60 protein-coding genes (1 of these 60 cut by a window edge) are annotated in these 57,547 nt (G+C 38.5%); 25 read left to right on the forward strand and 35 right to left on the reverse strand.

Features of this window, described 5'->3' with window-relative positions; all coding sequences use genetic code 11:
- Positions 1-89 carry the end of a phosphocholine-specific phospholipase C gene (locus tag OQX63_RS08965; protein WP_265850542.1) on the forward strand. 2,281 nt of this gene lie to the left of the window's left edge, so 89 of the gene's 2,370 nt are visible here — the last part of the coding sequence; its start codon lies off the left edge, out of view; the stop codon is at positions 87-89.
- A gap of 211 nt (positions 90-300) precedes the next feature.
- Here the strand turns inward: OQX63_RS08965 and OQX63_RS08970 are convergent, their stop codons facing one another.
- Positions 301-870, reverse strand: a complete 570-nt coding sequence (locus tag OQX63_RS08970; RefSeq protein ID WP_265850543.1) for a DUF2911 domain-containing protein — start codon at positions 868-870, stop codon at positions 301-303.
- Between the two features lie 132 nt (positions 871-1,002).
- Complete coding sequence (locus OQX63_RS08975) at positions 1,003-1,188, reverse strand: hypothetical protein (protein WP_025141696.1); 186 nt, start codon at positions 1,186-1,188, stop codon at positions 1,003-1,005.
- A 918-nt stretch (positions 1,189-2,106) separates the two neighbouring features.
- Between OQX63_RS08975 and OQX63_RS08980 the strand changes: the two genes are divergently transcribed.
- The 5 genes from OQX63_RS08980 (at position 2,107) to OQX63_RS09000 (ending at position 9,498) form a co-directional block, all read left to right on the forward strand.
- On the forward strand, positions 2,107-2,733 hold the full coding sequence (locus OQX63_RS08980; RefSeq protein WP_265850544.1) for a TetR/AcrR family transcriptional regulator: 627 nt from the start codon (positions 2,107-2,109) through the stop codon (positions 2,731-2,733).
- A complete protein-coding gene (locus tag OQX63_RS08985) occupies positions 2,730-4,049 on the forward strand; it encodes a TolC family protein (RefSeq protein WP_265850545.1) in 1,320 nt (439 codons plus the stop codon). Before OQX63_RS08980 ends, OQX63_RS08985 begins: the two co-directional genes overlap by 4 nt.
- 8 nt (positions 4,050-4,057) lie before the next feature.
- On the forward strand, positions 4,058-5,095 hold the full coding sequence (locus OQX63_RS08990; RefSeq protein ID WP_265850546.1) for an HlyD family secretion protein: 1,038 nt from the start codon (positions 4,058-4,060) through the stop codon (positions 5,093-5,095).
- 7 nt (positions 5,096-5,102) lie between these two features.
- Positions 5,103-6,650, forward strand: a complete 1,548-nt coding sequence (locus tag OQX63_RS08995) for a DHA2 family efflux MFS transporter permease subunit (protein ID WP_265850547.1) — start codon at positions 5,103-5,105, stop codon at positions 6,648-6,650.
- A gap of 262 nt (positions 6,651-6,912) precedes the next feature.
- Positions 6,913-9,498: a phosphoenolpyruvate carboxylase gene (locus tag OQX63_RS09000; protein ID WP_265850548.1), complete on the forward strand. Its 2,586-nt coding sequence runs from the start codon at positions 6,913-6,915 to the stop codon at positions 9,496-9,498.
- A 365-nt stretch (positions 9,499-9,863) separates the two neighbouring features.
- Here the strand turns inward: OQX63_RS09000 and OQX63_RS09005 are convergent, their stop codons facing one another.
- From OQX63_RS09005 to OQX63_RS09025, 5 genes are all read right to left on the reverse strand, one after another.
- On the reverse strand, positions 9,864-10,112 hold the full coding sequence (locus OQX63_RS09005; protein WP_010599336.1) for a DUF6952 family protein: 249 nt from the start codon (positions 10,110-10,112) through the stop codon (positions 9,864-9,866).
- Positions 10,112-10,420: a thioredoxin family protein gene (locus OQX63_RS09010; RefSeq protein WP_039479645.1), complete on the reverse strand. Its 309-nt coding sequence runs from the start codon at positions 10,418-10,420 to the stop codon at positions 10,112-10,114. The genes OQX63_RS09005 and OQX63_RS09010 overlap by 1 nt, the downstream gene beginning before the upstream one ends.
- Before the next feature lie 14 nt (positions 10,421-10,434).
- Positions 10,435-11,067: a peroxiredoxin gene (locus OQX63_RS09015; RefSeq protein WP_039479644.1), complete on the reverse strand. Its 633-nt coding sequence runs from the start codon at positions 11,065-11,067 to the stop codon at positions 10,435-10,437.
- A gap of 322 nt (positions 11,068-11,389) precedes the next feature.
- Positions 11,390-13,774, reverse strand: coding sequence for a S9 family peptidase (locus OQX63_RS09020; RefSeq protein ID WP_265850549.1), 2,385 nt, complete (start codon positions 13,772-13,774; stop codon positions 11,390-11,392).
- Positions 13,775-13,925: 151 nt separating this feature from the next.
- Positions 13,926-15,110, reverse strand: a complete 1,185-nt coding sequence (locus OQX63_RS09025) for a hypothetical protein (RefSeq protein WP_265850550.1) — start codon at positions 15,108-15,110, stop codon at positions 13,926-13,928.
- 132 nt (positions 15,111-15,242) lie between these two features.
- On the opposite strand from OQX63_RS09025, the gene OQX63_RS09030 reads away from it, so the two are divergent.
- The 4 genes from OQX63_RS09030 to OQX63_RS09045 all read left to right on the forward strand — a co-directional run bounded on the left by OQX63_RS09030 (position 15,243) and on the right by OQX63_RS09045 (position 18,865).
- Positions 15,243-16,640, forward strand: a complete 1,398-nt coding sequence (locus tag OQX63_RS09030; RefSeq protein WP_265850551.1) for an aldehyde dehydrogenase family protein — start codon at positions 15,243-15,245, stop codon at positions 16,638-16,640.
- Positions 16,641-16,763: 123 nt separating this feature from the next.
- The gene (locus OQX63_RS09035) at positions 16,764-17,867 is read left to right on the forward strand and encodes a fibrobacter succinogenes major paralogous domain-containing protein (protein ID WP_265850552.1); all 1,104 of its coding nucleotides are present in this window, start codon (positions 16,764-16,766) and stop codon (positions 17,865-17,867) included.
- 3 nt (positions 17,868-17,870) lie between these two features.
- Positions 17,871-18,395: a YfiT family bacillithiol transferase gene (locus OQX63_RS09040; protein WP_265850553.1), complete on the forward strand. Its 525-nt coding sequence runs from the start codon at positions 17,871-17,873 to the stop codon at positions 18,393-18,395.
- Complete coding sequence (locus tag OQX63_RS09045) at positions 18,392-18,865, forward strand: DUF6265 family protein (protein ID WP_265850554.1); 474 nt, start codon at positions 18,392-18,394, stop codon at positions 18,863-18,865. Before OQX63_RS09040 ends, OQX63_RS09045 begins: the two co-directional genes overlap by 4 nt.
- A 103-nt stretch (positions 18,866-18,968) precedes the next feature.
- Here the strand turns inward: OQX63_RS09045 and OQX63_RS09050 are convergent, their stop codons facing one another.
- The 8 genes from OQX63_RS09050 to OQX63_RS09085 all read right to left on the reverse strand — a co-directional run bounded on the left by OQX63_RS09050 (position 18,969) and on the right by OQX63_RS09085 (position 24,648).
- Entirely contained in the window at positions 18,969-19,688 is a 720-nt protein-coding gene (locus OQX63_RS09050; protein ID WP_265850555.1) for a heavy-metal-associated domain-containing protein, read from the reverse strand.
- A 173-nt stretch (positions 19,689-19,861) separates the two neighbouring features.
- The gene (gene ygiD / locus OQX63_RS09055) at positions 19,862-20,686 is read right to left on the reverse strand and encodes a 4,5-DOPA dioxygenase extradiol (protein ID WP_265850556.1); all 825 of its coding nucleotides are present in this window, start codon (positions 20,684-20,686) and stop codon (positions 19,862-19,864) included.
- A gap of 123 nt (positions 20,687-20,809) precedes the next feature.
- A complete protein-coding gene (locus OQX63_RS09060; RefSeq protein WP_025141714.1) occupies positions 20,810-21,382 on the reverse strand; it encodes a YceI family protein in 573 nt (190 codons plus the stop codon).
- 252 nt (positions 21,383-21,634) lie between these two features.
- Entirely contained in the window at positions 21,635-22,195 is a 561-nt protein-coding gene (locus OQX63_RS09065) for a helix-turn-helix domain-containing protein (protein WP_265850557.1), read from the reverse strand.
- Complete coding sequence (locus OQX63_RS09070) at positions 22,195-22,698, reverse strand: DUF3347 domain-containing protein (protein WP_265850558.1); 504 nt, start codon at positions 22,696-22,698, stop codon at positions 22,195-22,197. The genes OQX63_RS09065 and OQX63_RS09070 overlap by 1 nt, the downstream gene beginning before the upstream one ends.
- A gap of 85 nt (positions 22,699-22,783) precedes the next feature.
- Complete coding sequence (locus OQX63_RS09075) at positions 22,784-23,596, reverse strand: hypothetical protein (RefSeq protein WP_265850559.1); 813 nt, start codon at positions 23,594-23,596, stop codon at positions 22,784-22,786.
- Position 23,597: 1 nt separating this feature from the next.
- Positions 23,598-24,134: a heavy-metal-associated domain-containing protein gene (locus OQX63_RS09080; RefSeq protein ID WP_265850560.1), complete on the reverse strand. Its 537-nt coding sequence runs from the start codon at positions 24,132-24,134 to the stop codon at positions 23,598-23,600.
- Positions 24,135-24,246: 112 nt separating this feature from the next.
- Positions 24,247-24,648: an HYC_CC_PP family protein gene (locus OQX63_RS09085; RefSeq protein WP_265850561.1), complete on the reverse strand. Its 402-nt coding sequence runs from the start codon at positions 24,646-24,648 to the stop codon at positions 24,247-24,249.
- Between the two features lie 94 nt (positions 24,649-24,742).
- Between OQX63_RS09085 and OQX63_RS09090 the strand changes: the two genes are divergently transcribed.
- The 4 genes from OQX63_RS09090 (at position 24,743) to OQX63_RS09105 (ending at position 28,708) form a co-directional block, all read left to right on the forward strand.
- A complete protein-coding gene (locus OQX63_RS09090; protein ID WP_265850562.1) occupies positions 24,743-25,441 on the forward strand; it encodes a peptidylprolyl isomerase in 699 nt (232 codons plus the stop codon).
- A 211-nt stretch (positions 25,442-25,652) separates the two neighbouring features.
- The gene (locus OQX63_RS09095; RefSeq protein WP_265850563.1) at positions 25,653-26,420 is read left to right on the forward strand and encodes an exodeoxyribonuclease III; all 768 of its coding nucleotides are present in this window, start codon (positions 25,653-25,655) and stop codon (positions 26,418-26,420) included.
- A gap of 94 nt (positions 26,421-26,514) precedes the next feature.
- The gene (gene hutI / locus OQX63_RS09100; RefSeq protein ID WP_265850564.1) at positions 26,515-27,756 is read left to right on the forward strand and encodes an imidazolonepropionase; all 1,242 of its coding nucleotides are present in this window, start codon (positions 26,515-26,517) and stop codon (positions 27,754-27,756) included.
- The gene (locus OQX63_RS09105; RefSeq protein WP_265850565.1) at positions 27,749-28,708 is read left to right on the forward strand and encodes a formimidoylglutamase; all 960 of its coding nucleotides are present in this window, start codon (positions 27,749-27,751) and stop codon (positions 28,706-28,708) included. Before hutI ends, OQX63_RS09105 begins: the two co-directional genes overlap by 8 nt.
- Before the next feature lie 138 nt (positions 28,709-28,846).
- Here the strand turns inward: OQX63_RS09105 and OQX63_RS09110 are convergent, their stop codons facing one another.
- From OQX63_RS09110 to OQX63_RS09155, 10 genes are all read right to left on the reverse strand, one after another.
- Positions 28,847-29,005 carry a hypothetical protein gene (locus OQX63_RS09110; protein WP_265850566.1) on the reverse strand — a complete coding sequence of 53 codons (159 nt, stop codon included), beginning with the start codon at positions 29,003-29,005 and terminating at the stop codon, positions 28,847-28,849.
- Positions 29,006-29,015: 10 nt separating this feature from the next.
- On the reverse strand, positions 29,016-29,576 hold the full coding sequence (locus OQX63_RS09115) for a 5-formyltetrahydrofolate cyclo-ligase (protein WP_265850567.1): 561 nt from the start codon (positions 29,574-29,576) through the stop codon (positions 29,016-29,018).
- A 247-nt stretch (positions 29,577-29,823) separates the two neighbouring features.
- Positions 29,824-30,384, reverse strand: a complete 561-nt coding sequence (gene efp, locus OQX63_RS09120) for an elongation factor P (RefSeq protein ID WP_265850568.1) — start codon at positions 30,382-30,384, stop codon at positions 29,824-29,826.
- A 131-nt stretch (positions 30,385-30,515) separates the two neighbouring features.
- Positions 30,516-31,076: an elongation factor P gene (gene efp, locus OQX63_RS09125; protein ID WP_265850569.1), complete on the reverse strand. Its 561-nt coding sequence runs from the start codon at positions 31,074-31,076 to the stop codon at positions 30,516-30,518.
- A gap of 498 nt (positions 31,077-31,574) precedes the next feature.
- Positions 31,575-32,189 (reverse strand): ABC transporter ATP-binding protein, encoded by a 615-nt coding sequence (locus OQX63_RS09130; protein WP_265850570.1) that lies wholly within the window; start codon positions 32,187-32,189, stop codon positions 31,575-31,577.
- Between the two features lie 13 nt (positions 32,190-32,202).
- Positions 32,203-32,670: a GNAT family N-acetyltransferase gene (locus tag OQX63_RS09135; protein WP_265850571.1), complete on the reverse strand. Its 468-nt coding sequence runs from the start codon at positions 32,668-32,670 to the stop codon at positions 32,203-32,205.
- Between the two features lie 71 nt (positions 32,671-32,741).
- The gene (gene lpxA / locus OQX63_RS09140; protein ID WP_025141731.1) at positions 32,742-33,527 is read right to left on the reverse strand and encodes an acyl-ACP--UDP-N-acetylglucosamine O-acyltransferase; all 786 of its coding nucleotides are present in this window, start codon (positions 33,525-33,527) and stop codon (positions 32,742-32,744) included.
- Positions 33,527-34,939: a bifunctional UDP-3-O-[3-hydroxymyristoyl] N-acetylglucosamine deacetylase/3-hydroxyacyl-ACP dehydratase gene (locus OQX63_RS09145; RefSeq protein ID WP_025141732.1), complete on the reverse strand. Its 1,413-nt coding sequence runs from the start codon at positions 34,937-34,939 to the stop codon at positions 33,527-33,529. The genes lpxA and OQX63_RS09145 overlap by 1 nt, the downstream gene beginning before the upstream one ends.
- Positions 34,929-36,005: a UDP-3-O-(3-hydroxymyristoyl)glucosamine N-acyltransferase gene (gene lpxD / locus OQX63_RS09150; RefSeq protein ID WP_265850572.1), complete on the reverse strand. Its 1,077-nt coding sequence runs from the start codon at positions 36,003-36,005 to the stop codon at positions 34,929-34,931. Before lpxD ends, OQX63_RS09145 begins: the two co-directional genes overlap by 11 nt.
- Before the next feature lie 122 nt (positions 36,006-36,127).
- Positions 36,128-37,351, reverse strand: coding sequence for an HD domain-containing protein (locus tag OQX63_RS09155; RefSeq protein WP_265850573.1), 1,224 nt, complete (start codon positions 37,349-37,351; stop codon positions 36,128-36,130).
- 111 nt (positions 37,352-37,462) lie between these two features.
- On the opposite strand from OQX63_RS09155, the gene OQX63_RS09160 reads away from it, so the two are divergent.
- From OQX63_RS09160 to OQX63_RS09175, 4 genes are all read left to right on the forward strand, one after another.
- Positions 37,463-39,016 carry a PglZ domain-containing protein gene (locus OQX63_RS09160; protein ID WP_265850574.1) on the forward strand — a complete coding sequence of 518 codons (1,554 nt, stop codon included), beginning with the start codon at positions 37,463-37,465 and terminating at the stop codon, positions 39,014-39,016.
- A 184-nt stretch (positions 39,017-39,200) separates the two neighbouring features.
- Complete coding sequence (gene tsaE, locus OQX63_RS09165) at positions 39,201-39,617, forward strand: tRNA (adenosine(37)-N6)-threonylcarbamoyltransferase complex ATPase subunit type 1 TsaE (protein ID WP_265850575.1); 417 nt, start codon at positions 39,201-39,203, stop codon at positions 39,615-39,617.
- Between the two features lie 73 nt (positions 39,618-39,690).
- Entirely contained in the window at positions 39,691-40,917 is a 1,227-nt protein-coding gene (locus OQX63_RS09170) for an alanine dehydrogenase (protein ID WP_090501449.1), read from the forward strand.
- Positions 40,918-40,991: 74 nt separating this feature from the next.
- On the forward strand, positions 40,992-41,678 hold the full coding sequence (locus OQX63_RS09175; protein ID WP_265850576.1) for a M15 family metallopeptidase: 687 nt from the start codon (positions 40,992-40,994) through the stop codon (positions 41,676-41,678).
- Positions 41,679-41,888: 210 nt separating this feature from the next.
- On the opposite strand, the gene OQX63_RS09180 is transcribed toward OQX63_RS09175, so the two are convergent.
- Genes OQX63_RS09180 through OQX63_RS09190 form a run of 3 tightly spaced genes read right to left on the reverse strand, consistent with a single transcriptional unit; the run spans position 41,889 to position 44,673 of the window.
- Positions 41,889-42,389 (reverse strand): phosphoglycerate mutase family protein, encoded by a 501-nt coding sequence (locus tag OQX63_RS09180; RefSeq protein WP_265850577.1) that lies wholly within the window; start codon positions 42,387-42,389, stop codon positions 41,889-41,891.
- Between the two features lie 38 nt (positions 42,390-42,427).
- On the reverse strand, positions 42,428-43,471 hold the full coding sequence (locus OQX63_RS09185) for an aminotransferase class I/II-fold pyridoxal phosphate-dependent enzyme (RefSeq protein ID WP_265850578.1): 1,044 nt from the start codon (positions 43,469-43,471) through the stop codon (positions 42,428-42,430).
- The gene (locus tag OQX63_RS09190; RefSeq protein WP_265850579.1) at positions 43,471-44,673 is read right to left on the reverse strand and encodes a D-alanyl-D-alanine carboxypeptidase; all 1,203 of its coding nucleotides are present in this window, start codon (positions 44,671-44,673) and stop codon (positions 43,471-43,473) included. Before OQX63_RS09190 ends, OQX63_RS09185 begins: the two co-directional genes overlap by 1 nt.
- Positions 44,674-44,850: 177 nt before the next feature.
- On the opposite strand from OQX63_RS09190, the gene OQX63_RS09195 reads away from it, so the two are divergent.
- The 5 genes from OQX63_RS09195 (at position 44,851) to OQX63_RS09215 (ending at position 50,774) form a co-directional block, all read left to right on the forward strand.
- The gene (locus tag OQX63_RS09195; RefSeq protein WP_265850580.1) at positions 44,851-46,098 is read left to right on the forward strand and encodes an aspartyl protease family protein; all 1,248 of its coding nucleotides are present in this window, start codon (positions 44,851-44,853) and stop codon (positions 46,096-46,098) included.
- Between the two features lie 89 nt (positions 46,099-46,187).
- A complete protein-coding gene (locus OQX63_RS09200) occupies positions 46,188-48,704 on the forward strand; it encodes a zinc-dependent metalloprotease (protein WP_265850581.1) in 2,517 nt (838 codons plus the stop codon).
- A 232-nt stretch (positions 48,705-48,936) separates the two neighbouring features.
- A complete protein-coding gene (locus OQX63_RS09205; protein ID WP_265850582.1) occupies positions 48,937-49,863 on the forward strand; it encodes a hypothetical protein in 927 nt (308 codons plus the stop codon).
- 104 nt (positions 49,864-49,967) lie between these two features.
- Positions 49,968-50,159, forward strand: coding sequence for a cold-shock protein (locus OQX63_RS09210; protein ID WP_025141747.1), 192 nt, complete (start codon positions 49,968-49,970; stop codon positions 50,157-50,159).
- Between the two features lie 87 nt (positions 50,160-50,246).
- Complete coding sequence (locus OQX63_RS09215; RefSeq protein WP_265850583.1) at positions 50,247-50,774, forward strand: RBBP9/YdeN family alpha/beta hydrolase; 528 nt, start codon at positions 50,247-50,249, stop codon at positions 50,772-50,774.
- A gap of 120 nt (positions 50,775-50,894) precedes the next feature.
- Here the strand turns inward: OQX63_RS09215 and OQX63_RS09220 are convergent, their stop codons facing one another.
- From OQX63_RS09220 to OQX63_RS09235, 4 genes are all read right to left on the reverse strand, one after another.
- Positions 50,895-51,377, reverse strand: a complete 483-nt coding sequence (locus tag OQX63_RS09220; RefSeq protein WP_265850584.1) for an anti-sigma factor family protein — start codon at positions 51,375-51,377, stop codon at positions 50,895-50,897.
- Positions 51,374-51,955: an RNA polymerase sigma factor gene (locus OQX63_RS09225; RefSeq protein ID WP_265850585.1), complete on the reverse strand. Its 582-nt coding sequence runs from the start codon at positions 51,953-51,955 to the stop codon at positions 51,374-51,376. Before OQX63_RS09225 ends, OQX63_RS09220 begins: the two co-directional genes overlap by 4 nt.
- 713 nt (positions 51,956-52,668) lie before the next feature.
- Entirely contained in the window at positions 52,669-52,989 is a 321-nt protein-coding gene (locus tag OQX63_RS09230) for a DMT family transporter (protein WP_265850586.1), read from the reverse strand.
- Positions 52,990-53,058: 69 nt separating this feature from the next.
- A complete protein-coding gene (locus OQX63_RS09235) occupies positions 53,059-53,625 on the reverse strand; it encodes a Crp/Fnr family transcriptional regulator (RefSeq protein WP_265850587.1) in 567 nt (188 codons plus the stop codon).
- Between the two features lie 232 nt (positions 53,626-53,857).
- On the opposite strand from OQX63_RS09235, the gene OQX63_RS09240 reads away from it, so the two are divergent.
- Together OQX63_RS09240 and OQX63_RS09245 are read left to right on the forward strand one after the other, a co-directional pair.
- Entirely contained in the window at positions 53,858-54,220 is a 363-nt protein-coding gene (locus OQX63_RS09240; RefSeq protein WP_265850588.1) for a DUF6249 domain-containing protein, read from the forward strand.
- A 135-nt stretch (positions 54,221-54,355) separates the two neighbouring features.
- Entirely contained in the window at positions 54,356-55,339 is a 984-nt protein-coding gene (locus OQX63_RS09245; RefSeq protein WP_265850589.1) for a serine hydrolase domain-containing protein, read from the forward strand.
- A 44-nt stretch (positions 55,340-55,383) separates the two neighbouring features.
- Here OQX63_RS09245 and OQX63_RS09250 read toward each other — a convergent pair whose 3' ends face one another.
- Genes OQX63_RS09250 through OQX63_RS09260 form a run of 3 tightly spaced genes read right to left on the reverse strand, consistent with a single transcriptional unit; the run spans position 55,384 to position 57,494 of the window.
- Positions 55,384-55,806 carry a hotdog fold thioesterase gene (locus OQX63_RS09250; RefSeq protein WP_265850590.1) on the reverse strand — a complete coding sequence of 141 codons (423 nt, stop codon included), beginning with the start codon at positions 55,804-55,806 and terminating at the stop codon, positions 55,384-55,386.
- Positions 55,796-56,305 carry a DinB family protein gene (locus OQX63_RS09255; protein ID WP_265850591.1) on the reverse strand — a complete coding sequence of 170 codons (510 nt, stop codon included), beginning with the start codon at positions 56,303-56,305 and terminating at the stop codon, positions 55,796-55,798. The genes OQX63_RS09250 and OQX63_RS09255 overlap by 11 nt, the downstream gene beginning before the upstream one ends.
- Positions 56,286-57,494, reverse strand: coding sequence for a sensor histidine kinase (locus OQX63_RS09260; RefSeq protein ID WP_265850592.1), 1,209 nt, complete (start codon positions 57,492-57,494; stop codon positions 56,286-56,288). The genes OQX63_RS09255 and OQX63_RS09260 overlap by 20 nt, the downstream gene beginning before the upstream one ends.
- Positions 57,495-57,547: the final 53 nt, after the last annotated feature.

Here is a 57,547-nt window from a genome sequence, read left to right on the forward strand (position 1 = left end):
CTGGTAATACCACATTTAAACACCGCTATGCAGGTAAAATAGAAACAGGAGAAATTACCCAAAGCGATCCATATATGGGTAATGTGTAATAAATGCCGTTCAAAAAGAGGGGAGCTTTTAAAAGAAATTAGGTTTATTTGGTATTACACATTCCGTAAATTCTCGATATATCCGAAGCTGTAACTTTACTCATTATTCCCTTAAATGAGAAATAATATTTTTGAGTGTGGGGGAGGTAAAAAACGATTTAAACAAAAAGTCCCGACAATAGCCGGGACTTGTATTTTTATTAATTTTGACTTAAAAAGTAATTGGTAATTCCACCTGAGTTCTGTCCCAGCCGATAACCAGATTAGCTCCACTATTAATTTCTGTAAAGGTTAAAGAGAAATATTCGATCGGTTTAGATAAGGTTTTTACCGGAACATTTACACGAACCACATCTTTAGCCTGATTGTAGGTAAAAGCGCCCCATTTATCTGTTTCGCTATTTACAATAATTGTCCAGGTATCTTTATCAGGAATGGCAAACAGGCTATAGGTACCTGCTTTAATTTTCTTGCCACCAATGTTTACTTTTTTGAAGAAACGAACTTCTGTACTTTCGTTGGCTCCAAAACGCCAAACCTTGCCATATTGCTCTAAAACACCAAAAATATCGCGACCTTTTTTCTGTGGACGCGAGTAAACAATTTTTATAACCGGTCTTGTTGGGTCTCCGGCCTTTGCCTTTGGCGCATTAAGCGGAAAATAAACAATATCTGCAGGACTTGGATCTGCAGCAGGAAATTTTGCTTCAGTAGTAGCACCTTGTTGTGCCTTGGCACTAAAGCAAAAAAGAGCGAAAACAACAATGAAGATATTTTTCATTTGTAGGTTTTTGTTTTCAGTTGCGGTGAGCGATCACGATTTTAATTTGTTCTTAAAAATCATCATAATCTCATTCGCTGCGAATTATTGGAAATCCTAAAAAAGGATAGGGTTGAATAAAAGGCTAAAGAACTAGTACTTTCTTCCTTTTACGATAGCGTTTAAAAATAAGCCTGCTGTTAACAAACCTAAAACACCACCTAATAAGGCAAAAATATAGTTTTGTGTAATAATTGCTCCGGTTAGCACTCCGAAGAATAAACCTAACGCATAATATAACCAGTTGAAATTATTGCTGCTGTTCTCTTGTACACTCATGTTTTCTGTTATTTGGAGGCAAAGTTAATATTTATTTTAAATTTTAATTTGTCAATATGTCCAAATTTTAATTAATTATCAATTCCAGCACATCTGTGGTAAATAGCGATCCTGTAAGTGGTCATCACCCTGATCTGATGGCTATCGGGTTTATGACAGAATCCATTAACACGGCCGTCATTCCCGCGCAGGCCTATCGTGTGGACACATTTTTTTTAAGAATGTTTTGGGCAGCATGCTAGCTGACCTTAATAAACCACAGTCTTTACCGAAGGACGCCGTCAATCCCAAGTGGCGGGAGAATCAAAAAAACAGGTGCACAATGGCCCAAATAGCATTGCCAAACCTGAAACGCAGTGGTTTTGTGTTCATTAGCGTTGAATTCAAAATTTAATATAAATTGAACACAAAACGAAGTGCCACTGTTTTTTTGATGAGCGTGGGCGGTGAGAAGCCACATTGCTGGATTGACAAAGCGCTTGGGGTACTTTTGCGCTCCAAAGTACCATGCCCCGCGGCAAAGAGCGGAAAAAATTAACATTTGTCCCCAAAACTATGCTTCTTAAGGAATGAGGACCAGTTAATGGCGGGAAAGATGCTGAAATAAATTCAGCATGACGATCGCCTTAGGAATATGTGCTATAAAAAACAAATGCAGCTAATAGAAATGTGTCCAAACGATAGGCGCAGGCGGGAATCTTAAAGCACTTGCATTACGATTCCCAATCGAGTTGGGAATGACGATCTCGTGCAGCCTGCCAGAATTACGAAGATCATATCTAGTAAAAGAGCTTATTTCGTTCCCTAGGGCGGTTATTTTATTTAAAAATTAAAGTTTTATCAAGAGAATGTAAAATAAGTAGGTAGGCATTTGGAAGTTAATCAATCGTTTGATTAATTTTGTGTCGTTAAAAAGAAATGAAAACAGAAAAAGTAGATAAAAGACAGGCCATACTCGATGCCGCTGAAAAGCTGTTTTGCGAGACGGGGTACGAAGGTACTTCCACCCGCCAGATTGCTAAGGAATCTGGAGCGAACATGGCGATGATAAATTATTATTTCGGTTCTAAAGAAGGGGTTTTTGTGGAGATTATGAACGAGCGTATTGCTGGTTTTACTTCTCAGTTAAAAATCATCAATGAAGATAAGATTTCGGCATTAGAAAAATTGCACAGGGTTATAGAGGGCTATGTAAATAGGATATTGGATAACACCGCATTTCATAAAATGATGCACAGAGAATTGTCTTTAACCCAAAGGCCAGAAATGTACGACAAGATTAAAGATGCCATGAGCCACAACATGCAGATTATCGATCGGATTATCACAGATGGGATTGAAGATGGCAGCTTTAACAAGGTAGATGTACGGATGGTAATCGGTACCATTATGGGCACTATAACCAATATTGTTATTTCCCCCCATAAGGTAATGTCATGTTCAAACTTCGACCTGAACAACCCGAAAGACAAAAAAATTATTAAAGACAGGGCGGTTGCCCACTTACAAGATCTAACAAAAGTTTATTTAACAACAAAAAGATGATACCCAAATCGATTAGATTAATGCTTCTGGCATCATTAATTCCGGCAGCTTTATTTGCACAGAGCTCGAAAGAATTAAATATCAACCAGGCAATAGAACTTGGCATAGCCAACAGTAAAAACTTAAAACTTTCTCAGAACAAAATTGATCAGGCTGTTGCAAAGCTGGAGGTAGTTAAAGACAATGCTTTACCAACCGGAAATGCAAGTTTTATATACAACCACGCTGAAATCCCTACCACTACTTTTACTTTACCAGGTAGCGAATCTTCTCTTCGCCTGCCTAAAAGAGCCGATGCTTTTGTCGGAACTGCTGCAGTACAGGAACTTGTTTACGGTGGTGGTAAATTGAAATATGCAAAAGAATCGACCAAATTATTGGCAGAGGTTGCACGTTTGGATGCCGATAAGAGTAAGGAAGAGATCACCTACGCAGTTATCAATACCTACTATTCTTTATATAAGGTTTTACAGAGTAGAAAAGTGGTTGATCAGAATTTAGAATCGATCGCTGCTCAGATTAAACAGGCACAACGTTTCTTCGAACAGGGCATTGTAACCAAAAACGATGTACTGCGTTTCCAATTGCAACAGGCAAACGTGACGTTAACCCAAATGGACATCGAGAGCAACCGCAAAGTAATCAACTATAATTTAGATATTCTTTTAGGTTTACCAGAAGATACCGAAGTTAAAATTGTTGACCCAACCTTAGGCTTAAAAACACCGGGTTCGTTAAATGAATACATTGGTCAGGCTTTCGCTAACCGCCAGGAATTGAAACAACTTGATATTCAGAACAAAGTGGCCGATTTTAACATCAAAACCATTAAGGCAAATACTTTACCTACCGTTGGAGTTGGCGCAAACCTCTATTACATTAATCCAAGCGGCAAATTTATTCCACCAACAAACCAATATTTAATGCCGGTTACATTAGGTGCTACAGTTTCATGGAATTTCGGAAACCTTTGGACTAATAAAAACAAAGTAAGCCAGGCAAAAATTGAACAGAGCGAAATTACCCTTCAGAAAGATATTTTATCTGATCAGGTAAAAACCGACATCAATAAAAACTTTCAAAATTACCAGGTAGCGATGAACAAAATCCAGGTTTTGGAAACTTCAATTGCACAGGCTACTGAGAACGATAAGTTATTGGCATCGAAATATAAAAACAATGTGGCTTCGGTTACCGACCGCATCGATGCAGAAACTTTATTATACCAGGCAAAAATAAACTTAGAGATAGCGAAGGCAGATGCAGGTTTAGCTTACTATACACTATTAAAATCAACAGGAAAAATAACGCAATAAATACAGAAATGACAACTGAAAAGAAAAAAAAGAACATAGTAGTACCCATCATTTTAGGTGTTTTACTAGTAATAGGAGTAATCTTCGGGATTATCGAATGGAATTATTATAGCAAACACGTAGATACGGATGATGCGCAGATTGATGGCGATATCAGTCCTGTTGTTGCCCGAGTTGGCGGTTATGTTAAGGATATTAATTTTGAAGAAAATACACATGTAACCGAAGGACAGGTTTTGGTTAAACTTGATGACAACGATTACAAAGTGAAATTAGAGCAAGCACAATCTGGCCAAAAAGGGGCGAGTGCAGGTGTAGGAGTGGCGCAATCGCAAATTATCGCAACTCAGGCAAATACCAGTACTGCAAAAGCGAACGTAGCTGCGGCAAGGGTTAAATTAAACCTGGCCAATAAGGATTACGAACGTTATGCAAACCTTGTAAAAGACGGATCGATTACCCAACAAGCTTTCGATCAGGCTAAAGCCACAAAAGAATCTGCGCAGGCAGCTTACCAGGCAGCAGTGGATCAATACAATGCTGCGGTTAAACAAGTGGGGACCACACAATCGCAATTGGCAGTAAGCAGCAACGTAATCAGCCAACGTCAGAGTGATATCGATTTTGCAAAACTTCAGTTATCCTATACTGATATCAAAGCACCGGCTACAGGTATTGTTTCTAAAAAGAATGTTCAAAAAGGACAATTGGTTCAGGCAGGTCAATCTTTATTCTCTGTAGTGAACGACGGAAGTATTTATGTAACCGCAAACTTTAAAGAAACCCAATTAGAAAAAATTAAAGAGGGTTCTAAAGTAGAGATTGAAGTAGATGCTTATCCTGATCAAAAAATTGAGGGCGAAGTATATAACTTTTCACCGATTACAGGTGCAAAAGGATCTTTATTGCCTCCAGATAACGCTACCGGTAACTTCGTCAAAGTTGTGCAACGTGTTCCGGTAAAAATCAAAATCCATCCATCAAAAGAACTGTTGGCTAAATTACGTCCAGGAATGAGCGTTAAAGCTTCAGTTTCTACTAAATAATATTAAAATGGCCGAAGTAGGTTTAAAAAAGTGGATTATTACATTTACAGTAATCACAGCTTCTTTGTTGGAGCTGATTGATACAACGATCGTAAATGTGGCAATTCCACAGATACAGGGAAACCTGGGCGCTACCCTTGAAGATATCGCCTGGTTATCTACTGGTTACGCCGTTGCGAACGTAATCGTCCTGCCAATGTCAGGATGGTTAGGAAGTCGTTTCGGGCGTAAAAATTATTTCTTAACCTCCATTATTGTTTTTACACTTGTTTCCTTTTTGTGCGGTAACGCAACATCACTAAACGAACTGATTCTATTCAGGATATTACAAGGTGTAGCTGGCGGGGGATTAATTTCTACCGCACAGGCAATCTTAATTGAAACCTGGCCGCGTGAAGATGTGGGTATTGCAACAGCTCTGTTTGGTTTAGGTGCCATTGTCGGGCCAACCGTTGGACCAACCATTGGTGGTTATATTTTAGAAGTAGCCGATTGGCCATGGATTTTCTATGTAAATATTCCCGTCGGGATACTCGCCGCCTACTGTACCTATACCTTTATTCGAGAGACGCCGAAAGATGGAAAAGGGAAGCCCGTGGATTGGTGGGGAATTGCTTTATTGGCAATAGCTGTGGGTAGTTTACAAACTTTATTAGAAAAAGGCGAAAGCGAAGACTGGTTTTCAACGCCGTATATTACTGCATTAGCTGTTATATCTGTTTTTGGCTTGCTACTTTTCATCTGGAGGGAAACCGCTACAGAGTTCCCTATTGTAAACCTCCGGATTATGAAAAAAAGAAGCTTCTCTATTGGGATGTTTACTTCTTTTATTCTTGGATTCGGACTTTATGGTTCAGTATTCGTTTTTCCGGTATTTGCACAGAATTTGTTAGGATTTACGCCATTACAAACTGGTAAGCTATTTATTGCCGGAGGTATTTGTACCATTGCCATGATGCCATTTATTGGTATTATGCTTAAAAAGGGAGTTCCTGCACAGTTTATGGCAACAGGAGGAATGTTTCTATTCTTTATTTTCTGTTGGATGTTGAGTAATTCGACATTGGCCTCCGGAACGGGTGATTTCTTTTGGCCGCTAGTAATTAGGGGATTTGGTATGGCTTTATTATTCGTGCCTTTAACCACGCTAGCGATGCAAGATTTATCCGGTGCAGAGATTGGTCAGGGTTCAGGTTTAAATAACATGAGTAGGCAGTTAGGAGGGTCATTTGGAATTGCAGCATTAACGACATTAATCCACATCCGTTCAGGTTTCCATAGGAGTAGTTTACTTGCCAACGTTAATGATTATAACCCCGCGTTTATCCAGAAGTTAAATGCATTAACAAGCGGTTTTATGGCCAAAGGATCATCACTTATTGATGCGAAATTGATGGCAATGAAAGCAATTGAAGGTTCTGTGATTAAGCAAACAATGTTGCTTACTTATAACGATGCTTATTGGGTTGCCGGATTGATTATGTTGTTTTCAATCCCGCTTCTTTATTTGCAGAAATTTAAGAAAAATGCAAACATTGTTACCGATGCACACTAAAATTGGCAACAAATTGGCTTAAATAATGCCAGAAAACAAAAACAGCCGGTGTATTTTATTACATCGGCTGTTTTAACCCAAAAAATTAACAATCAATGCAATGCCCTTAAACATTGCAAATGTTCTTACTTAACCACATGGTGGCCAAATAAGATTTTAAAATTAAAATTTATTCTACAATTTTCCAAATTGTAAGCCTTAGAATTTTAATACCTTATGCATTTTTTGTAGTATTACGGTATACAAAACTATTGCCTAAGCTATGCCCAAACTTCGTTTAACAACGCAACGTGAATCAATTTTTAATAATGAGGTCATCTCAAAATTCGAACTGTTTAACAGTTTATTTCTCACCTTGCCTTTTTACAAAATTAAGGATACCGGAACACTGCTTCCCCTGTTCTTTAAAAGCTGTGAAGAAGGTATTGCGAACGGAGAAAAACCTGCACAGATTATAGAAGAATTTTTCGCTAAGTATACCAGTTACACAGAGCGCAAAGATATTATTGACCTGCTTTTTCGTTTCATTCAGTATATCGAACGTCAGGTGGTGCTTTTTGATGCTGTAGAAGACGCCTCTTTTACCAAGTTAAATACTACCGACGAGCAGAGTACTTTGGCCTTTATTTTAAAGAAGAATGCCGATAACAAACCGATGTTATCAAAAATTGAGAAACTGATCGATGAACTTTCGCTTCGTCTGGTTTTAACTGCACACCCTACCCAGTTTTATCCTGGCAGTGTTTTGGCCATTATTACCGATTTAACCAAAGCTATTCGGGATAATGATCTCACCTCGATGAACTCACTGTTACAGCAATTGGGTAAAACGCCGTTTTTCAACAAAAAATCGCCAACGCCGGTTGATGAGGCCTTAAACCTGGCCTGGTTCTTAGAAAATACTTTTTATTTTGCTGCGGCAAACATTCAGGAAGAAATAGACCAGAACCTGGATGAATATAACCTGGAAACCAAGAAAATTTTAGAACTGGGCTTCTGGCCAGGGGGAGATCGGGATGGAAATCCAAATATTCATGCCGATACGACCCTAGAAGTTTCTAAAATGCTGCGACAAATCCTGTTTCGCTGCTATTACCGCGATTTCAGAGTGATTAAACGCCGCATCACTTTTAGAGGCGTTGAAGAAAACATTGCCAAATTGCATGATGTACTTTATCAGAATGCTTTTGATCAGACCTGTGAGCTGCACGATATTTCTGATGAATTAAGAGACAACCTGAATAAAATTAAAGAAACCTTATTGGCGGAACATGGAGGTCTGTTTGTTGATCTGGTTAATAATCTGATCCGCAAAATAGATTTATACGGCAATTACTTTGCCTCACTAGATATCCGTCAGGATAGCAGGGTGCTGAGAAACGTACATGCTTACTGCCGGGCCAATAAGCCGATTTCTTCGCTATATCCTGCTGATTATGATAAATTATCAGAAGCTGAAAAACTAAGCCTGATTTCTTTTAAAGAAGCCACTATTGTTTATGCAAGTGAACCTGATGCCTTGATTGAGGATACCATTCAGGTAATCAAAGAAATTAAGGGGATCCAAAAACGCAATGGCGAAAAAGCTTGTCACCGTTTTATTATCAGCAATTGCCAGCAGGCGAGTGATATCCTTCAGTTGATTGAACTTTTCCTTTGGAACGGTTGGAGCAAAGATTCGTTAACCATTGATTTTGTACCCCTTTTTGAAACGGTAAATGATTTAAAAGGTGCTGCGGCCATTATGGAAACCCTGTATAGCAATCCTTTCTACAAGGCGCATTTGGCTAAACGTGGCAATAAACAGCACATCATGTTGGGGTATTCCGATAGTACCAAAGATGGTGGTTACTTAATGGCAAACTGGTCTATTTTTAATGGCAAAACATCCTTATCGGCTGTTGCGGGAAACCATAATATTCAGTTGTCCTTTTTTGATGGCCGTGGTGGGCCGCCTGCACGTGGTGGAGGTAAAACGCATCGTTTTTATGCTTCAATGGGTAAGGAAATTGCGAACAAGAATATGCAATTGACCGTTCAGGGGCAAACCATCAGTTCTCAATATGGCTCTATAGAAAGTGCTGAATTTAATATTGAGCAATTAATCAATGCCGGATTGAGTTCGGGATTGAAGGAGAAACACAATATTCTTATAGACCCTGAAAATAAAGCCCTGCTTGATGAAATGGCCGAGGATAGTTACAAAGCTTTTGTGGATCTGCGTGAGCATCCACTATTTGTAAGTTATTTGGAGAAATTATCTCCTTTAAAACTGTTGTCTCAGGCTAATATCAGTAGCAGACCAGTAAAAAGAAACGGTGGCGGCGAAATGAAACTCGAAGATTTAAGGGCCATTAGTTTTGTTACTGCCTGGAGTATGCTAAAACAGAACGTACCTGGTTTCTACGGGATGGGAACAGCTTTGAAAAACCAGGAAAAGGCCGGGAACTGGGATAAAGTAGTTAAAGTTTACGAAGATTCTGATTACCTGAAAACCATAGTGGATAACTGCATGATGAGCATGAGTAAATCAGACTTCGTAATTACGGCTCATTTAGCCAACGATAAAGAGTTTGGCGCCTTTTGGACTCAACTACATGAAGAGTTCAAATTAACCAAAGAGATGCTCTTAAAACTCTCAGGGCAACCAACGTTGATGGCCAATTATCCTGTAGATAAAAAATCAATCGCTACACGTGAGAAAATCATTTTGCCATTGGTATTGATCCAGCATTTTGCTTTAGAAAAACTGCAGCACGATCAGAATGAAAAAGACCAGCATGCTTTAGAAAAACTTGCGGTAAGAACGGTTTTTGGTATTGTAAATGCTGGTAGGAATTTGGCCTAATACTTTTTGCCGAACCTCGCAGGTCTCAAAATATAACGTCCAAGGTCTGTGTCCTCACAGACCTTGGACGTTATTGTGCTGTCATTCTGAGCATAGCGAAGAATCTTTTTAATAGTAGCAGATACTGAAATTGACTGGTTATCGTCAACCATGTAATTCATAGGCAGCAGATTATTCATATTGTGTTTGAGGTTTTAACGGCATTCATGCTTGCTTCGCAGGTCTTCAATACGTTCAGAATGACAAAACTATAAAGATTGCTTCGTCGTTCCTCCTCGCAATGACGAAATAAACAAAAATCCCTCGCTGATTTTCATCAACGAGGGATTTCATATTTTAAAAAGCCAGATTAAGCTTTAAGACGATTATCGATCAATCGAACCCATCACTTTTTGGCCGAAAGCATTTAATGCATCTTTTTCGGCAGCACCTTCACTTACCATCTGGTGTACCTCTAGTGCACCGCAGATATTGGTAATCATTTCACCTGCCACATCAACTTCATGCTCGCTAACGCCTCTAAATTCGCAGAAAGCCTCTAAAACCTCTAAAGTAGTTTCCAGTTGTGCCGGAGTGGTGTTTTGAAATAATTGTCTTATAACTGGAATCTTCATTACTTTATCTTATTAAATAATTCAATCAATCCTTCTGCTTTGTTGGTTTGTACCTGATCTACCAAAGCACCGCCTTCAAAAGCTGCAAAGGTTGGTAAATTATCAACGTTTGCAAATTTGCGTGAGTTTGGAAGTTTTTCGGCATCAACAATCAGGAAAGCTACATCTTCATTCTCCGAAGCCAGCTTTTTAAACTTAGGTTTCATGATTCTGCAGTTACCACACCAGGATGCAGCGTACTGAACCATTACCTTTGAGTTATCGGCAAGGTACTGTTGAAGATTATCTTCTGTTAATTCTAAAAACATAACGTTTTGTTTAATTAGTTAGCGGCTAAATATTCAGCTACGCCAGTTCTGTTTGCGTTCATTGCTTCTTTTCCTTCTTCCCAGTTTGCAGGACAAACTTCGCCATGTTTCTGAACGTGAGCATAAGCATCAATTAAACGTAAATATTCTTTAACGTTTCTACCTAGTGGCATATCGTTAACACTTTCGTGGAAAACTTTACCAGTTTCGTCGATTAAGTAAGTAGCTCTGAAAGTTACGTTAGAACCTGAGAAAGATTCGTTTCCTTCTTCGTCGTAGTTTACTTCCTGGTCTAAAATATCTAAGATGCCAGATAATTGTCTATGAGTATCAGCTAAGATTGGATAAGTAACACCTTCAATACCACCGTTATCTTTTGGCGTATTTAACCAGGCGAAGTGAACTTCGTTTGTATCGCAAGATGCACCGATTACAATCGTATTTCTTTTTTCAAATTCAGGTAAAGCAGCTTGGAAAGCGTGTAATTCTGTAGGACAAACAAAAGTAAAATCTTTTGGATACCAGAATAATAACACTTTGCTATTTTTGTTTACAGCTTCTTCAAATACGTTGATTTTCAAGTCATCACCCATGTCTGACATTGCATCAATACTAACACTTGGGAATTTTTTACCTACTATTGCCATAATTTTTTGTCTTTAATTTTGTTGGCACAAAGGTAAGGCTAAAACAGTTGTTTATCAACATCGTTTCATTAATAGTTAATTGTATTTATTGATAACGATATAGATGAAAGCTATAATGTTGTTGTGAAGTATAGTGGGGTTCTATTTTTTCTCTTTCTGTCATACTGAGGTACGAAGCATCTGCGGAATTTATAATAAATGGCCGTCATCTCGACTGAAACGCAGTGGAACGGAGAGATCTATAGAGATAGATTTAGCTTCGCTGAGCCTTCGGGTTCTCGGCTGCGCTCCTCTTCGCTCGAAATGACGACCAGAGTGGAAACTATTTCTTCAAGGTATTCTCATACAATTTAAATATCCTTTTATATTCATCTGTCCAGCTGCTTGGTTCGATAAAACCATGGTCTTCTACCGGGTAAACCGCAAGTTCCCAGTTGTTTTTGCCTAATTCGATAAAACGTTGCGTTAGGCGCACAATATCCTGAAAATGCACATTTACATCCACCATTCCATGGGCCATTAATAAATTACCTTTTAATTTATCGGCGAAGTAAATCGGAGAGCTTCTTTTATAGGCAATTGGATCGTTGAAAGGTTCGTTTAAAATATTCGAAGTATAACCATGGTTATAATGTGCCCAATCGGTAACTGAACGTAGAGCAGCGCCACTGGCAAAAACATCTGGTTCATTAAACATGGCCATCAAGGTGATAAAACCACCATAAGATCCGCCGTATAGACCCACATGCTTCGGATTAACACCGTATTTCTCTACCAAAAATTTTACCCCATCTGCCTGATCGGTCAAATCTTTTCCACCCATGTGACGGTAAATCCCCGTACGGTGATCGCGCCCATAGCCCGAACTCCCGGTATAATCTATATCGATTACGGTGTAACCATTATCGGCCAGTAAATTATTAAACATAAACTCACGGAAATAGGTACTCCAGCCAAAGTGGACGTTTTGAAGATAACCAGCACCGTGAACAAAAACCACAGCAGGGTGGTTAGGGTGTGGATTTTCTGATTTATAAACCCTCGCATATACATCGGCACCATAACGGTTTTTAAAACTTACCAGATCCGGTTGACGCCACTTGTAAGCATTAAATTCAGCTGATGTAGATTGGGTGATTTTTACCGCTTTAGCTCCGGCTTTATTTGGCTGGAGGAATAATTCTCCTGGTTTATCCATAAAAGAATAATTGATGGCCAGGTATTTTTCATCAGGGGAAAGCGTAATGTCGTTTAAACCCTTCATGGTGGTAATCTGTACGAGTTCGCCGCCGTTTACGCCGATTTTAAAAAAATTGGTAACACCAGGGTGCTCTTTATTCGCTTTGATATAAAACGTATTTCTATCTTTTGATAACTGCACCGATTGTACTTCCCACTTGCCAGATGTAAGCTGTTTTTTATTTCCGGTATTTACATTGGCTACATATAGGTGTGAATACCCTGTTGCTTCGCTTTGATAATAAAAACGGTTGTTGTCTATCCATCCCGTATTACCCTGGTAAAAACCACTAATGCCTGGGCCACCAATCCAGGCTTCGTCACGTTGACGGTCTATTAAAGAAAATTTGCCGGTTAGGGCGTCCAATTTTAAAACCCAGCGGTCTTTATTGTCGGTAGAGGTTGCCACAACAATTGCCGTACTTCCACTATCATTCCAAAACGGGCCAAAGAAGTTTACAGGACGATCAGCATTTTTCTTTTTTAAGGTGTCCAATTCTTTTGGATAATCTTTCAGGTAATCAGGCAAGTCTTTTATGCCTGTAATGGTCGATGTTTGGATGGCATAAACCGTATCACGCTGCGTATCATATATAAAACCCTGCGAGCTATTTTCATTTTCACCAACTTTTGTTCTACCTGGAATATCTTCAGTATAACCAGAGGAAGTAACATAATTGGGAACAATGGTACTATGGTTGTTCTGTGCAGGTGTGGTTAATTTATAAGTGATAAAATGTGCATCCGGGCTAATGATTACGCCGTTTAAAAACTTATCTTCAGTATAAAGTTCTTTTAAAGGTTTTGTATCTGCAGCGTTATTCCCAAAGCGGCCTCTTACGCCACGTGAACCATTTTTGGCTTCGGCATTTCGCTTTTTAATAATCTCAAAGAGTTCGGTCTGTTGTGCTTTTAGCCATTTATCCTGTTCGGTAGCCGGTTTGCTTTCTGCTCTTCCGGTTTTTTTACCTTTAACAAAATTGGTAAGCTGTCTGGTTTCTGCTGATTTTAAATCAACTACGAAAAGATTATCGCCTAGTTGGTAAACAACATTTCCATTGGTTAAAAAAACCGGACTGCTTTCCCTTTCCTGTGTGCTGGTTAAAAGCGTTTCCTTATTCGTTTTGAAGTTTTGTAAATAGATATCACCACTTTTTTCTACTAAACCCAGGGAACGATCGGCGTTGTAGGTGTAATTTAAACTCAATAATTTTTCATCTTCCTTTTCCGCTGCCTTAATGGGTTTAGCAGAAGCTGCCGAAACTTTGAATAATTCTTCCTTGATTTTATTTTCAGGGTTCCAGTTAAAATATAGGGTTTTGCTGTCTGCTGTCCAGCGAAAATTAGTTGGTGAAACACCCATCCATTTTGGGTCACGCATAATTTTTTCGACTGTTAAGGGCGCCAGTTGTTGCGCAAAAGTATATTTGCCCGTGCAAAGCAAAAGGAAGAGTAAATATTTCTTCATGAATTTAGGTTTGGATGCAATTTAAGGAATGAGCATGCAAGTTTTAGAAGGAAATGGAAATGTTACATCTCCTCAGCTGTATAAATTAACCACTGATAAATAGGATGAACACAGATGAAATTTGAAATTATAAACCAAACCTATCGTTAATCTAACGGATTACTCTTCCGGTTTTATCTACGTTCACTCTATCAAAAGGTTCCAGGTATTCGTTAATGATGGTAGCAAATTCGCGTCTGGTTAGCACTTTTTTCAGCTCGTATTTGGAGCTGAACCTGTAATTTTTATTCCAGTTTTTTTGCAGTGCATTTTTTGTGGCATCAACTGATTTATTGCCGACATAACATACCATAGAAATGGTGTTTTCTAAATTAATAGGGATATGCTGATGATCATCGAACCAGATTTGGGCTTTGTAATAGTAATCTTTGATTGGTTGCTTGATCTCATCATAAGTCACCTCTTTTTCAGGATTAAAATAGGCTTTGTTTTGCTTTATTTCAGCTTTAATGATGCCGGTTACACCAACCTTTTGGATGGCTAGCCAGTTAGAATCTGTCGTTTTTACATCTTCAAAAGGCATTAATGCATGTTTGTAGGCCAATAATTCACCCTGAATACTTTTTAAGTTTGAAAGGCTGGTTTTAGTGTCAAAAAATGCGGCATAAGCTGCGGTTGCTCCCGCTGCCTGTCCAATTTCAAATTGATCATTAGCAATATAAAGCAAGTTTTCCTGATCTGGAATCAATAAGCTGTTTAGGGATAAAAAGCTGGCTCCTGAAGACACTTTAGATACAGTTGTTCGGTAAGTATTTTCATTATAATTTAATGGACTTGAAGATGCTGGGATTAAGGTGGAGATTTTTAATACAGCAAGCAATTTATCAGGGTTGTCGGCCACCACAAGCACTTTTGCTTTAATGCTTTTATCTTGCGTCAATTTAGCTTCCCAACCACTGCCAGAACGTTTAATTTCTGTATAAGCAGTGTTCTTGATGACGTTTAAAAGTAAGGTGCTATCTACAACATTTACTTTCGTCCTGTTTTTTTTATCCGGTTTAGGTTTTGGCGTTTCCAGGCTTTTTGCATTTTCCGTTTCGCGCTTTAAAAAACTTTGGTAAAAAGGGAGTAGAGCCCTTTTGTTTTCCGGTATTTTATTTAAATCCATCTGTTCTTTTTGGGTAAGCAGGATGGTTTTTACGCCGGATTTAAAAGCCTGAAAAGACGCGGCATAAGCAGCATCGCCGTTACCGATAACCAGTACATCTGTTTTTATGGTTTGGGCATGGATAACCAAAGGAATTATGAATGCGAAAACAAAAAACAGTCTTTTCATCTTTATTATTAAAATTTACTGCAATATGCTTTAAATGAATGAATTTTTAATGAAAAGGCTGCATTTTAACTAAATTTAACGCGTATTCTGAAGAAAACCAATAAGTGTGAAAGAAAGTAATATCAGGTGATTATGGAACAACAGATAAAGACGGTTTTCGATTTACAGCAAAGACATAAATTCGATTTACGCAAAACAGATTTTAAAACCCGTATCGGGAAACTAAAATTACTTAAGCACGCTTTGGAAAAAGCCGAAGAGGAAATATTTGCCGCTTTGGAAAAGGATCTGCGTAAAAACCGTTTCGAAAGCGCAGTAACTGAATTATATTTTACCTATGCTGAAATTGATTTTGCCGTCAAAAAACTGAAAGGGTGGATGAGACCCAAATCGGCAGGCAGAACCATGAGCAACTTTTTTGCAAGTAATAAAATTTATTGTGAACCCAAAGGCGTATGCCTGATTATTGCCCCATGGAATTACCCATTACAATTGATGATGAGTCCTTTGGTTTCGGCAATAGCAGCAGGAAATTGTGTGATCCTTAAACCTTCCGAATTAAGCGAAGCAACTGCTTGCGTGATCAGTAAGTTGATCGCAGAAACTTTTGATCCGAAAGAAATTGCCTGTTTTGAAGGAGATGCTAATGTTTCTACAGAATTATTGAAACTTCCTTTTGATCATATCTTTTTCACGGGAAGCACCACAATTGGTAAAGTGGTAATGGAAGCGGCAGCGAAAAACCTGACCTCGGTTACTTTGGAGCTTGGCGGAAAATCGCCGGCTATTGTAGATGGAACCTGTGATATTAAAAAAGCTGCTGAAAAAATCGCCTGGGGTAAACTGGTTAATGCAGGGCAAACCTGTATTGCACCGGACTATGTCATAATCCAAGAAAATAAACAAAATGATTTTATCGAACATTACAAAACTGCAGTTGGCAAAATGTTTGGTGAAGGCGGTGGAATTAATAAAAACGATTATGCCAGAATCATTAACGATAAACAGTTTAAGCGTTTAAATAAATTAACAGAAGATGCGATTGCCGATGGAGCAGTATTGACTTTTGATGGTGAAACAGATGAGAAAAGTTTAACCCTAATGCCCGCAATTTTAACTTCGGTAAACGAAAAAAGCGCCATCATGCAAGAGGAAATATTTGGTCCCATTTTGCCTGTAATTACTTTTAAAAATTTACAGGAAGCCATTGAGGTAGTCAATAGCAAAAATAAGCCTTTGGCACTTTACATCTTTTCAGATAACAAACAGCATCAGCATAAAATTATTAACGAAACCAGTGCTGGCGGAACTTGTATAAACGATGTGCTGGTTCATATCAGCAATCCCAATCTACCTTTTGGTGGTGTTAACAGTAGCGGGATAGGAAGCTGTCATGGTATTTTTGGCTTTAAAACCTTTTCGCACGAAAGGGCTGTGGTTTTTCAATCAAAATTGGGTTTAACCAAAATGATTTATCCTCCTTACGCACCAAAAATGGGTTTGTTGAAATGGTTGAAGAAATTGATGTAATATTTATTATGTTCCTTAAGTTGAGGTAATTATATTTGCAATAAAAAGATGAAAAGACGCTCATACCTCTTAGTATTTTTTCTTTTGATAATTTTTACAGGATGTCAGAAGGAAAATAATCCAATGCAATCACCTGAACTCTCTGATTTTAGCCTAAATATAGTTAGAGTGGGAGAGCCTTCCTTTACACTTACCAATCCGAAAAGTAAAAGCACTGGAGCTTTTTCTTTTAAAACAAGTGATACTTCATTGATTACGATTCAGGCCAATCTTGTTACCATAAAGAAAAGTGGAACTTGTATTATAACGGCAATACAGCAAGCAGCGGAAAGTTTCAGGAAAGATTCTATCACAGCAACCTTAGTAATTGCACCACGTTTAGTTCCATTGCTTACAGATTTTGTAGTGCCTGAAAAAAAATTAAATGATCCTCCGTTTATTTTAACGCCACCCAAAAGTAACAGTAATGGAGAAATCATTTTTAAGAGTGATAATGCAGCTGTTGCAACTATTATAGGGAACTTGGTAACCATTAAAGGTTCTGGGAAAGCGATTATCACAGCATATCAGGCTCAATCGGGAATTTATGGTGCGCATAGTATATCGGCAAACCTTGTTGTTACCGAGGCTGTAGTGGCTGAAACATTGGCAGATGTGGATGGAAATATTTATAAAACAGTAAAAATAGGGAGCCAGACATGGATGATGGAAAATTTACGGACAACGCATTACAGAGATGGAACGATAATACAAAATGTGACAGGCAGTTCTAATTGGGGCACACAAACAATTGGGGCTTATTGTAACTATAATAATAGTCTAGAACTAGGCAAAACATATGGTTTTTTATATAATTGGTATGCTATAAATAGTGATCGTAAGCTTGCGCCACAAGGTTGGCATATCCCAACCAGTGCTGAATGGACTATTTTGTATAATTATATTGGGGGAGACCGCTATAGCGGTGGTAAAATTCAGGAAAGTGGTACCCGTCACTGGGTAAGTGACACAGGTGCTTCAAATATTACAAAGTTTACTGGTTTGCCTGGAGGAAAAAGAAATGGTGATGGGACATACGATAGTATTTTTTACGATGCAAATTGGTGGACTGCAACTGCTAATTCTACCGGAACTGCCTGGAATTATAATTTATACGTTAAAGGTTACCTCGAAATAGCCGAAAGCCCTAAAAACTTGGGATATTCGGTAAGATGTATTAAAGATTAATTAATGGATTTAGAACAGCTTAAATACCCTATCGGTCAATTTGCTATGCCTGATGTTTTCGATCAAAAACAGATTGATAGCTGGATTTCTGATATAGCGGCTTTACCTGGGCAAATTAAAAAGGCTACAGAAAATTTAACAGACGAAGAACTAAACCAAAATTATCGGCCCGGAGGCTGGACATTGAGGCAGGTTGTTCACCACCTTCCGGATAGTCATATCAATGCTTATATTCGTTTTAAGCAGGCCATTACTGAGGACATTCCGGTAATCAGGCCATATTATGAAGAACGCTGGGCAGAAACTGAAGAAGCCAAAAATGGTGATGTCAAATTGTCGATTGACCTGTTAACAGGATTACATCAGCGTTGGGTTGCTTTTTTAAAAACATTAAAAATTGAAGATTACCAACGGAGATACATTCATCCGGCCCACAATAAAGAACTCACTTTGGCCAATATGCTGGGCATGTATGCCTGGCACGGAAAACATCACTTGGCACACCTTACCAATACGATAACAAAATGAAAAGAATCTATTTATACGCCTTGATTTTATTTTTTGTTGGTTTTTACAGCAATGTTAAAGCGCAAAAAGATCCCTCAAAAACTTTTTCTTTTGTGTTAGGCTCATGGGAAATGCAAACGCCCAAAGGTAAAATTGTAGAACAATGGATCCAGGGTGCTAATAAAATAATGAAAGGGAAAAGTTCTCGCGTCATTGGAAAAGGAGATAGCGTACTTACTGAAACATTGCAGATCAGAAAAATAGGAAAAGATGTTTTCTATTGTTCAACTGTTGCTGATCAGAATGATGGTAAAGAAGTATGTTTTAAACTTATTTCCACAAAGGGTCAGATCTATATTTTCGAAAATGTGGCACACGATTTTCCCCAAAGAATAGTTTACCAAAATTTGGGTAAAAACGAAATGCTCGCCTGGATTGAAGGCGAGCTTAATGGGAAAAGCCGAAAATCGGAATTTAGGTATAAGCGGTAATAGACGATTCGTCATGCTGAATTTATTTCAGCATCTTTTTAGCATGAAAGACCTTGAAATAAATTCAGGGTGACGATCGCGTTAAAAAGAGAATAATATCTAACTACATTAAAACCAACATGGCTGCGCTCATGACAATCATAATTGCATCTTCCACAATGGTTACGGTACTCATGGGTAGGTTGAAAACTGCCCCCAAGCAAGCACATTGAATTTTCTTTTTGTTTAAAACACTTTCTAAAACCCCAAGGATGCTGATAGTCATTACGATGAGGGTGACCCAATTCACAATCACTGGCGATAGGTTTAGTGCAAAGGATGAGCCTAAACCCAATTCGATAAAAGCGTAGATATAACCCCACCCACTAAATTTTTTAGCCACGATATCGTACATGGCATAACTTTCGGCAAAGGCTTTCAAGTTGAGCATTTTAAAGAAAGAAAATGTCAGGAAGAAACCTGCCATAAAAATGCGCATAAATACCAAAAAATTGATCGTATTGTCCTGCCAGGAAACCACTAACGATATGGCAGTTACATATCCAAAAATCAATAATATGGGTTTATAGGTTTCGGCCCACGATTTTGCTTCTTCAAGCGTTTCGTTGTGATGCGCAGCAGAAATTTGATATTTGCTGTCGGCACCGCCCAAAGCTTGTTGCAAGGTATCAAGGCCAATATGTTTACCCATACTAATCGTAGCCGAATTGGTGTCTTTAGAAACCTCAACAGAGGTTACATCTGGTAAAACAAGAAGGTTACTTTTTACTTTATTTTCGCAACCGCCGCAAGTCATGCCTGTGAGTTGATAGGTATGTGTCATGATTAAAATCTTTATGCAAATTTACCGCTTCGGGAGACCAAAAGCGTTACAGAATAATCATAAAGTTTTATAGAATTTAGGTAGTTGTCATTCTGAACGCAGTGAAGAATCTTTTACCGTAGAGAGGAAGTTTTCATCGTTTAAAGATGCTTTGTGCCTCAGCATGACAGTTATTACCCTACCAAAACCGAAGTCATGGTTAATGAACCACCAACGGCTTTATCATTAAAAAACGAAACCTCTTCCTTATCATTTTTCATTCCAAGGGTGTAAATAAGGGGCAAATAATGTTCTGGAGTAGGAATGGCTAGCATGGCATCGCTGCCGAGGTTACGGTAGTTGATTAAAGGTTGAAAATCGCCGTTTGCAATTAAATTTTTGAATTTATCATTCATTTCAATGGCCCAATCGTAACCGCCTCCGTTAATCATTTCCCAGCTTAACATTCTCAGGTTGTGCACCATATTGCCACTGCCGATAACCAGCACGCCTTTTTTGCGGAGTGCATAAATTTCTTTGGCAATTTCATAATGTTGCGCTGGCGATTTGGTATAATCAATACTTAATTGCAAAACGGGAATATCGGCATTTGGATACATATGCCTAACTACTGTCCAGGTGCCATGATCTAAGCCCCAATCGTGGTCTAAGCCAACAGGAGTTGAGTGTATCAGACCAGGGATTTCAGTGGCCAATTTTGGGTCGCCCGGGGCAGGATATTGAACATCGAAAAGTGCCTGCGGGAAACCACCAAAATCATGAATAGTACTTGGGAAATCCATTGCAGTTACAAAAGTACCGTGGGTGTACCAATGTGCCGATACTACCAAAACTGCTTTTGGAACAGGGATGTGTTTGGCCAAATCTATCCAACTCTCACTAAACTCATTATTTTCGATGCCGTTCATTGGTGAACCATGGCCAATAAAAAGCGTTGGCATTAAATCTGTTTGAGGCAAGCGTTGAGTGAAGTTTCTGAATTGGGATAATGCAGACATGGGTATTCTATTTAAGTAATCGTCATTTCGACCGAAGTGGAGAAATCCTTGAAGTTTGTAACTATTACGGGTTAAAAGATCTCTCCATTTCGCTGCGCTCCAGTCGAGATGACGATTTATGAATTATTTTCCCTGAACAAACTCCAGGTTTAATTTGATCGCAACATCTTTTGCAACACCTGCACCAGTTGGATCATATTTGATATTATAATCTAAACGGTTAATGGTTGTAGTCGCGCCGAAACCTGCTTTAGTATTACCTTGTTGATCTTTAGCTGTACCACCATAAACCACAGCAAATTTTACATCTTTGGTTACATCACGGATGGTTAATTTACCGCTTAACTCATAATTGTTACCGCTTAATTTTTTGAAAGAAGTGCTTTCGAATTTCATCGTTGGAAATTTCTCAGCGTTAAAGAAATCATCTGTTTTTAAGTGGCCGTCTCTCATATCAACACCTGTTGTAATGCTGTTTACATCAACGGTAAAGGCAATTTTAGCGTCGGTTAGATCTGGTTTAGACGCGGTAACGGTTCCATCGAATTTTTTGAATGAACCATCTACAAAAGAAATGCCCATGTGTTTAACCGAAAAGTTTACAAACGAGTGCATTGGATCTATCTTCCAGCTGGTTTGCGCAAATGATGCCACACTGATTGAGGTAGCGATCAGAAATAAGAATAATTTTTTCATATTTAGTGATTTTATTTAATTGCAAAAATAGCTGATTATCAGTCGATCAGTCTTGACGTATGATAAGAAATTGTTTAGAGAGGTTAATTGGTTAATGGTTTTTTTAGTTCATAGTCCATAGACGATTGGCCATCAACCATGATCCATCTAACCATTAGTCAAAAAAAATCTTTGTATTATCGCTTATGGATAGTTGCCTGTAGCCCATCAACTTTAAGTCCATCCTCCATCTCACCTCTCCATTTTACATTCTCACACCTCATCCAGCGTTTTCCTGCTATCTGTTGATGCTGCTTTGTAAACCGAAGGCGTAATCCCGGTTACTTTTTTAAATTGTGCCGATAGGTGTGCCACGCTGCTGTAATTCAGTTGGTAGGCAATTTCACTCAGGGTGAGTTCGCCGTAGGTAAGCATTTCTTTTGCCTTTTCTATTTTTTGAGCAATGAAATACTTCTCAATCGTCTGGTTTTCGATCTCAGAAAAAATGCTGCTTAAGCTTGTATATTCCTGATCTAACTGCTCACTGAGGTAGGCAGAAAGATTGATTTTTAGCGGTTCTTTGGTATAATGTACCAGGTTAATGATGGCTGTTTTAACCTGTTCTGCAATTTGGGTTTTTTTATCCTCCAGCAGTTCGAAGCCAAAATGGGTCAGTTGCTCCGCAATTTTGATTTTATCCTCTGCTGTAATATTTTCGGCGAGTGTAACTTGGCCAAGTTCAACCAATAGCGGCTTAAAGCCAAGCTTTTCCAGCTCGGCCTTAACCACCATTTTACAACGGTTGCATACCATATTTTTGATATGCAAGTACATTATTTAGACTTTATGGTTTCAGAAATGTCGCCACAATCAAACATCATGCTTCCGTAATATGGATTTTCGATGTTTTCTTTTTCATTTAACCAGCTCGCTTTTGCCATTGGGCAGTGTTGAATATAAACGGTTTGGCTGTTAAATTTCAAGCCTTTCAAAGTTTTGATCATCGCATAAGAAATCCCTTCAAAGGCTTTTCTTTGTGTTTTGATGTCGTTCGAACCAGCAAGTTGAGCAGATTTACTTTTAATAATTGCAGCTTGCTCCATAAATATTTTATGCTGCTCTGCTGGCAAATCTTTGTGATTTACGGCATTCACCTTTGTCGATAAAACTTTCGCTTTTTCGATGGCCAAGTCTTTTTTATCCATTGCCAGTGCGTTTTTCAGATCATAATATGCTGTTAATGCCTGATTTAAGGCTATATCTGTTTTGCTTTGTGCATAAGTAAATGCTGTGGTTGCGATCGTCATGATGGCAACTAATCCTAATATTTTTTTCATCTTTTTTATATTGTTTTTAATGGTGATGAAGCGATCATGGTTTTATGTGTAGTTTAATATGGAAACCATGATGGTTTCATCTTTTTTATTTTAGAACGTTAAAGAAATTGAATTCTGCTCGAAGCAGGTACATGTTTTTGGTGTATCGGTTATCCATATTTCCAGTAGCCTGAAAACGATAGCCAAAATCGATACGTGTTGTACTGTTTAAAATCATTTGTACAGCAGGAGCGATATCTAAATACGACTGACCGCTGCTTGGATCGGTTTTGCCCAATAACTCTAGATATACATTAAAGTTGGGTTGCTTGTAATCCTTATAAACCACCGGCAAAACCAAATAGCCTGATGATAAACTGTAAGACAACAAGTTATTTGGCTGTGGCATTCCGGTAATCTGCCTATCGCTGTTTTCGAAAGCATGCGCATAACCCAATGTTGATGATAATGCCAGTTTGTGTAGCAATTGGGTGAAAATCAATCCGCCCTGTATGCCACTATTGTCGCCCTCAAGATTAATGTCTCTTGTATATGTTGGCCTCCTGCTGGTGCTTACCCGCCCGAAAGCTGATGCCCTGAAATGGCTTTGTGCCTCATCTAACGATAAAAACCGGTATTTTGCATATAAACTTCCTCCCTCTAAACGGTATTTGCCATCCATATCAGACATAAAACCTTGCGCATGCATCATTAGGTTTTTATTAAAACCAAACATTACTTCCGGAATGGTCCTGCTTACAAATCCAGGATTATTGAACATGCCCTCGTTCGTAATTCTTACACCAATTGATTTGGTGGGCATATTGCTGGCCGGCTCTGTAAATACATATAGTTCTTGTGCAAAACCATTTGTATAGGCGCCAATTATCATCAGCGCCAATACGAATATCCGCTTCATCCTAGGAAAGAATTAAATGGTAAATGCGGGTTTTTTTGCCGTTAACAACACCTGTGCCGCTTGCATAAGCATCAGAATTAGCAGTTGCTGCCTGTTTTTTAAATGCGCTACCTGAAATGAAATCTTTGTCTACTATGCTGGCCTTAATGGTGCCACTAAGCGTTTTACCTTTTACATTTACAAAGCGGTACACGTTGCCATCTACAACTGCCTGGCCCTTATCGTCCACTTTTACATCATTAAAATTGAAGTTAGCGGTTAAGCCACCAACCGAAAAACCAGCATCCTGAACTTTTTTACGTACTAAATCAAGATTGATGTTTGCATCTTTTTTAAAAGTGAGCACAAAGATGTTTTTATTTAAATCAGGTTTAACGCTACTAATAAAGCCAAGGGTTTCTAAGGATTTTTGTGTAGCATTTGAACACATTGAACAGGTTAAACCGGTTACCTGTAAATCTGCTGAGGATATTTTTTGTGCCGAAACATTAACGGCAAAGAATAGCATAATGATGCTGAATATTTTTACTGTTTTCATGATTTTTTGAATTAGGATAAATAGAAGCCATTGTCAAGCTGCATTTATTTCAGAGCTTAAATAGCAAAATAGATGCTGAAACGTGTTCAGCATGACGGGAACAAAAGAAATCCTAATTCCTAAAAATACAATTGAAAATATGCAGTGCAATCCGCGAGGAAAGTGGCGGCGCTTTATTTGAAATTTTACTGAAAAATTTCGGGGTAATATCGTTTAAAAACGCTAAAACTGGTGGATGAAGAAAAAGCTGGATAGAAAAGAGCTTTGGCATTTTTACTTGTGCCTCTGCCTGGTGACTATCTTTGACCTTAACCGTTACCTGGGTGTTTTTGCAGCAATCGTCATCTTTCTTTTCGCTAGGGATATCCTTACAGAATTTACAGGAAACCTCGTTGCTGAACAGTTTAACATTTTCTAGTTTGCCTCCACAGAAATGAAGACTTAAAGCCAAACCCATAACACTAACTGCATAGAATACAGCCAAAGAAAGTGCTATTTTTTGTTTTAACTTCATTAATACAAAGATAAAGTAAAAAATATCGAATAATGCCAGTAATTATTTACTGAATTTCATTTTTTAGCTTAATTTAGCCTTAAACACCAATTAAATGAAGAAAATATTATTGTTTCTCTGCACCTTTTCTGTTCTTTCAGCCTTTGCCTCAAAACCTAAAAATCAATATGTGCGGATTAAAACTGAATTTGGAGAATGCATCATTAAGCTATATAATCAAACCCCATTACATCGCGATAACTTTTTGAAGTTGGCTAAATCAGGATATTACAACGGTGTTTTATTTCACAGGGTGATTAAAGATTTTATGATTCAGGGTGGTGATCCGGATTCTAAAAATGCAAAGCCAGATTCCCTTTTGGGCGAAGGCGGGCCTAAATATACCATTCCTGCAGAGTTTAATGATAGCTTATTTCACAAAAAAGGCGTTTTGGCTGCGGCCAGGGAGGGTGATGATGTTAATCCGGCAAAAGCATCAAGTGGTAGTCAGTTTTACCTGGTACAGGGTAAGGTTTTTACCGATCAGCAGTTAAATAGTTTAGAAGAGAAACGTTTAAAATTTAAAATCCCTGAATGGCAGCGTGAGGTTTATAAAACAATAGGGGGCACCCCACATTTAGACCGCAATTATACTGTTTACGGCGAAATTGTGGTTGGCTTGGATATGGTAGATAAAATTGCCGTTTTGGCAACCGATAAAAACAATCGTCCAAAACAGGATGTGAAAATGGAAATCACAGTTTTAAAAAGAAGAGCTGCAAAAAAATTGGAGAAACAGTTGTTGATGGGTTAATCAAAGATAATTGTCATTTAGATGGTGATTTCCTGGTTGGCGTCATCTCGAGCGGAGTGCAGCGTAGTAGAGAGATTTATCGAAGCAGATCTCTCCATTCCACTGCGTTTCAGTCAAGATGACGATCCCTAACGAATTCATTAATTGGATTACTAAGCATTTATTCAATTAATTTCTAAATTTACCGCCCACAACAATTGAAATTTACTGAATGAAGATTATCTCTTATAACGTTAATGGGATTAGGGCTGCTAGTACCAAAAACTTTTTTGGCTGGTTACAAGCTACCAATGCCGATATGGTCTGTTTACAGGAAGTAAAGGCACTCCCTTCGCAAATCCCTGAAATTATCGCGCTGATCGAGCAGTTGGGTTATCACCATTATTGGTTCCCGGCAGAGAAAAAAGGATATAGTGGCGTAGCCATTTTAGCTAAGATCAAACCCAATCATGTAGAATTTGGCTGTGGTGAAGAGTGGATCGATAAAGAAGGACGCATTTTAAGAGCTGACTTTGACAACTTCTCCCTGATGAGCCTTTATATGCCATCCGGCTCAAGTGGAGATGACAGGCAGGTAAAGAAATATGAATTTATGCGGTTTTTTGATGTCTACATTGGAGAATTACGTAAAGAGATCCCAAATTTGATTGTGAGTGGCGATTACAATATCTGCCATACCGCTATTGACATTCATAACCCAAAATCCAATGCCAATTCATCTGGTTTTTTACCAGAAGAACGGGAATGGATGCAATTATTCTTAGATAATGGTTTCATTGATACTTTTCGCCATTTTAACAAAGACCCACATCATTACACCTGGTGGAGTTACCGTGCAGGATCAAGAGGGAAGAACCTGGGCTGGCGGATCGATTATCATTTAGCAACCAGATCAATGGAAAGCCGGTTGAAAAATGTAAGGATTTTACCCTATGCCATACATTCTGATCATTGCCCGGTGCTATTGGAAATAGAATAGTTTTTTTGTTAACTAGTTAATTGTTTAAATCGGTTAACTGATCCCAATTTTCGCCTAACAACTTATAAAGTTTCAATAATTAACCAGCCAATAAATGCTGATCACGAATATAAAAGGCCTTATCGGCCTGCATCTTAAAGATAAGTTAGTGCTTCGTGGTAACGAATTAAGCAATTTACCTGTTATCGAAAATGCCTGGCTTTTAGTAGAAAATGGCCTGATCAAGGATTTTGGTGAGATGGATTCAATCCCATCTCATATCTCAAATCTATCTTCAGATATCTCGGCGGAAGGTCGTTATGTTTTTCCCTCCTGGTGCGATAGCCATACGCATATTGTTTTTGCGGCTTCCCGGGAAGAAGAGTTTGCCATGAAAATACAGGGAAAAACCTACGAAGAAATTGCGGCGGCGGGGGGTGGAATTTTAAATTCAGCGCGTAAACTTCAAAAGGCAACAGAAGATGAATTGTTTCAAAGCGCTGCGCTGAGGTTAAAACAGATGATTCTTCAGGGAACCGGTGCGGTTGAAATTAAAAGTGGTTATGGATTGACTACCGAAAGTGAAATCAAGATGTTAAGGGTCATTCGCAGGTTGAAGGATCAATTTCCTATTCCAGTAAAAGCAACCTTTTTAGCTGCACATGCATTTCCAGCCGAGTTTAAAAATAACCATCAAGGTTACATTGATTTAATTATTAATGAGATGCTGCCTCTGATAGCAGCAGAAAAACTGGCCGATTATATCGATGTTTTTTGTGAAAAAGGATTCTTCTCTGTTGCAGAAACCGATCAGCTATTAAAAGCTGGAGCGAAGTATGGATTGAAGCCGAAAATACATGCCAACCAACTTTCCGTTTCAGGAGCTATAGAGGTTGCTGTTGAAAATGGCGCCATTTCAGTCGACCATTTAGAGGAAAGTAACGAGGAAACCATCGAAACCTTAAGAAATGCGGATACCATTGTAACATTGCTGCCTTCTTGCTCGTTTTATTTAGGGATTCCGTTTGCCGATGCTAAGGGCTTTATTAAAACTGGCTTACCTGTGGCTTTGGCTACGGATTATAACCCAGGGTCAACACCTTCCGGAAATATGAATTTTGTGGTTTCTTTGGCTTGCATTAAAATGAAGATGTTTCCGGAGCAGGCCATTAATGCCGCAACATTAAACGGAGCTGCAGCAATGCAATTGAGCAAAGATTATGGAAGTATTGCGGTTGGGAAAAAAGCAAATTTTTTTATCACTAAACCGATGCCTTCAATTGCTTATTTGCCTTATAGTTTTGGCGAAAGCCAGGTAGATAAAGTGATCTTAAACGGCGAAATTTATAATGGATAATCTTAAAATATATGCACAGTACGATATTGATCGTTTGGTTATTCACCGCGAGGGTGAAACCAGACTAGGTGAAAAAGTAGCGGTTTTATCTTCATGGGAAGAATTGCCAAATACAATTGGAAAATTTGTATTACTCGGCATCCCAGAAGATATTGGCGTAAGGGCGAATGCTGGGATAGCGGGAGCAGCATCCGTATGGCGACCGGCATTAATGGCATTTTTAAATATCCAATGTAACCGGTTTCTAAATGGTGAGGAGATTTTGGTTTTGGGCCATTTTGAGATCGACGAGCCTAGTGATACTTCCATAAAAGGACTGCGGGATAAGGTGGCTGAAATTGATGATCTCGTTTATCCAATAATTGAAAAAATCATAGCTGCGGGCAAAATTCCGATTGTAATTGGCGGTGGTCATAACAATGCTTATGGCATGATTAAAGGTACTTCTTTAGCTTATAGAGGCCCAATTGATGTATTAAATGTAGATGCTCACGCCGATTTAAGGGAAATGGAAGGCCGGCATAGCGGAAATGGGTTTTCTTATGCTTTAAAAGAAAATTACCTCAACCATTATCTGATGTATGGCCTGCATCAAAATTATAATAACGAGGCTATTTTAAGCCAGATTGAAAGCAACCCTAAATTAAAGGCTATATTTTTTGATGATATTTTACTGGGTGCCGATACCGATGGCTTTTTTGATGGATTAGGGCCTGCTGCGGGTCTGGAAATCGATTTGGATTGCATTCAAAATGTGCTTTCGAGTGCCGAAACCCCCTCTGGGTTTGAGGTTAATGCTGTCAGAAAACTGATTTTAACCCACGCTAAGAAATTCTCTTACCTGCACATTTGCGAAGGCGCTACGCGGATGCTGGACGGAAGGGTGAGTAAGCTCACATCTAAGTTAATCGCTTATTTAGTGAGTGATTTTGTGAAAGCAAATATCTCTTAGGTTTAGGCACCTGATACGAAAAAACACGTAGTATTTTGCGCGAGTCGTCCTGAACTTGTTTCAGGATCTTTCTTGCTGTAAATGCCTTATAAATAGACCCTGAAATAAATTCAGGGTGACGATTTGAGAGTAGGCCCTTTACAAATGCTCCGCTTCATATTTCTCACCAGCCTTTAACATCAATTCAATCTGTTTCAGGTCTTCGGCGGTTAATTCTTCTTTTTCCTGTAATTCGAATACCGCAATCATGTTGTCTTCGTATTGTTTTTCGGTTTTGATAACGATTTCGTGTGGCATGCCGGTAAGCTTAAAATTTTATAATTTCTGTTGGTGTTATGCAAAAATCTAATTTGATGTCGTGTTCATTTACATCATCGATTTTTTCAATTGCAGGATGTAAAGATAAACCTATTTTCTGAGCATTTATATTTCGGAGAAAACGATCATAAAAACCTTTGCCATAACCAACGCGGTAACCCTGATTATCAAAGGCTAATAGCGGAATAATGACCATGTCTATTTCGCCTTCGTGCAGGTTTCCTTTTTGCGGCTCCAAAATGTTGTAGAGGTTTTTTTGCAGGTCTTCTTCGCCCAGGTATTCGTGGTGGGTCATCAGTGCTGTTTCAAAATCGGCCTTAGGCACAATGATTTTAATTTCAGGATGGGTTTTGTTCAGCCATTCGATCAATAAAAAAGTATCCGGCTCTTTTTTTTCTCTAATGGGTAAAAAGATATGGAGCGTTTTAATTTCACTAAAATCTAGCGTTTTAAACTGTTTCAATAGTACTTTATTTAACTCGTGGTATACGGAGTCGGATAATGATAATCGATCCTTTATCGCTTGCTTCCTGATTTGGTTTTTCAACATAATAACAAAGTGGGTATTTAAGGATCTGTATGGTTTTGGCGTACTTGTTTACAATTTATTTGTAGAGATGTGAGATGTTTTTTGGAAATTTACGGTGATGCGATCATGGCGGTCTGCAGCCCTGCCATCGCTTCAAGTCCTCGCTGCGCTGTGGGCTTTTTGCGCTATCAGGTTTATAACGTGGGGCCTGTATTGCAAAAAAGCCTCTGAATTTAATTTTTCAGAGGCTTTTAATATGAGTTTAAAATTATTTTACACGCTCAACGTAATCGCCGGTGCGGGTATCAATTTTAATTTTATCGCCCTGGTTCACGAACATTGGAACTTTAACTTCGACACCATTTTCTAATGTAGCTGCTTTAAGTGCATTTGTTGAAGTATCGCCTTTAACAGCAGGCTCTGAATAAGTAATTTCAAATTCTGCAAAGTTTGGTAATTGTGCCATAATGGCTTCATCGCTTTCCATAGAAACAATGATGTTCATACCTTCTTTTAGGAATTTAATAGCCGAACCAAATAAAGATTTCTCTACATTGAACTGCTCGTAACTACTGTTGTCCATTACAACCAAATAATCACCTTCTTCATATAAATATTGATAGTCGTTTGTTTCAACACGGCATATTTCTACAGCCTCGTCGGTATTCATACGTGCTTCAACAATTCTGCCCGATTTAATGTTACGGAATTTCCCTGTGTAAAACGCTCCGCCTTTTCCTGGCGTACGGTGATTCCACTCGTCAACAGTAACCAGTTCGTTGTTGATACGTAGAATGTTACCTGTTTTAATTTCTGATGCTTTTGCCATATTGTGTTATCCCAAATTGGGGGTTTATTTTAGTTTTTCGTGACGGCAAAGGTAAAATTATTTTAATAAAAACCTATAAAGGTTTAAGGCATAAGGCTTAGGGTTTAAGAAAAATTTAAACCTTTGTTGTCCTATTTTACCCGCTCCATATATTCGCCCGTTTTAGTGTCAATCTTTACTTTATCTCCCTGATTGATAAATAAGGGAACCCTGATTTCTGCACCAGTTTCTACAGTGGCATATTTTTGCGCGCTGGTAGAGGTATCGCCTTTTACGGCAGGTTCTGAATAGGTAATCTCCAGCTCTACACTATTAGGCAGTTGGGCAACAATAGGCTCATCGCTTTCAAAAGCAATGGTCACATTCATGCCTTCTTTTAAGAATTTAATCGAACTGCCAAAAAGTAGTTTTGGGATGTTGTGTTGTTCGAAAGTATTGTTGTCCATCACAACCAGGTAGTCGCCATCCTCATATAGGTATTGATAATCGTTGGTTTCTACCCTGCAAATGGTTACCTCTTCATCTGTCCGGAAACGGTATTCTACAATTTTGCCGGTTTTTACATTGCGCATGCGGGCCTGATAAAAAGCCCTTAAATTTCCCGGAGTACGGTGGATATATTCTTCTACACTTACCAACTCTCCGTTAAAACGAAGCACGTTTCCGCTTTTTACTTCTGATGCCTTTGCCATTTTATGATAGTGAATATTATTTTGTTGTGGATTAAAAATCAAAGTTAAAAAATGCCTACAGATTTGAAAAGCAAAACCATCATTAATCGCGCGGGAAAGCGTAGCTTTTTTTCAATCTTTTTAATGTTTGTAAGTGTAAAACGATAAACAGCTTTACAAAGGGCGGGCTGTGTAATGGATATCGTGTGGGGCGGGTAAGAACAAAAAAACTTAATATAAAAGAAATGCCTTTGGGAACCACTCCAAAGGCATAATCAACCTAAACCTCAAACTAAACTATGAAAAACTCTTTGCCTTTTAAGGGCTATATATTTTGATTCCGAAAACGGAAAATATGATCTTTTACTTAGAGAGATAAATTAAAATAATTGTTTCTCTTTTTGGTGGTGCAAAGGTAGATATAATTTTTGAATTGCAAAATATTTTTTAAAAAAATTATTTATAATACAAATGCATGACAAAAAAGGCTGTTTCATAAGTGGTTAATTATAGTTTAACTTACTTATAGTCTGATATTTGTATCTGATTTGTGCAGAAATCGTATTCTTGTATTTGATTTGAACCGATTATGGTAAGCCGGTCTTTTCCAAAATTTTCGATGAGTTCGCGGTACCAACTTATTCCCTGAATGTCTAAATTACTCGTCGGCTCGTCTAAAAATAAAATTGGTGTATCTGCACAACACGCCAAAGCTAGTTTGGTTCTTTGCTTCATTCCAGACGAAAAGTATTTGATTTGTTTGTTTGTTGCTTTTTCCAATCCCAAAACACTGATCAGGTTTTTTGCATCCAGACCAGAAGCGAAATTTTTAAACCTAAAATGAAAATCAATGATCTCTTTTAGGGTAAAAGTTTCAACCAGTTCAAGATATGGTGCAGCAAGGCTGATGTAATTATAAATATTTTCTACCGGAATATCTTTCGTATCAGAAAATGAAATCTTTCCCTCTGAGGGTGATAAGCTGCCGGTTAGTACGCTTAATAAAGTCGACTTACCGGAGCCGTTAGGTCCAAGGATTGCGTAACTGTTTCCTGTGTTAAATTCAGTGCTTAAATTCCTAAAAATCCACTCTTTATTAAACCTTCTGCCAACATTTTGTAAAGTAATATTCATTTGTACCAGGCGTTTAGGGTTTAGCGATAAGCGGTTTAGCCATGCAAACGCTGTTATCAATGCCGATATATTGTCCGTAGTTGAACGTGATGTAATAACCTAACTTTTGATAAAGAGCAATGGCTTCAGGCTGTTTTTTCCCTGTTTCGAGTATTGTGGTGGTAAAGCCAAGTTCACTAGCCCAGTTTTCCAGCTCAGTTACAATTTTAGCAGCTATTCCCTGTTTTCGGTATTCGGGCTGCACAAACATCCTTTTTACTTCCGCTTCTGTGGTAGAGAAAGGTTTTATTGCGCCACATGCAACCGGCAGCCCTTGCTGGTAAGCAAGAACAACCTCTTTAATGGCATCAACCTGATTAAACTGCGCATAAAAGGCATGATCATCACCATCTCTAAAAGCTAAATCCTGATCCAATAAAGCAACCAGTTTCCTGAAATCGGCATGGTCTGAATCGGTTCTGATTAGCTTTAAATCATTCATTAATATTTTTTCGATTTTGTTTAAGGCTGGGTTTTCACCTTCCGCCTTAAACCTTTCAACCCTCTGCCTTACTAACTGCCCATGCCAAAACCCTTCATTACCCCACGGTTAGAATTGCGGATAAAATCTACAATTTCATCACGGATTTCGGTAGGCTTAAATTCAGCTTCGATCATGTCTAAAGCTTTTGTTACGTTATTGTGTTTTACAAAAAGTACGCGGTAAATTTCTTGAATCTCATCAATCTGCTCATTAGTAAAACCTCTTCTACGCAAACCAACAGAATTGATACCTGCATAAGAAAGGGGCTCGCGAGCTGCTTTAACATACGGCGGCACATCTTTACGTACCAATGAACCACCAGTTACAAAGGCATAAGAGCCTACTTTAACAAATTGATGTATGGCAACTAAACCTGCTAAAACTACATTGTTTCCAATCGTAATGTGGCCGGCCAAGGTGGTGCTGTTTGAAAAAATACAGTTATTTCCAACCTCACAATCGTGCGCAATGTGCGAGTAGGCCTGAATTAGGCAATTACTACCTATTGTGGTTTTCCATTTATCTTTTGTACCACGGTTAATGGTTACACACTCGCGGATGGTGGTATTATCACCAATTTCTGCAGTAGTAATTTCTCCTGCAAATTTTAAATCCTGTGGTTCGCCAGAAATAACAGCACCGGGAAAGATCCTACAGTTTTTACCGATCCGTGCGCCATCCATAATGGTCACATTCGATCCGATCCAGGTTCCCTCGCCAATCACAACGTCTTTATGTATGACTACAAAAGGTTCAATTACCACGTTTTCGGCAATTTTTGCCTGAGGATGTATGTATGCTAAGGGTTGTATCATTATTGGGCGGGTTCTGCTTGTTTAATTTTTGAAATTTGAGCCATCATTTCGGCCTCGACAACGATTTTTTCGCCAACCATACCCACACCTTTCATCTGGGCAATGCCCCTTCTGATCGGTTCGAGTAAATCGCAGCGGAAAACGATGGTGTCGCCAGGTAAAACCTGTGCCCTAAATCGTACGTTATCTATTTTTAAGAAATACGTTAAGTAATTCCTCGGATCAGGAACGGTACTAAGTACTAAGATACCTCCAACCTGTGCCATGGCCTCAATCTGGATTACGCCGGGAAAAACCGGTGCGCCAGGAAAGTGCCCTTTAAAAAACTCTTCGTTCATGGTTACGTTTTTAACGCCTACCACATGGTTTTTAGAAAGCTCTAATATTTTATCTACAAATAAAAATGGTTGACGGTGAGGCAAAATGTCCATGATCTGAACCACATCATATAATGGTTTTGCACTTGGGTCGTATACCTTTTGTATTTTTTTGTTTTTCTCTTTTTTAATGGCTGCTTTAATCTTTTTGGCAAAAGCAACGTTTGCCGCATGGCCTGGACGGGCGGCCATAATATGGCCTTTTAAGTGCATACCAACCAAGGCTAAATCGCCTATCATATCCAAAAGTTTATGACGTGCGGGCTCGTTCTGATAACGAAGTTCCATGTTGTTCAAAATCCCCTGTGGGGCAACATCAATATCCTTACGGTTAAATAATTTGGCCAGGTGGCTTAATTCATCCTTGGTAACTTCTTTGTCAACAATTACAATGGCGTTATTTAAATCGCCACCCTTAATTAAATTATGTGATAGCTGATATTCCAGTTCATGTAAAAAACAGAAGGTGCGGCAAGATGCAATTTCTTTCTTAAACTCTGCAATGGTGTTAATTCCTGCGTGCTGGCTACCCAGAACAGGAGAGTTGTAATCGATCATGCAGGTAAAACGATAATCGTCTAACGGCATGGCCACAATTTCTACTTTTCTATCCTCTTCGGTATAGGTAATGTTATGTGGAATGGTAAAATACTCGCGATCTGCATTTTGCTCAACTGTGCCTACTTCTTCCAATAAATCAACAAACTGAATAGAACTCCCGTCCATAATTGGTGTTTCCGGACCGTCTAATTTAATAAGGACATTATCAAGGTCCATACCAACCAGAGATGCCATTACATGCTCTACAGTACTTACGCTAGCGCCATTTTGGGTAAGCGTAGTGCCTCGTGAGGTATCGGTAACATTATCTGCATCAGCTTCGATAATTGGGTGGCCATCTAAATCAATACGCTGAAATTTAAAGCCATGATTTTCGGGGGCAGGGCAAAATGTTAAAGTCACATTAGCACCAGTGTGTAAACCAACACCAGATGCTGATATTTCTTGTTTAATCGTTTTTTGTCTAACGTTCATTGTGTAATGTATTCTTTTCCAGTTCAGCGATGAGTTTTTTCAACTCCTCTTCGAGCTTATTAATTCTTTTCTCAACATCTGGAAGATGTTTGAAAATGACTGATGCACGCATCCAGTTGCGCAATGGTTGCGCCGGACTACCATGCCATTGTTTATTTTCTTCTGTGATATTAAAATTTATACCTGCCTGTGCACCAATCTGCGTACCCTTTGCTAAGGTTAGGTGTCCGGCTATACCAACCTGCCCGCCAACTACGCTGTTAGAGCCAATTTTTGTACTTCCAGAGATACCCGATTGTGCTGCTAAAACAGTGTTCTCGCCAATTTCTACATTGTGCGCAATCTGGATCAGGTTATCAATTTTTGCGCCTTTTTTTACAATTGTTGATCCCATTGTTGCACGATCTACTGTGGTATTTGCACCAATTTCCACGTCATCCTCAATGATAACGTTTCCAATCTGGGGAATTTTATTGTAAGTGCCGTCTTTTTGTGGGGCAAAACCAAAACCATCACTTCCGATAACAGTATTGGCATGGATGACCACTCTGCTACCGATTATAGAATTGTGATAAATTTTTACACCAGGAAAAAATGTGCTGTTTTTGCCAATCTTAGAATTTGCACCAATAAAGGTTTGTGCATTTATTTTACAGCCATCGGCAATCTCTACATTTTCGGCAACATAGGCAAAAGCATCAATAAACACGTTATTGCCAATTTTAGCTGTAGGATGAACGAAGGCCAGTTTATCAATGCCAGATTGTAGGGCTTGGGCGTTAATGGCTTCGTTATATTTATCCAATAAGATCGTAAATGCACTATATGGATTTTCAACACGGATTAATGTGCTGGTATAAGGCTGTGTAGGGGCAAAGTCTTTAGATACGATAACAACCGACGCCTGAGTAGAATACAAAAAGTTTTCGTACTTAGGGTTCGAAAGAAAAGACAATGAGCCTTCCTTTCCGTCTTCTATTTTAGAAAGTTCGGTAACGGCTACATCAGGGTTACCATCAATGGAACCGTTCAGAAACTGACTTATCTGCGTGGCAGTAAATTGCATCGTACAAAGGTATATGTTAAATTGATATGAACAAAAAAACCTGCATGGGTTAAACGGGGTATTATTTGCACAATAATAAGAGTTAAAACGGCACTGAAAGTCAAATATTTTGTTAAAAAAACTTAAATCCCTCTTGGGTAACAGAGGATATATTTTTCTACTGTTTTCTGTAGCGACTCCAGATTAGACAAATCAGAAGCCTTTGCAATATCAACAATATCGTTATTTTTCATTAAAATCTTAATATTCCCAACCCCTGCATTATATGCGCGGTTTTGAATAGAATCTGTGAAAACAAAATAACGGGCCTCTTCTGGTTTGATTTCCAGTAAATTAACTGCCGCATCCTGCAAAAAGTTTACACGGTCGGTATCAGCCCTTTCATTGCCCATTTCTACTTTGTAAAGATTTCTGGAAGTGAGCATTTTACATAACGTAGACAAAATTTTATCTTCATGTTTGGTCCAAACCTTAACGGCGGCATAAATATCCTGGTCATCAAGGTTGGTAAAATGCTCGAGATTTTCGTGCTGCGCAAAGAAATTACCTTCGTTTATATCGTTTTTTAAAAAATAATTTAAAGATGGCGAAGCAAATAAGTTTTCTCCAGCAGCAGATAATTCTTTTGCACGTTCCAATAATTTCACCAAAATCATCTCTCCTGATATTACTGTTTTGTGCAGGTAAACCTGCCAATACATCAGCCTGCGGGCAATTAAAAATTTCTCAATGGAATAAATACCTTTCTCTTCAATCACCAGGTCATCATCGTAAACATTGAACATTTTAATGATCCGGTCAAAACTGATTACGCCTTCGCTTACACCTGTAAAAAAGCTATCGCGGTTTAAATAATCCATTCTATCGAGATCTAACTGGCCGGAAATCAATTGATGAAGAAATTTTTTAGGGTAGGTGCCGTTAAAAATCTCAATGGCATGGGTTAAGCGGCCATCAAAATGGGCATTCAGATCCTGCATCAGCTTTGCTGAGATATCTTCGTGCCTGATGCCGGTAACCAAAGAGTGCTCCAACGCATGCGAAAAAGGCCCATGTCCGATATCGTGCAATAAAATGGCCAAAATGGCGGCTTCTTCTTCACCATCGGTTATGATGTGTCCTTTACTTTTTAAAAGATTGATGGCCAAACTCATTAAGTGCATGGCGCCCAAGGCATGGTGAAAACGCGTGTGTAAAGCTCCTGGATAAACCAAATGTGTCATTCCAAGCTGTTTGATATAGCGCAAACGCTGGAAATAAGGATGTGAAATCACATCGTAAACCAATTCGGACGGGATACTGATGAAGCCGTAAACCGGATCATTTATTATTTTCTTCTTGTTCAATCGTTAAAAATAGTTAAATAGATAGATACGGTACAAAAATTGCTATTTTTATTTATAGTTTGAATTACCTGCCGTAATTAAACGGCAATAGTGATCTATTTTTACAAAAACATGCAAGAAACTAAAATATTATGGGCTGATGATGAAATCGACCTGTTAAAACCTCATATATTATTATTAAATGATAAAGGTTACCATGTAACCACTTTTACCAATGGTAACGACGCTCTTGAAGCATTTGGCAAAGCCCATTTTGACCTGGTTTTCCTTGATGAGAACATGCCTGGTATGAGCGGTATTGAAACGTTATCAGCCATTAAAAACCTAAATCCTGATGTTCCTGTGGTGCTGATTACTAAAAGTGAAGAAGAAAACCTGATGGAAGATGCGATAGGTAGCAAAATTGATGATTATCTGATCAAGCCTGTAAACCCTAAGCAGGTTTTGCTGACCATTAAAAAGCTGATCGACAATAAACGTTTGGTGAGTGAGAAAACTTCTATGGCCTATCAGCAAGATTTTCGCCGTTTGGGTATGACATTGGGTGACAGGCTTAATTATGAAGAATGGATTGATGTTTACAAAAAAATAGTTTTTTGGGAGCTTGAGTTAGAAAAACTGGACGATCCGCAGATGCATGAAATTTTAACCATGCAAAAACAAGAGGCCAATACCCAGTTTACAAAATTTATTGAGGAAAATTACCTGGATTGGATTAAGAATAAAGATAATGCACCTTTGCTTTCCAACGAGTTATTAAAGAAAAAAGCCTTTCCGCTTATCAATGATAATACACCGGTATTTTTTATCCTGATTGATAATTTAAGATATGATCAATGGAAAATCATCAATCCGTTGATATCAGAATATTTCAGGATAGATGAAGAGGATATGTATACCAGTATTTTGCCAACTGCAACACAATATGCCCGTAATGCAATCTTCTCTGGTATGATGCCTTTGGATATGGAAAAGCGTTTCCCTCAACTTTGGCAGAACGATGATGATGAAGGCGGTAAAAACATGCATGAAGAGGCTTTCCTGGCCGATAATATTAAACGTAACTTAAGAAAGGATTGTAAATTCAGTTATAATAAAATCCTAACTTTTGAGCAGGGGAAAGATCTTGTTGAACAGACAAACAACTTATTGCAGAATGATTTTAACGCTATTGTGTTCAATTTTGTTGATATGCTGAGTCATGCGCGTACGGATATGCAGATGATCCGTGAATTGGCTAACGATGATGCGGCTTACCGTTCGTTAACCTTATCATGGTTTGAGCACTCACCCCTTTGGGATTTATTGAAGAAAATTTCGCAGAAGAAAGTAAAAGTGATTATCACCACCGATCACGGAACCATCCGTGTTAAAAAACCGGTTAAAGTGATTGGTGATAGAAGTACAAATACCAATTTAAGATATAAGCAGGGCAGAAACCTTAATTTTAATGCAAAAGAAGTGTTTTTGATTAAAAACCCCCATGATGCTTTGCTGCCGAAGATCAACATCAGCAGCAGTTATATTTTTGCAAGGGAGGATAGCTATTTCGTTTATCCGAACAATTACAATCAATTTGTGAATTATTATAACGAAACTTTCCAGCATGGCGGTATTTCATTGGAGGAAATGATTATTCCGGTGGTGACGTATTCGCCCAGGTAGTTTGAGGGATTTGAGATATTAGATTTGAGACATGAGGCCGTTCATTTTCAATAGGATCGTCCTCCTGAACTTTTTTCAGGATCTGCCGCGCTGGTAAGGTCTTCGACAGGCTCAGACTGACAAATCATAAATAATCAGGCAAAAGCAATGCAATTATGTATTACTTTTGCCTTTATTTTATCAAATGGATATCGAAGTAAATAGTTTAGCCGATTTACCTGTTGTTGCCCAGCAACTTTCAGCTTTTGCCAATGGCCAAAAAGTCTTCATTTTTGAGGGTGATATGGGCGCTGGAAAAACAACCTTCATCAAAAAATTCTGTAAACATTTAGGTGTTGTAGATGTGGTTTCGAGCCCTACCTATTCTATTGTTAATGAGTATGAGCGCCCTAGTGGTTCGGTATTCCATTTCGACTTTTATAGAATAAAAGATATTCACGAAGCCTACGATTTGGGTTACGAAGAATATTTTTATGGTGGTGGTATTTGCTTAATAGAATGGCCAGAGCGGGTAGAAGAACTATTACCCGAAAGCTTTATTAAGGTTGAGATTAGCGTACTGGATGAAAACCGCAGATTGTTTAAGTTTTCGAAGGTATAACATTTAGTTATCAATAAATTAACAGATTTTCCGTATCTTGAACGACCTAAAACTATCATAATTTTAATTCAACATGGCTACAGGATTACGGGAAGGAATGGCCGATATAGCTCGTCAGGGTTTACTACAAACGCAGGAAGCAACGCTAGAAACCAGAAATAAAAAAAACAGTCTATACATAGGAATACCTAAAGAAATTTCTTTTCAGGAAAACAGAATCGCATTAACCCCTTTATCTGTTGCTTTGTTGGTAAACAACGGGCATCGGGTTGTTTTAGAAAGTGGGGCAGGTATTGCCGCTAATTTTTCTGATACCGAATATGCGGAGCAGGGTGCAAAAATTGCCTATAACAAAAAAGAAGTTTTTGATGCTGATATCCTGGTTAAGATTGCCCCTCCAATGCTCGAAGAGATTGAGATGATGCATAAGGGGCAAACACTTATTTCTTCTTTACAGACCGGAACGTTAAAGCAGGATTATCTTAAAGCATTGATGCATAAAAAAATTAATGCATTATGTTTTGAGAATCTCCGTGATGAAGGTAATATACTGAGTGTAGTACGCGCCATGAGCGAAATAGTAGGTTCAACCTCTATTTTAATTGCTGCCGAATATTTAAGTAATGTAACCGGGGGCAAGGGCTTAATGTTAGGGGGCTTCACAGGGGTTCCTCCAACAGAAATTGTGATTTTGGGTGCCGGAACGGTTGGCGAATATGCCGCCAGAACAGCTTTGGCACTAGGAGCAGAGGTAAAAGTTTTTGATAGTTCCATTTACCGTTTACGCCGCCTGCAGAATAATCTGGGCAGCAGGGTATTTACCTCGGTAATGCAGCCAATTGTTTTAAATAAAGCAATTATAACCTGCGATGTAGTAATTGGTGCCATTAGGGCTACACACGGCCGTAGTCCGTGCATAGTAATGGAAGAAACTGTTGCCCGTATGAAACCACATTCGGTGGTTATTGATGTGAGTATTGATCAAGGCGGCTGCTTTGAAACTTCGGAGGTTACCAACCATACCAACCCGGTTTTTAGAAAATACGATGTAATCCACTATTGTGTGCCTAATATTGCTTCGCGCGTTCCAAGAACAGCTTCTTATGCACTTACTAATATCTTTGCTCCAATTTTATTGGATATAGGTGAATTTGGAGGATTAATGAATATGGTTTGGAATAATCCGGGTATCCGCGAAGCACTTTATATTTATCAAGGTAATTGTACCAATAAAGATTTGGCAGATATGTTTAATTTGCCGTTTAAAGATCTTGAATTATTGGTGGTTTCGAATCAATAAAAAAATGTAAAATGGGGGATTTGAGAGGGATAATGGTGGTGGATTGATACTTGATTCTTACACTTGATACTATTATGATAAAATTCAATCTGTTAGCTTTATTCTTTTTCTTCTCGGTTGCTGTAAATGCTCAAAATAAACCTCTTGCGATAAAAAAGCTGGTTATAGTAAATTCTTACAACCAATACCTGGCTTCTGTAAAATCGAATCCCAATAACGAACTGGTTGAAATCAAAAAAGCCATTCCAACGATTAAGCTGGATATCCGCTACGCCACTAAAAATAATTTTATGCAACAGGTAATGTATAAACAGGCGAGGGCATTTGCCAGAAAACCAGTGGTAGAATCGTTAAAAAGAATCCAAACAGCATTAAATAAAAAAGGCTACGGCTTAAAAATATTTGATGGCTACCGTCCGTACGCCATTACGGTAGAATTTTATAAAAAGGCAAGTGATAAAAATTTTGTAGCCAATCCGGCAAAGGGATCGAAACATAATAGGGGCTGTGCGGTAGATTTAACGTTGATTAATCTGAAAACGGGCAAAGAATTACTTATGCCAACACCTTACGATAGTTTTTCGGCAGCTGCTGCGGCCAAATATGAAAACGTATCACCAGAGGCGAAGAAAAATCGTGATTTCCTCATCGCCATCATGGCCAAATACCGCATGAATGTGTTAGAAAATGAATGGTGGCATTATGATTTTTCGGATTGGAAAAATTACGATTTAATGGATATTCCCTTCGAAAAGCTGTAATAAGTTAATTGGTTCAATAGTTATTGGTTAATTGGGCTGGGAATACAACACTGTTTGCTTCATTTCGACTGAAGCATCGCGAAACGGAGAAATCTATTCTTGAAAATACCTGTGGTGTAAGATGTTATCATTTTACACCAAATCGGTGATATTTAATTTTACAAGTGTCAGGTGTTACCACCTGACAACACATTATCTATCCAACTCAGGTTACAAATGGTGTGGCCTACCGTACTGATCCATTTTTACCCGTGCTTTATCTTCTTTAACCGATAATTCGAAAATATAATCGTAATCATCATCCGTTAATTCTGCTTTGGGCTTTTTACCGCCAAAGGCCTCGATAATTTCAAGAACGGTGTTAGAATGGGCAGCAATAATAATGGTTTTGCCAACATAATTGGTTTTAATGCTATCCACAAGCGATTTGATATCTTTATAATCGATCACTTTCGGAATCACTAATGAATCTAATGTTTGGTGTGTTCTTTTCGTCGGTGTGGCAAAAGCAACGTCAAACTTTACCTTTTTAAGGTATGTGGCTAAATCTCCTGCCCGGATTTTTCCTTCATCAGAAAGGTTGGGGTTGGTATCCTGTAGATTAGATTTGTCTTTCTCTGCGTGCCTAACTATCCAAACAGTAGTCGTTTGTGCAGAAACGATATTAACAAAGAGCAGCATTAACGACAGTAATACGAACAGTTTTTTCATGTGATAAATATTAAAAAAATTAATTAGATAAGGAAAAACTAAAAAATTATAGCTGCGACCAGTTTTTCAATATCTTCTTTTTCATGCCACGAAGAAAGTACGATACGATCCAAAGGCGTGTCGCCTGGGTTTGGATAGGGAAAAGATGAAATTAAAATCTGCCTTTGCAGGAGTCGTTCTGAGAAATTAATATCGCCGGGCAAATATACCGGAAAACCATACTCATGTTTGCAGGGGTGGTTTAGTGCCGTTTCAAACCTCAGCATGTTGGTTTTCAGTTTTTTTAATGCTTTGCCATATATTTCATCTGCATGGATAAATGCATAAAGTCCGGCCTGGCCAGGTGGAGAAGCGCCAATAAATGTATTTGTATTTTTAAATTTAGCTATCATTTTATTGGACGCCAAAACAATACCTGCATCTATGCCTAACGCCTTAGCCATTGAGGCAACCACTATGTTTTCGATGTTTTCTTGTTTAGGGAGATTTATAGTGGCACCCATGCCATTGTTATTTACACCAATTCCATGCGAATCGTCAACGATTAACATTACGTTTTTATCTCTCCTGATTTCTTTTACAAAGTCGAAGTTATAAATTTCGGGCACAAGATTATTCATCGAATTGCTGATTAAAACCCAAGTTTTTTCTTCAGATGCATTTATCCTTTCGATGGTTTCCAGTTTCCATTTTTCAAACGGCATTAAGTTTCTGGTTTGATTTTCTGCTAACCAAAGCGAAGGATGTGTGGCTGGAGCATAAATTACCTGTCCTAGTTTCGATAAAGCCTTAACGGTAAGCTGTGCAGCTAAATATCCACTTGAAGTAATCAAAGCTGCCTCTGATCCGTAGCGTGCTGCGGCTACTTTTTCGGCATCATTATAAATGCCCAGCTGAATATTGTTGGTGCGGCTTGTTCCATTGTTTAAACCAAATTTTTTAATCCCTTCAACATATAAATCAATGAAATCCTGATTTTGGGGAATGCCTAAATAGGCTGTTCCGCCAAAGTATAAATAGTTGTTCCCCTCAATATTTATTTTATTAGAAAAAGGTTGATCAATCGATTTAAAATCCCGCATTAAAAATTATCATGTATATAAGTAATTATTCTCACCATTTCTCCACGCACCTCGGTAGTTGGTTTTACAAAATTATTGTTCATAAAGGAATAGATATACGTTTTCCCTTTTTTAGTCAATACATATCCACTTTGATTATGAACACCACCGAGCGAACCTGTTTTTCCGAAGATAAAAGGTTTGTCGGTTTTAGGATAAGCACTTTTTAAAGTGCCACTTTTTCCTCCGGCAGGCAGCATATCGAACAGCCTCTCCCGATTGTTTACCAACTTATAAATGGAATCGAGTAAGTACACATTATCACGTGGGGTAAATAAATTCTGGCGGGACAGCCCGGATCCATCAGCCCATTTTACTTGATCAGGGAGAAAAGAAAGGTAGTTTTTCGTAATGTAATCAATGGCTTTGGTTGTACTTAATGTATCGCCAATCTGGTTGGAGCAAACCAATAACAGGTGTTCAGCAATAAAATTATCGCTGGGCAACATCATGTGCTTTAGAACCGAATCGCGCTTTGCACCTGATAAGGTTTTAGCATCCTGTGGTATTTTTAAATTTATGATGCCAACGGGTTTGTGTAAAGTATCTGCCAGTATCTCAACAGTAACCTGCATACTGGTTTTATACGGGTTTTGCTGATTATAGCCGGGTTTTACCGCAACTGCCGGGTAGTGGAAGCGGTTAGTTAAAAAATCTCTGCTTACCTGGAAACTGCCTGTTTTCCTGGTAGAATCTATTTCGAAGCAGGAGGTAAAAACCTTTGGTTCAATATTAATTTTATTTGGAGCGGCATAGGTAGAAGTAACCATGTTATCCATAATGGGCATTTCGGTAATTTCTGGCTGGTAATAATAATCGTAATCATCCCATGACCAGCCATCGCCAAAGAAATTGCCCGAATATCTTCCCGGTGAAAAAAAAAGTTTTTTATTTGAGGCCAGGAGAAAATTGTATGCCGATTTATCTTTTACGGCAAACTGTAAAAAAGAAGGATCTCCCGTTCCCCAAAAAATTAATGAATCATTCCGCTCGATGTATTTTAAAGCTGGCATTAAATCGGGCAGCATTTGTAAGCTCGCAAAAAAAGTATACAGTTTGGTATTAGATGCTGGGGTAAAATACTGATCTGCATCTTTCTGAAAAATCATTTTTTTATCTATTGGATTATAAAGTGCAAAACCAACCTGATATTGTTTAATCACCTGCGAATTTTTAAATTCTCTGGCTACTTTTTTTGAAACACTCTTATTCGTTGAGCAGCCTGCTAACAAGCTAAGGGACAGAACAAAGCCGATAAAAATAAAAATATGATTTTTTAAAGGAAACATGTGCTAAATTTAGGAGACATAAAGATTAACTAATTTATTAAATTTAGTTTAATGTTAGCCAAATATAAATCCGGTGTAATAATCTGTTTACGTAAACTGACCATTTGCCTGGTGCTTGTATTTCTCGCTTTTTCTGGGTTTGGGCAAGAATTCCTCTTTAAAAGAAACCGCCAAAAACAGTCAATTCCTTTTAAGTGTATTAAAAACCTAATGGTTATTCCGGTATATGTAAATGGAAAAGGACCATATGATTTTGTGCTTGACACCGGCGTAGGCCCTATGATTATTACAGATCCATCTATTATCGATTCTTTGAATTTTAGTGAGCTCCGTAAAATTAAAGTTTCTGGCCTGGGCATTGAAAGCGTTGATGCATATGTTTCTCAAAGTCTCGATGTTAAAGTAGGCCATGCAAGTATTAAATATATACCAACGGCAATCTTAAAAGAAGACTTATTTAACCTGTCAGGACATTTAGGGCTGAAAATTTATGGTCTGCTGGGCTACAGTTTTTTTAACAGCTTTATTGTTGATATCAGGTATAGTGAGAATAGGTTGATTATTTATGGCCCTGACACCAAAATTAAATACCGTGGAAAAAAAATACCTATCGAAATAGAGAACCAGAAGCCGTATATTTTAGCTGCGATTGATGCTCCAGACGGCAAAACAGTTGAGGCCAGATTATTAATGGATACCGGTGCCAGCCATGCTTTATCACTCGAAATGCTCAATGGAACAGGATTTCCATTACCTGAAAAAAAAATCAAAGCTAATTTAGGAATGAGCTTAAGCGGCCAGATTAAGGGATATGTTGGTCGTGTAAGGAGATTTGATATTGGGGGCTATGTTTTTAAAGATGTTGTTGCCGGATTCCCTGATTTTAAAAGCATTTCAAATAAAATCGATTTATCGAAACGGAATGGCAATTTAGGTGCCGATTTACTTCGGAAATTTAATATTCAGTTTAACTATCAGGATGGGTTTATTTATGTTAAACCCAACGGATTCAGGAAAACCCCATTCGAACACGATATGGTGGGTATGGTATTATATCTTGATCAGAAAACATATAAAAGAGTGCTGATCGGAGAAATAGACGCAAATAGTCCGGCAGAAAAGGCAGGTTTGCACCCTGACGATGAAATTATTGGAGTAAACTTTAAAAGCATTGATGCCTATTCTTTAAACGATCTTTCCGAAATGTTTAAATCGAAAGCAGAAAGAACTATCATTCTCGAAATTTTTAGGGATAATCAAGTTTATCTTAAAATCGTTCGACTCGAAAAAAGAATCTGATAAAGTAATTTTCCAGTTACAAATGATTTGTCGTGTAACAAGGCTTTAACTTTAACCTCTTATTGCCAAGCAAACTAACTGTATAACACATGAAGAAAAATTTTAAGGTACTTGCCCTCGCAGGTATCGTAGCATTTGGTGTAGCCGGAACAGGTTCGGTATATGCCCAGAAAAAGTCTAAAACAACTAAAGGAAGCACTCCAACAACTCCAGCTGCAACCCCGGCAGCGGCACAAAAAAAAGAAGGCATTAAACCATTTGCCGAAGTAATTACAGCAAAGGCAAGAACAACAAACGGTTTATTTAAAACACATAAAGTGGACGATAAGTGGTATTTTGAGATACCAGATTCGATGATTAACCGAGAAATGCTTGTCGTTACCCGTTTGGCAAAAGTACCGGCTGGGGTTAAAGTAGGCAACCAGCAATACGGTGGTGAAGAATTAAACGAGCAGGTGTGGAAATGGGAGCGTAGAGGTAAACAGGTTTACATCCGTGTACCAAGCTATTCAACCAAAGCCGACCCGAACAGCGATATGTACGAATCGGTACAAAACTCTAATCTTGCGCAGATTTTAGCCAGTTTTGAAATTAAAGCGTATAATAAAGATACTACAGGCGTTGTGATTGATGTTACCGATTTTTATAACGGTGATATTATGGCCATTGGCGCTACAGATCAGATCCGCAAGGCTTACAAAGTTACGATGTACGATGGCTCACGCTCTTATATCGATACGATAAAAACTTTTCCGATTAATGTTGAAGTCAAAACAGCTAAAACTTACCGTGCGGCAGAATCTCCAACTGATAACAGTAATGGAGCCGTTACTTTCGAGTTTAATACATCGATGTTATTATTGCCAAAAACGCCTGTAAAAGCGAGGATAATGGATAGCAGAGTTGGTTTTTTTGGTCAATCTCAAATCGATTACGGAAGCAATGCACAAAAGGCAGAGCGTACCGCCTATATTCATCGCTGGAATTTGGTTCCGAAAGATACAAATGCCTATAAACGTGGTGAATTAGTAGAACCTGTAAAACCGATTGTAATTTATATCGATCCTGCAACACCAAAAAAATGGGTGCCTTTCTTAATTCAGGGAATTAACGATTGGCAGGTGGCATTCGAAGCCGCTGGTTTCAAAAATGCCATTATGGGTAAAGAAGCACCTACGCCACAACAAGATCCTCAGTTTAGCGTAGAAGATTCCAGGTATTCGGTGGTTCGTTATTTTGCATCAGATATAGCAAATGCCTATGGTCCGCACATTAGCGACCCTCGTACTGGTCAGATTTTGGAAACGCATATCGGTTGGTACCATAATGTAATGAACCTGTTGCGTAACTGGTATTTTGTACAAACGGCAGCCATTAATCCTGATGTGCGTAAAGCGCAATTTACTGATGCACAGATGGGCGAGTTGATCCGTTTTGTTTCGTCACACGAAATAGGCCATACTTTAGGTTTGCCACATAACTTTGGCTCAAGCTACGCTTACCCGGTTGATTCGTTACGTTCAAAAACGTTTACAGATAAACATGGTACAGCACCATCCATTATGGATTATGCACGTTTCAACTACATTGCTCAACCTGGCGATGGTGTAACGAAACTTCACCCTCAAATTGGAGAATACGATAAATGGGTAGTGAAATGGGGCTATTCCTGGATTCCTGGAAACAAAACTGCAGAGCAGGAAAAAGAAATTTTAGACCAGTGGACTTTAAAAAATGCAGGTAATCCTTTGTATTTCTACGGCCGCCAGGGAACTTCACTAGATCCCCGTTTGCAGAGCGAAGATTTGGGCGACAATGCAATGAAAGCAAGTACTTATGGTATTGCCAATTTAAAACGCATCCTTCCAAACGTAGAAAAATGGACTTATCAAAAAGGAAAAGATTACAGCGATTTAAAAGAAATTTACACTGAAATTGTTGGCCAGTTTAACCGTTACATGGGGCATGTGGCTACAAATGTTGGAGGCTTAAGCGAAAACTTTAAAACCTACGATCAAAAAGGGCCTGTTTATGCCTATTTACCTAAAGCAAAACAAAAAGAAGCGGTTGATTTTTTCAACAAGCAATTATTTACTACACCGCTTTGGTTAATCAGCAATGATCAATTAAATAAATTTGATAATGGTGTATTGTTAAACCGCATTAAAGGTGTTCAAACAAACACGCTGGGCAATTTGCTATCTGCATCCCGTATCGCACGCTTGCTGGATAATGAAACTAAAAATGGTACAGCAAAAGCATATACCTTGCCTGAATTATTTACCGACTTAAGATCATCGGTTTTTGTTGCCGGAAGAGCAGATGCATTTAAACGTAATTTACAACGTGCTTACGTAGATCGTTTGCAGGATTTAATGACTAAAGAAAACGAACTTCCGGTTGGATTCCCGGTAGATTATGCAGCGAGTTATGGTTTAACGCCAATCAATGTTGGCTTATCTGATATCAGGCCATTGGTTAGGGCAGAACTCAAAACTTTATTGGCTACTACCAAAGCCAGGGCAGCAGCAGGAGATGCCATTACCAAAGCACATTACGAAGATTTAAATATCAGAATTAAAAACATTTTAGATCCGAAGAAATAATTAATGAGTGAATTCTCTCATTCAAGATTCAAAAAAGCGGAGCCGATCATTAAATTGATCGCTCCGTTTTTTGTTTAGACTAAATTTTACAGATTTTCATAGATTGCGTCATCTAGCTTGCCAATGTTATCTCATTGAAAAAACAAATTAGGAGATAAACATGCATTCACCTTTAACAACCGTGTTTGCCTCTGGTTAAAAAAACTTATTTTAGCCCAATATTTTTGTTGAAATGATTAAAAATACAATATACCTTGTCTTTTTTGTGCTGATGCTTTCTGCCTGTAATTATGGCGCTAAAACCAGCAATCCAACGTTAAGGGATTTTACTTTTGAACCTGTAAAAGGTATCCGTTATGTTGAAGTAAAGCGACGGTTTAAAGATGGGTATTCTTTTAATCGGGATGGTTTTATGCAAAAACCATCATGGATTATCGAAGTAGTTAAAGAAGACACCATGTCGGCATGGAGCCCTCAGAAGAATAGGATGCAGAATTTTTACCTGCAATACGATCATGGCAATGTATATAATTTCGCGGCCGAATTTTTTAAGGTAAAACACATCAGTAAAGATAGTTTGGTTTTTCAAAGGATCCAGGTTGATGGAAAGGTGATTGCCGCGGATGTTCGCTCTGATGTAAACATGACCTTTTATGCGCAGGATTATATTAAAAATAAATTAAAAGCCAAAGCCGAAGATCTGCAAAAACCAACCAAAGCCGACACCGCTTTTATCGAGAAACGTTCTGCCCAGGTTAACGCAAATAGCGATAGTGCTTTTGCTGCTACAAGCCCGGTTCAATTTATTCCTAAAAGCAAAATTGCAAGGGTTGAAAAAATCAGTACAGTAGACCGGACAAATAACAGAACCGAGGCTTATGATTACATGTTTCCACAGTATATTATCCGGATAGACCGCGCTTATAAAGATTTTGCTTACCAGGTTGCGGCCATTGTTGATTTTCAGGGAGGAATACATGTAAAAACGGTTTATAATATACTTCCAGAAAATGCCGAAGCCAAAAAAAAGGTAGCCCAGGGAATAGCGGATATTTATGTTAGAAACCTTTTTGATGTAGCTCCTGGAACATCGTTAGAGATTCCGCATAATAGCGAAATTACTTTAACAATGATTGGTAAAGCAAATAAAAAGCCTTAATAATCTGTTGTTTACAAAATCTTAACGTTAAAAAATGTTAAAATTTTATTTTAATTTTAAAAATTAAAACTTACCTTGCATACTTAATTTTAATATTTAATACAATGCAAGAAGGCACAGTAAAATTCTTCAATGTAACTAAAGGTTTTGGCTTTATCGTACCTGCAAATGGCGATAGCGAAATTTTTGTTCATTCAACAGGTCTTATCGACGAAATCCGTGAAAACGACAAAGTTCAGTACGAAGTTGCTAACGGTAAAAAAGGCTTAAATGCCGTTAATGTGAAAGTAATTTAATTTATTTATCATATTTAAAGATGAGGCTGCTTTCTTGCGATGGCGGCCTTTTTTATTTTATGACGAGCTGGATTCATAGCACTATTTATGAGCTACTACTTTATTATTCCTGGTTTGGGTAATTCAGGCCCTGATCATTGGCAAACGTATTTCGAAAAATCTGGTGATCATTTTACCCGGATCAATCAACTGGAGTGGGATAAACCGACCAGTAAAGATTGGATTGAAACGATTGAACAGACCCTCGTTGGCTATGATTTGGCCGATGTAATTTTAATTGGACACAGTTTAGGCTGTATTGCAATTGCAAATTGGGCAAAAGAATATCAAAAGAAAATAAAAGGTGCATTATTGGTTGCGCCCAGCGATTTGGAAGCGCCACGTTATACTTTCGATACAGTTGGTTTTGATCATGTACCGTTAGATAAAATCAACTTTAAGAGCATTGTTGTAACCAGTTCAAACGATGAGTGGGTAACATTAGAACGGGCTGAGTTTTTTGCCGAAAATTGGGGAAGTGAATTCATCAATATCGGTAATGCCGGACATATTAATGCTGCGTCGGGGTTTGGTGAGTGGCCAAAGGGATTAGAGATTTTAAAAAAATTCGGTTAAAATTTATTCTTAACAACTCGTCATTTCGACCGTAGCGGAGAAATCTATTTATTACTGTCTAAAAGATTGCTCCGTTTCGCTGCACTCCAGTCGAAATGAAAATTAAAAGCCTAATTCATCTTACTTCTGAGCAAATTTTTTCCTTAAAAACTGATCGAGAAATACCAATCCTATCACTAGATCGAAAAATAAGAAGCTATACAGCACAGTAGGCGTGATGTACTGATCTAAATTAAAGTTCAGGGTAACGTTAAAGCCAAGTTTAGGCATGCTGAGGTTCGAGTTGTAGAGCACATAGCCAAATAAGGATAAGAGTGAAACAATGAAAAAGCCGCCAATTGCGTAAATAATCTTTTCATCCACTTTGGTTTTCATCGCTACCGGGGCAGGAGCTAAGGCAATGCTTTCCATCACATTTCTGGTAAAAGACATGGATGGTTCATCAAGATCTAGCGCATTAAAAGCCGAATTAAGTTTTAATAGCTCCTCATACTGAGTTTTAATCCCGGCATTAGATTCAATTTTTTCTTCAATGGTTTTTTTTGAAAATTCATCCAAATTCCCATCAATATAATCCCAAAGCTGTTGTTCTATAGTGTTCATAGTAACTCCTTTACTTCATCTTTTAACAAATATTGTAATTTTTCTTTAAGTCTTTGCCTGGCCCTGTGCAACTTTACTTTTATGGTGTTAGGCTCCATGTGCAATGCTTCGCCAATTTCTTCCAAGCTCTGTTCGCCCTTATAAAATAAGGTAATAATAGCAGCATCATCAGGTAAGAGCTGGGTAATGGCCATATTTAAAAAAACATGACTGTCTTGCCTCTCGTACCCATTCGCGTTAAAACTGGAGGTCTGATTTTCGAGTTGCAAAACGGTATCTTCATCATGTATAGAAGTAGTATCTAAACGTTTTTTCCTTAAAAATGTCATGGCCGTAGTGTAGGTAATGGTGTACAGCCAGGTACTAAATTTAGCTGTTTGTTTAAAGGTTCCCAATGCTTTATATGCTTTTACAAAGCAATCTTGTGCAATTTCTTCGGCATCTTCCCTGTTTTTCGAAAACCTTAAAGCAAGTGTAAATACAAACCGCTGATGGCGTTTCACCAATAAAGCATACTGATCGGTTTCACCGTTCAATACTTTTTGGATCAGCGCTAAATCTGTGGTGTTTTGCTCCATGTTTAGTAGTAAGACTACATCAGGTAGAACGAGGTTACAGGTGAAGCACGATTAAAAAGATTATTATGGGGAGTTAGGTGAATAACGCAAAAAGTAAAATTTTTTGGAAATGAAAGGACTGCGTTTCATAGCGGATTACAGTCCTGTTGTTCGCTATAGCCCTCATGCTTCGGGGCTGCCGCTGCCATCAGGTTTACGCACAAAGTTGTGGCGCCTTGAAAAACCTAAAAATGAAATGCGGTTTTTGCCATTTAGCCCCGGGTGAAGTGTTACCCTGCAGGGCAGAGGAACGATGCCCGAAGCGTAAAAGCGGAACACGGGAACTAGGTTATTTTCTTGCAGAGACATTGCGCTTCGAAATAGATAAATCAACCCTATACTTTTCTCGATTTGGAAATGAAAGGACTGCGCTTCATGGCGGATTACAGTCCCGCTGTCCGCTTTAGCCCTCATGCTTCGGGGCTGCCGCTGCCATCGCGTTTATCAACAACGTTTGGTGCAACCTTGCAAACCGCCGAATAAATATTGCTTTTGGCTAATTAGCCCAGGGCGAAGCGTAAAAGCGGAACACGGGAACTAGGTTATTTCTTGCAGAGGCATTGCGCTCCGAAAGAAAGAAAAATTAGGTGTTAGATAGATTGGTGGGGCCATGGCAAAACTTCCGAAGTTCTGTCAACGCGCTGGCCCTGGTAAACTTCGGAAGTTGATGGCTGCTAATGCGAAGCGAAAAACTTTAGTCCGGCAATTGATCCAATAAGCGTGCAGATAAAAAAGATCCGCCAAAAGGTTGCGGGTTCATTAAAGTAAAAAATCCCGATAATTACTGTTCCTACGGCACCAATGCCTGTCCAAACGGCATAGGCCGTACCCATGGGTAAGGTTTGCGTAGCTTTATTTAGCAATAAGAAACTTAAAATTATACATACAAAAAAAGCTGTACTCCATTTTATGTTCGAAAAATTGTTTGATAATTTAAGGCAGGTGGTAAAGCCTACCTCAAAAAGGCCGGCAATAATTAGGATCATCCAGTTCATGATAAATGTGTTTCTGCAAATTTAAGGCACATTTACCGGGTAACATTTTACAAATGTTAAAAAATGAAATTATTTGTAGCTAGCCCTGATCCGGCTCAAGGTAACCTGCGTTACACCCAGGTAGGAAGCGATGTGTTTTAGGGCCACCCTTTTAATCAGCTCAGGCGATTGCGTTATAAACTCCTGGTAACGTTCCGCAGCTCCCTTAAAAGCCCGATCAATTAATCTTCTTTCGGTGGCAATAAGTTCCTGTTCTGCAATTTTTCTGCCCCAATTGGCAATTTCTAAATGTCTGTTATAAAGCGAAAAGAGATCAGTTAGCCTGATTCGAATTAGACTACAGTTTTCTAATAATTCAATGTTCTCATACCCGGTGCTATTATTAATGTAGCTATTGAACGAAAAAAGTACATCACCTTTTTGTCCAAACCAAAAGGTAATCTGTTGGTTTTCGCCGTCGCTATAAGCCCGTGCAATACCACTTTTAAGTACATAAAAATAGGGCTCTACTTTATCTGCATGAATGATTGTGGTACCTTTTGGATATTGAACACACTCCATGTAATTGCTAAACTCATGAAACGAATTATCACTTAAGGAGCTAAAAACAGGTATATCTTTAAGTTGTTCAATCAAAACAGGAGGCTTTATTACAAAAGTAGGAATGTTTTAACCGGTACCGCTTAGTAAAGCATTAATTATTTGCAAATGGTTTTAGCAATTGATTGTTTTTCGGGTATAACCCAGCAATTGCTTATTAAATATTTTAAATCACAGGTGTAACCTGATTAAAAAACATGTAGTCATAATACACAGAACACGGTTCAATTTAAACAATAGCATATTAACACATAAAAAAATTATAATTATGAACGGTATATTAGTTCCCATCGCACTTTTTTTAGGCGGATTCGCAATGGTATTTGGAATTCGTTATTTAGCAAACAAAGAGAAAATGGCCATGATTGAGCGAGGAATCAATCCAGGCATAGGTAAATCGGCCCCAAAACCTTATTTGAGTTTAAAATTTGGTTTATTGCTTGTAGGCTTAGGCATTGGACTGCTTGTGGCCCTTACAGTAGTAAGGAGTATGTTTGGAGGCGAAATGACGCATGCCGAAGCCTCTCAAGCTGTAGCGGTTTATTTTGGCTGCCTGGGCGTTTTTGGTGGTTTGGGCTTAATTATTTCGTTTTTGGTAGAGAAGAAAGCGATTGAGAAAGATAAATCCTAATTAGTTTTAAACGTGAAACGAAAAAGGATCAGAATACTGTTTGGCTTTTTATCCATACTAAGCTGCTGCTTGCTCATGCCGGCGGCAGTGAAGGCCCAAAAGCAAAAGCTGAATGATCAGATCGATAGTTTAATCATGACTGTAATCTCGGATGGGCAAGGTCCCGGAGGTGCGTTTATGGTTGCCCAAAAAGGAAAGGTAATTTACCAGAAGACTTTTGGGAAGGCTAATCTTGAGCTGAACGTTAAGCTTAATACTGAAAGTGTTTTTCAGCTGGGCTCTATGACAAAGCAATTTACAGCTGTAGCCATATTGCTTTTGGAGCAGCAAGGTAAATTGAATGTAAACGATCCGATTGCCAAATACATTGCAGGTTACCCTGCGGGCAATAAAATTACCATACACCACTTACTTACCCATACTTCGGGTATTAAAGATTTCACCAAAATGAAATCGCTTGCCAGTATTGCCCAAAAGGAGATGACAGCTAAAATGATGGTCGATTTTTTTAAGGATGAACCAGTTGACTTTGCTCCAGGCGAGCGTTTTGAATACAACAACTCTGGCTATGTGTTGCTGGGTTACCTTATCGAACTTGTTTCTGGTGAGCGATATGCAGATTTTATTCAACGCCACATTTTTGATCAGCTGGATATGGGCCATTCTTATTACGCTAATGATAGGCAGATCATCAAAAATCGCGCTTATGGTTACCAAAAGAAAGAAAATGCTTATGTAAATAAAACTTCAATTAATTTTAGTGTGCCCTTTTCTTCGGGTTCGTTAATGTCTACTTTAGCTGATTTGTTGAAATGGCAAAACGGGCTAAACCAGAATAAAGTGCTAAATACAAAGGAAACAACTAAAGCATTTTCAAGCTATAAATTAAACAATGGTGAACAATTTAATTATGGTTATGGCTGGCACATTAAAGAGATGGATGGTTTACCAATCAGAGCGCATGGTGGCAGTATATTTGGGTTCAAAAGCATGGGCATTTACGTACCTAGCGAAGATATTTACGTAGTTGGGCTCACCAACTGTGATTGCAATTCGCCAACTCTACTTACCGAAAATATAGCGCGGTTGGTTATAGCGCAGTTAACCAAAAGTAAGTAAACCGTTGTTAATTGATAACACCTGATTGCAAGTAGTGATGCTTTTTATTGCGGTTTGTTAATAATCGCCACAGTTAGCCTGCTAATGCAGTTCATTTTGCCTCGCTCATCGTAAATTTTTATTTCCCAAACGTGGGTTTTGCCCCCAATATGTAAGGGTTTGCATATGCCTTTAACCAAACCACTTTTTACAGGCCGCAAATGGTTGGCATTTACTTCTAAGCCCACAGCAACATGTTTTTCAGGATTGATACACATATAAGAGGCAATACTACCCAAGGTTTCTGCTAAAACTACAGAGGCACCACCATGTAAAATGCCTGCAGGTTGGTGTGTGCGTTCATCAACAGGCATGGTTCCGGTAATAAAATCTTCGCCAATTTCAGTAAAGCGAATATCAAGCAGCCCGCCTAAATGATTTTTAGGGCGGTTGTTCAGCTCATCAACCGTAAAGTTCTTAAACCACATGATAACGTTCTTTTAAAATAGAAACATGATGGATAATATGGCCACCAGCAATAAATAAAATAGATTTTACATTAATTTCTCTGCCCGAGGCAATACCTTTTCTGTTCAGCTCTTCTTCATTTAAAGATTTAAAAAGGTATAAGTTGGCTTTACGCAGGGCGATAAATTCTTCTATCAGATCTTCCAGGTCACGTTGGGTAAAGCGGGCGTTCAATACATATTCATCTTCCTCGAAACCTGGTAAAGGTTGCTGCTCTTTTCGGGCAAAACAAGTAATGCGATAAGCAAAAACACGTTCAGCATCAATAATATGGCCTAACATTTCTTTCAATGTCCATTTACCCTCGGCATAAGCGTAATCAGCTTTATCGGCGTTCGCCCTAAACAGGGCTGGAAGACTTTGGATCTGATCGTTTAAAATTTCGAAAATATCTCCGTTAACTTTACTGATATAGGTTTCGCCCCAAGTTGGATATTCGTTAGGCTGTGGTCGGTTCATATCTTAAACTGCTTTTTAATATTATTCTAAAAGTTGTGCCTTTGCCCAGTTCAGATTCTTTTACAAAGATTTCTCCACTGTGGTAATTTTCTACAATCCGTTTGGTAAGTGATAAACCGAGTCCCCAGCCACGTTTACGTGTGGTATAGCCAGGTTGGAAAACGGCATCGAATTTTGATCTTGGAATACCCTTTCCGGTATCGCTCACATCGATAAATACCTGCTCTTTGGCTAAATTTTCTATAATATTGATGGAGATCGAGCCTTCATTTTCTATGGCATTTGCCGCATTTTTGAGCAGATTTTCAATCACCCAATCAAACAATGGGACGTTTAACATTGCACGCACCTGTTCATCGCCAGTAATGCTAAATTTAACCTTGTCTGAAGTGCGTACTTTAAAATAACGGATAAAATCGCTCACTACAATATAAACCGTATGATCTTCAAGGATAGGTTTTGACCCGATTTTTGAGAAACGGTCTGTAATAATTTCCAGTCGCTTAATGTCGTTTTCCATTTCGGCAATCAGCGGATCATCTTCAGCATCAAATTTAGATTTCATCAGTTCTGTCCAGGCCATAAGTGATGAGATCGGTGTGCCCAACTGGTGTGCTGTTTCCTTCGCCAAACCTACCCAAACGTGGTCTTGTTCATCTTTACGGGCAGAACTGAATGCTGCATAAGCTGTTAAAAGAAAAAGGAAGATCACCCCCATTTGGATATATGGGAAATACCTCAACTGAGTCAAAATAAATGAGTCACGGTAGTATGCTTTAAATTTGCGGCCAAAAATATTCATTTCGTCAGGTGGATGCTGAGCTTTCATTTGCCTTAACTGCCGTACAAAATATAAACTATCGTAGGTGAGTTTGGTATCTGCAACAGGGTAATTGGTTTTAGTGCTGTCTAATCCAAAAAAAGAAGTAATCATTCCTGCAGAATCAATCATGATTACAGGGGTCTTGGTATTTTTTCTAACGGTTTCTACCACATCGCGGTAATCATCATTATCATAAAGAAACATGGCCCGTTCCTGAATCCGTACCCAAAGGTGAAACTGGTTTGCCTCTTCGCGTTCCATTTTTTTTACGAAAGAATCAGTGTAAAATACTGAAGCAATGCCAATTAAGATGGCAAAAATGAGAAGGAAGAACTTCCAGCGGCGTTTCTTTTGATAGGGATTCATGCTTTAGCTAGCCAAATTACAATAACAAAACGAAAAAAACATCAAACCATTAT

The sequence above is a fragment of the Pedobacter sp. PF22-3 genome, assembly GCF_026239555.1.
Lineage (GTDB): Bacteria > Bacteroidota > Bacteroidia > Sphingobacteriales > Sphingobacteriaceae > Pedobacter.

Bases quoted from the DNA above. Each gene is read 5' to 3' on its own strand.
- OQX63_RS08970 (WP_265850543.1), bottom strand. From the start codon at position 870: ATGAAAAATATCTTCATTGTTGTTTTCGCTCTTTTTTGCTTTAGTGCC.
- OQX63_RS08975 (WP_025141696.1), bottom strand. From the start codon at position 1,188: ATGAGTGTACAAGAGAACAGCAGCAATAATTTCAACTGGTTATATTAT.
- OQX63_RS08980 (WP_265850544.1), top strand. From the start codon at position 2,107: ATGAAAACAGAAAAAGTAGATAAAAGACAGGCCATACTCGATGCCGCT.
- OQX63_RS08985 (WP_265850545.1), top strand. From the start codon at position 2,730: ATGATACCCAAATCGATTAGATTAATGCTTCTGGCATCATTAATTCCG.
- OQX63_RS08990 (WP_265850546.1), top strand. From the start codon at position 4,058: ATGACAACTGAAAAGAAAAAAAAGAACATAGTAGTACCCATCATTTTA.
- OQX63_RS08995 (WP_265850547.1), top strand. From the start codon at position 5,103: ATGGCCGAAGTAGGTTTAAAAAAGTGGATTATTACATTTACAGTAATC.
- OQX63_RS09000 (WP_265850548.1), top strand. From the start codon at position 6,913: ATGCCCAAACTTCGTTTAACAACGCAACGTGAATCAATTTTTAATAAT.
- OQX63_RS09005 (WP_010599336.1), bottom strand. From the start codon at position 10,112: ATGAAGATTCCAGTTATAAGACAATTATTTCAAAACACCACTCCGGCA.
- OQX63_RS09010 (WP_039479645.1), bottom strand. From the start codon at position 10,420: ATGTTTTTAGAATTAACAGAAGATAATCTTCAACAGTACCTTGCCGAT.
- OQX63_RS09015 (WP_039479644.1), bottom strand. From the start codon at position 11,067: ATGGCAATAGTAGGTAAAAAATTCCCAAGTGTTAGTATTGATGCAATG.
- OQX63_RS09020 (WP_265850549.1), bottom strand. From the start codon at position 13,774: ATGAAGAAATATTTACTCTTCCTTTTGCTTTGCACGGGCAAATATACT.
- OQX63_RS09025 (WP_265850550.1), bottom strand. From the start codon at position 15,110: ATGAAAAGACTGTTTTTTGTTTTCGCATTCATAATTCCTTTGGTTATC.
- OQX63_RS09030 (WP_265850551.1), top strand. From the start codon at position 15,243: ATGGAACAACAGATAAAGACGGTTTTCGATTTACAGCAAAGACATAAA.
- OQX63_RS09035 (WP_265850552.1), top strand. From the start codon at position 16,764: ATGCAATCACCTGAACTCTCTGATTTTAGCCTAAATATAGTTAGAGTG.
- OQX63_RS09040 (WP_265850553.1), top strand. From the start codon at position 17,871: ATGGATTTAGAACAGCTTAAATACCCTATCGGTCAATTTGCTATGCCT.
- OQX63_RS09045 (WP_265850554.1), top strand. From the start codon at position 18,392: ATGAAAAGAATCTATTTATACGCCTTGATTTTATTTTTTGTTGGTTTT.
- OQX63_RS09050 (WP_265850555.1), bottom strand. From the start codon at position 19,688: ATGACACATACCTATCAACTCACAGGCATGACTTGCGGCGGTTGCGAA.
- ygiD (WP_265850556.1), bottom strand. From the start codon at position 20,686: ATGTCTGCATTATCCCAATTCAGAAACTTCACTCAACGCTTGCCTCAA.
- OQX63_RS09060 (WP_025141714.1), bottom strand. From the start codon at position 21,382: ATGAAAAAATTATTCTTATTTCTGATCGCTACCTCAATCAGTGTGGCA.
- OQX63_RS09065 (WP_265850557.1), bottom strand. From the start codon at position 22,195: ATGTACTTGCATATCAAAAATATGGTATGCAACCGTTGTAAAATGGTG.
- OQX63_RS09070 (WP_265850558.1), bottom strand. From the start codon at position 22,698: ATGAAAAAAATATTAGGATTAGTTGCCATCATGACGATCGCAACCACA.
- OQX63_RS09075 (WP_265850559.1), bottom strand. From the start codon at position 23,596: ATGAAGCGGATATTCGTATTGGCGCTGATGATAATTGGCGCCTATACA.
- OQX63_RS09080 (WP_265850560.1), bottom strand. From the start codon at position 24,134: ATGAAAACAGTAAAAATATTCAGCATCATTATGCTATTCTTTGCCGTT.
- OQX63_RS09085 (WP_265850561.1), bottom strand. From the start codon at position 24,648: ATGAAGTTAAAACAAAAAATAGCACTTTCTTTGGCTGTATTCTATGCA.
- OQX63_RS09090 (WP_265850562.1), top strand. From the start codon at position 24,743: ATGAAGAAAATATTATTGTTTCTCTGCACCTTTTCTGTTCTTTCAGCC.
- OQX63_RS09095 (WP_265850563.1), top strand. From the start codon at position 25,653: ATGAAGATTATCTCTTATAACGTTAATGGGATTAGGGCTGCTAGTACC.
- hutI (WP_265850564.1), top strand. From the start codon at position 26,515: ATGCTGATCACGAATATAAAAGGCCTTATCGGCCTGCATCTTAAAGAT.
- OQX63_RS09105 (WP_265850565.1), top strand. From the start codon at position 27,749: ATGGATAATCTTAAAATATATGCACAGTACGATATTGATCGTTTGGTT.
- OQX63_RS09110 (WP_265850566.1), bottom strand. From the start codon at position 29,005: ATGCCACACGAAATCGTTATCAAAACCGAAAAACAATACGAAGACAAC.
- OQX63_RS09115 (WP_265850567.1), bottom strand. From the start codon at position 29,576: ATGTTGAAAAACCAAATCAGGAAGCAAGCGATAAAGGATCGATTATCA.
- efp (WP_265850568.1), bottom strand. From the start codon at position 30,384: ATGGCAAAAGCATCAGAAATTAAAACAGGTAACATTCTACGTATCAAC.
- efp (WP_265850569.1), bottom strand. From the start codon at position 31,076: ATGGCAAAGGCATCAGAAGTAAAAAGCGGAAACGTGCTTCGTTTTAAC.
- OQX63_RS09130 (WP_265850570.1), bottom strand. From the start codon at position 32,189: ATGAATATTACTTTACAAAATGTTGGCAGAAGGTTTAATAAAGAGTGG.
- OQX63_RS09135 (WP_265850571.1), bottom strand. From the start codon at position 32,670: ATGAATGATTTAAAGCTAATCAGAACCGATTCAGACCATGCCGATTTC.
- lpxA (WP_025141731.1), bottom strand. From the start codon at position 33,527: ATGATACAACCCTTAGCATACATACATCCTCAGGCAAAAATTGCCGAA.
- OQX63_RS09145 (WP_025141732.1), bottom strand. From the start codon at position 34,939: ATGAACGTTAGACAAAAAACGATTAAACAAGAAATATCAGCATCTGGT.
- lpxD (WP_265850572.1), bottom strand. From the start codon at position 36,005: ATGCAATTTACTGCCACGCAGATAAGTCAGTTTCTGAACGGTTCCATT.
- OQX63_RS09160 (WP_265850574.1), top strand. From the start codon at position 37,463: ATGCAAGAAACTAAAATATTATGGGCTGATGATGAAATCGACCTGTTA.
- tsaE (WP_265850575.1), top strand. From the start codon at position 39,201: ATGGATATCGAAGTAAATAGTTTAGCCGATTTACCTGTTGTTGCCCAG.
- OQX63_RS09170 (WP_090501449.1), top strand. From the start codon at position 39,691: ATGGCTACAGGATTACGGGAAGGAATGGCCGATATAGCTCGTCAGGGT.
- OQX63_RS09175 (WP_265850576.1), top strand. From the start codon at position 40,992: ATGATAAAATTCAATCTGTTAGCTTTATTCTTTTTCTTCTCGGTTGCT.
- OQX63_RS09180 (WP_265850577.1), bottom strand. From the start codon at position 42,389: ATGAAAAAACTGTTCGTATTACTGTCGTTAATGCTGCTCTTTGTTAAT.
- OQX63_RS09185 (WP_265850578.1), bottom strand. From the start codon at position 43,471: ATGCGGGATTTTAAATCGATTGATCAACCTTTTTCTAATAAAATAAAT.
- OQX63_RS09195 (WP_265850580.1), top strand. From the start codon at position 44,851: ATGTTAGCCAAATATAAATCCGGTGTAATAATCTGTTTACGTAAACTG.
- OQX63_RS09200 (WP_265850581.1), top strand. From the start codon at position 46,188: ATGAAGAAAAATTTTAAGGTACTTGCCCTCGCAGGTATCGTAGCATTT.
- OQX63_RS09205 (WP_265850582.1), top strand. From the start codon at position 48,937: ATGATTAAAAATACAATATACCTTGTCTTTTTTGTGCTGATGCTTTCT.
- OQX63_RS09210 (WP_025141747.1), top strand. From the start codon at position 49,968: ATGCAAGAAGGCACAGTAAAATTCTTCAATGTAACTAAAGGTTTTGGC.
- OQX63_RS09215 (WP_265850583.1), top strand. From the start codon at position 50,247: ATGAGCTACTACTTTATTATTCCTGGTTTGGGTAATTCAGGCCCTGAT.
- OQX63_RS09220 (WP_265850584.1), bottom strand. From the start codon at position 51,377: ATGAACACTATAGAACAACAGCTTTGGGATTATATTGATGGGAATTTG.
- OQX63_RS09225 (WP_265850585.1), bottom strand. From the start codon at position 51,955: ATGGAGCAAAACACCACAGATTTAGCGCTGATCCAAAAAGTATTGAAC.
- OQX63_RS09230 (WP_265850586.1), bottom strand. From the start codon at position 52,989: ATGAACTGGATGATCCTAATTATTGCCGGCCTTTTTGAGGTAGGCTTT.
- OQX63_RS09240 (WP_265850588.1), top strand. From the start codon at position 53,858: ATGAACGGTATATTAGTTCCCATCGCACTTTTTTTAGGCGGATTCGCA.
- OQX63_RS09245 (WP_265850589.1), top strand. From the start codon at position 54,356: ATGACTGTAATCTCGGATGGGCAAGGTCCCGGAGGTGCGTTTATGGTT.
- OQX63_RS09250 (WP_265850590.1), bottom strand. From the start codon at position 55,806: ATGTGGTTTAAGAACTTTACGGTTGATGAGCTGAACAACCGCCCTAAA.
- OQX63_RS09255 (WP_265850591.1), bottom strand. From the start codon at position 56,305: ATGAACCGACCACAGCCTAACGAATATCCAACTTGGGGCGAAACCTAT.
- OQX63_RS09260 (WP_265850592.1), bottom strand. From the start codon at position 57,494: ATGAATCCCTATCAAAAGAAACGCCGCTGGAAGTTCTTCCTTCTCATT.